At 65.2% G+C, this 56635-nt stretch carries 50 protein-coding genes (1 of these 50 cut by a window edge); 29 read left to right on the forward strand and 21 right to left on the reverse strand.

From position 1 onward, the window contains the following. The first annotated feature begins 434 nt into the window (after positions 1 to 434). Complete coding sequence (locus ABIA90_RS31655; RefSeq protein WP_354121233.1) at positions 435 to 1973, forward strand: peroxidase family protein; 1539 nt, start codon at positions 435 to 437, stop codon at positions 1971 to 1973. Positions 1974 to 2095: 122 nt separating this feature from the next. Here the strand turns inward: ABIA90_RS31655 and ABIA90_RS31660 are convergent, their stop codons facing one another. Then, positions 2096 to 2614: a hypothetical protein gene (locus ABIA90_RS31660; protein ID WP_354121232.1), complete on the reverse strand. Its 519-nt coding sequence runs from the start codon at positions 2612 to 2614 to the stop codon at positions 2096 to 2098. Positions 2615 to 2652: 38 nt separating this feature from the next. Next, positions 2653 to 4200 (reverse strand): acetolactate synthase large subunit, encoded by a 1548-nt coding sequence (locus tag ABIA90_RS31665; protein WP_354121231.1) that lies wholly within the window; start codon positions 4198 to 4200, stop codon positions 2653 to 2655. 269 nt (positions 4201 to 4469) lie between these two features. Here ABIA90_RS31665 and ABIA90_RS31670 point away from each other — a divergent pair, with 269 nt between their 5' ends. Together ABIA90_RS31670 and ABIA90_RS31675 are read left to right on the forward strand one after the other, a co-directional pair. Then, positions 4470 to 5048 (forward strand): L,D-transpeptidase, encoded by a 579-nt coding sequence (locus ABIA90_RS31670; RefSeq protein ID WP_063985416.1) that lies wholly within the window; start codon positions 4470 to 4472, stop codon positions 5046 to 5048. Between the two features lie 84 nt (positions 5049 to 5132). After that, a complete protein-coding gene (locus ABIA90_RS31675) occupies positions 5133 to 5948 on the forward strand; it encodes a DUF2927 domain-containing protein (protein ID WP_085398749.1) in 816 nt (271 codons plus the stop codon). Between the two features lie 186 nt (positions 5949 to 6134). Here the strand turns inward: ABIA90_RS31675 and ABIA90_RS31680 are convergent, their stop codons facing one another. Beyond that, on the reverse strand, positions 6135 to 7262 hold the full coding sequence (locus ABIA90_RS31680; RefSeq protein ID WP_354121230.1) for a threonine synthase: 1128 nt from the start codon (positions 7260 to 7262) through the stop codon (positions 6135 to 6137). A gap of 383 nt (positions 7263 to 7645) precedes the next feature. Here ABIA90_RS31680 and ABIA90_RS31685 point away from each other — a divergent pair, with 383 nt between their 5' ends. The 3 genes from ABIA90_RS31685 (at position 7646) to upp (ending at position 10979) form a co-directional block, all read left to right on the forward strand. After that, positions 7646 to 8902: a GTP cyclohydrolase II gene (locus tag ABIA90_RS31685; protein ID WP_354121229.1), complete on the forward strand. Its 1257-nt coding sequence runs from the start codon at positions 7646 to 7648 to the stop codon at positions 8900 to 8902. Between the two features lie 7 nt (positions 8903 to 8909). Continuing rightward, positions 8910 to 10148 (forward strand): URC4/urg3 family protein, encoded by a 1239-nt coding sequence (locus ABIA90_RS31690; protein ID WP_354121228.1) that lies wholly within the window; start codon positions 8910 to 8912, stop codon positions 10146 to 10148. Positions 10149 to 10349: 201 nt separating this feature from the next. Then, a complete protein-coding gene (gene upp / locus ABIA90_RS31695) occupies positions 10350 to 10979 on the forward strand; it encodes a uracil phosphoribosyltransferase (protein ID WP_014492299.1) in 630 nt (209 codons plus the stop codon). Between the two features lie 67 nt (positions 10980 to 11046). On the opposite strand, the gene ABIA90_RS31700 is transcribed toward upp, so the two are convergent. Beyond that, positions 11047 to 12159, reverse strand: coding sequence for a M48 family metallopeptidase (locus tag ABIA90_RS31700; RefSeq protein ID WP_354121227.1), 1113 nt, complete (start codon positions 12157 to 12159; stop codon positions 11047 to 11049). A 3-nt stretch (positions 12160 to 12162) separates the two neighbouring features. Beyond that, positions 12163 to 13317 carry a YjgN family protein gene (locus ABIA90_RS31705; protein ID WP_502916670.1) on the reverse strand — a complete coding sequence of 385 codons (1155 nt, stop codon included), beginning with the start codon at positions 13315 to 13317 and terminating at the stop codon, positions 12163 to 12165. 390 nt (positions 13318 to 13707) lie between these two features. On the opposite strand from ABIA90_RS31705, the gene ABIA90_RS31710 reads away from it, so the two are divergent. Then, the gene (locus ABIA90_RS31710) at positions 13708 to 14973 is read left to right on the forward strand and encodes a cytochrome P450 (protein WP_354121226.1); all 1266 of its coding nucleotides are present in this window, start codon (positions 13708 to 13710) and stop codon (positions 14971 to 14973) included. 54 nt (positions 14974 to 15027) lie between these two features. After that, positions 15028 to 16302, forward strand: coding sequence for a cytochrome P450 (locus ABIA90_RS31715; protein ID WP_354121225.1), 1275 nt, complete (start codon positions 15028 to 15030; stop codon positions 16300 to 16302). Positions 16303 to 16526: 224 nt separating this feature from the next. Here ABIA90_RS31715 and ABIA90_RS31720 read toward each other — a convergent pair whose 3' ends face one another. Then, positions 16527 to 17447 carry a LysR substrate-binding domain-containing protein gene (locus tag ABIA90_RS31720; protein WP_063985424.1) on the reverse strand — a complete coding sequence of 307 codons (921 nt, stop codon included), beginning with the start codon at positions 17445 to 17447 and terminating at the stop codon, positions 16527 to 16529. Between the two features lie 125 nt (positions 17448 to 17572). Here ABIA90_RS31720 and ABIA90_RS31725 point away from each other — a divergent pair, with 125 nt between their 5' ends. The 4 genes from ABIA90_RS31725 (at position 17573) to mdlC (ending at position 22485) form a co-directional block, all read left to right on the forward strand. Continuing rightward, a complete protein-coding gene (locus tag ABIA90_RS31725; protein WP_354121224.1) occupies positions 17573 to 18742 on the forward strand; it encodes an acyl-CoA dehydrogenase family protein in 1170 nt (389 codons plus the stop codon). Positions 18743 to 18751: 9 nt separating this feature from the next. Then, the gene (locus ABIA90_RS31730; protein ID WP_354121223.1) at positions 18752 to 19855 is read left to right on the forward strand and encodes a CaiB/BaiF CoA transferase family protein; all 1104 of its coding nucleotides are present in this window, start codon (positions 18752 to 18754) and stop codon (positions 19853 to 19855) included. Between the two features lie 15 nt (positions 19856 to 19870). After that, the gene (locus tag ABIA90_RS31735) at positions 19871 to 20722 is read left to right on the forward strand and encodes an HTD2 family dehydratase (RefSeq protein WP_354121222.1); all 852 of its coding nucleotides are present in this window, start codon (positions 19871 to 19873) and stop codon (positions 20720 to 20722) included. A 140-nt stretch (positions 20723 to 20862) separates the two neighbouring features. Beyond that, entirely contained in the window at positions 20863 to 22485 is a 1623-nt protein-coding gene (mdlC, locus tag ABIA90_RS31740) for a benzoylformate decarboxylase (RefSeq protein ID WP_354121221.1), read from the forward strand. Between the two features lie 173 nt (positions 22486 to 22658). On the opposite strand, the gene ABIA90_RS31745 is transcribed toward mdlC, so the two are convergent. Next, the gene (locus ABIA90_RS31745; protein ID WP_354121220.1) at positions 22659 to 23435 is read right to left on the reverse strand and encodes an SDR family NAD(P)-dependent oxidoreductase; all 777 of its coding nucleotides are present in this window, start codon (positions 23433 to 23435) and stop codon (positions 22659 to 22661) included. 75 nt (positions 23436 to 23510) lie between these two features. Between ABIA90_RS31745 and ABIA90_RS31750 the strand changes: the two genes are divergently transcribed. Next, complete coding sequence (locus ABIA90_RS31750) at positions 23511 to 23972, forward strand: MarR family winged helix-turn-helix transcriptional regulator (RefSeq protein WP_354121219.1); 462 nt, start codon at positions 23511 to 23513, stop codon at positions 23970 to 23972. Positions 23973 to 24111: 139 nt separating this feature from the next. Here ABIA90_RS31750 and ABIA90_RS31755 read toward each other — a convergent pair whose 3' ends face one another. Next, entirely contained in the window at positions 24112 to 24906 is a 795-nt protein-coding gene (locus ABIA90_RS31755) for an SDR family oxidoreductase (RefSeq protein ID WP_063985431.1), read from the reverse strand. A 93-nt stretch (positions 24907 to 24999) separates the two neighbouring features. Then, a complete protein-coding gene (gene trhA, locus ABIA90_RS31760) occupies positions 25000 to 25695 on the reverse strand; it encodes a PAQR family membrane homeostasis protein TrhA (protein WP_354121218.1) in 696 nt (231 codons plus the stop codon). A 179-nt stretch (positions 25696 to 25874) separates the two neighbouring features. On the opposite strand from trhA, the gene ABIA90_RS31765 reads away from it, so the two are divergent. The 4 genes from ABIA90_RS31765 (at position 25875) to ABIA90_RS31780 (ending at position 29604) form a co-directional block, all read left to right on the forward strand. Then, positions 25875 to 27344, forward strand: a complete 1470-nt coding sequence (locus ABIA90_RS31765) for a YcjX family GTP-binding protein (protein ID WP_354121217.1) — start codon at positions 25875 to 25877, stop codon at positions 27342 to 27344. Beyond that, entirely contained in the window at positions 27341 to 28366 is a 1026-nt protein-coding gene (locus ABIA90_RS31770; RefSeq protein WP_354121216.1) for a YcjF family protein, read from the forward strand. Before ABIA90_RS31765 ends, ABIA90_RS31770 begins: the two co-directional genes overlap by 4 nt. A 586-nt stretch (positions 28367 to 28952) precedes the next feature. Beyond that, positions 28953 to 29087: a hypothetical protein gene (locus ABIA90_RS31775; protein WP_256461605.1), complete on the forward strand. Its 135-nt coding sequence runs from the start codon at positions 28953 to 28955 to the stop codon at positions 29085 to 29087. Between the two features lie 301 nt (positions 29088 to 29388). Continuing rightward, positions 29389 to 29604 (forward strand): hypothetical protein, encoded by a 216-nt coding sequence (locus ABIA90_RS31780; RefSeq protein ID WP_354121215.1) that lies wholly within the window; start codon positions 29389 to 29391, stop codon positions 29602 to 29604. A 12-nt stretch (positions 29605 to 29616) separates the two neighbouring features. Here ABIA90_RS31780 and ABIA90_RS31785 read toward each other — a convergent pair whose 3' ends face one another. Further along, positions 29617 to 29859 carry a hypothetical protein gene (locus tag ABIA90_RS31785; protein WP_085399824.1) on the reverse strand — a complete coding sequence of 81 codons (243 nt, stop codon included), beginning with the start codon at positions 29857 to 29859 and terminating at the stop codon, positions 29617 to 29619. Between the two features lie 287 nt (positions 29860 to 30146). After that, a complete protein-coding gene (locus tag ABIA90_RS31790; protein WP_502916671.1) occupies positions 30147 to 31652 on the reverse strand; it encodes a glycosyltransferase family 39 protein in 1506 nt (501 codons plus the stop codon). A 437-nt stretch (positions 31653 to 32089) separates the two neighbouring features. Here ABIA90_RS31790 and ABIA90_RS31795 point away from each other — a divergent pair, with 437 nt between their 5' ends. The 4 genes from ABIA90_RS31795 (at position 32090) to ABIA90_RS31810 (ending at position 35967) form a co-directional block, all read left to right on the forward strand. Next, positions 32090 to 33820 (forward strand): adenylate/guanylate cyclase domain-containing protein, encoded by a 1731-nt coding sequence (locus ABIA90_RS31795; RefSeq protein ID WP_354121213.1) that lies wholly within the window; start codon positions 32090 to 32092, stop codon positions 33818 to 33820. A gap of 217 nt (positions 33821 to 34037) precedes the next feature. After that, complete coding sequence (gene sorA / locus ABIA90_RS31800; RefSeq protein ID WP_354121212.1) at positions 34038 to 35237, forward strand: SorA family sulfite dehydrogenase catalytic subunit; 1200 nt, start codon at positions 34038 to 34040, stop codon at positions 35235 to 35237. A 12-nt stretch (positions 35238 to 35249) separates the two neighbouring features. Further along, positions 35250 to 35558, forward strand: coding sequence for a SorB family sulfite dehydrogenase c-type cytochrome subunit (sorB, locus tag ABIA90_RS31805; protein WP_071917135.1), 309 nt, complete (start codon positions 35250 to 35252; stop codon positions 35556 to 35558). 208 nt (positions 35559 to 35766) lie between these two features. Next, positions 35767 to 35967: a cold-shock protein gene (locus ABIA90_RS31810; RefSeq protein WP_008134691.1), complete on the forward strand. Its 201-nt coding sequence runs from the start codon at positions 35767 to 35769 to the stop codon at positions 35965 to 35967. A gap of 170 nt (positions 35968 to 36137) precedes the next feature. Here ABIA90_RS31810 and ABIA90_RS31815 read toward each other — a convergent pair whose 3' ends face one another. Further along, positions 36138 to 36599 carry an Lrp/AsnC ligand binding domain-containing protein gene (locus ABIA90_RS31815; RefSeq protein ID WP_354121211.1) on the reverse strand — a complete coding sequence of 154 codons (462 nt, stop codon included), beginning with the start codon at positions 36597 to 36599 and terminating at the stop codon, positions 36138 to 36140. A gap of 114 nt (positions 36600 to 36713) precedes the next feature. On the opposite strand from ABIA90_RS31815, the gene putA reads away from it, so the two are divergent. The 3 genes from putA (at position 36714) to ABIA90_RS31830 (ending at position 41973) form a co-directional block, all read left to right on the forward strand. Beyond that, entirely contained in the window at positions 36714 to 39713 is a 3000-nt protein-coding gene (gene putA, locus ABIA90_RS31820; protein ID WP_354121210.1) for a bifunctional proline dehydrogenase/L-glutamate gamma-semialdehyde dehydrogenase PutA, read from the forward strand. Positions 39714 to 39830: 117 nt separating this feature from the next. Then, entirely contained in the window at positions 39831 to 41036 is a 1206-nt protein-coding gene (locus tag ABIA90_RS31825) for a CaiB/BaiF CoA transferase family protein (protein WP_354121209.1), read from the forward strand. A 289-nt stretch (positions 41037 to 41325) separates the two neighbouring features. Continuing rightward, positions 41326 to 41973 (forward strand): glutathione S-transferase family protein, encoded by a 648-nt coding sequence (locus ABIA90_RS31830; protein WP_354121208.1) that lies wholly within the window; start codon positions 41326 to 41328, stop codon positions 41971 to 41973. 11 nt (positions 41974 to 41984) lie between these two features. Here the strand turns inward: ABIA90_RS31830 and ABIA90_RS31835 are convergent, their stop codons facing one another. The 6 genes from ABIA90_RS31835 to ABIA90_RS31860 form a co-directional block, all read right to left on the reverse strand. Continuing rightward, on the reverse strand, positions 41985 to 42152 hold the full coding sequence (locus ABIA90_RS31835) for a hypothetical protein (RefSeq protein ID WP_014492272.1): 168 nt from the start codon (positions 42150 to 42152) through the stop codon (positions 41985 to 41987). An 80-nt stretch (positions 42153 to 42232) separates the two neighbouring features. Beyond that, positions 42233 to 43783, reverse strand: coding sequence for a hypothetical protein (locus ABIA90_RS31840; protein ID WP_354121207.1), 1551 nt, complete (start codon positions 43781 to 43783; stop codon positions 42233 to 42235). A gap of 93 nt (positions 43784 to 43876) precedes the next feature. Further along, positions 43877 to 44836 (reverse strand): hypothetical protein, encoded by a 960-nt coding sequence (locus tag ABIA90_RS31845; protein ID WP_354121206.1) that lies wholly within the window; start codon positions 44834 to 44836, stop codon positions 43877 to 43879. A gap of 311 nt (positions 44837 to 45147) precedes the next feature. After that, complete coding sequence (locus ABIA90_RS31850) at positions 45148 to 45645, reverse strand: TPM domain-containing protein (protein ID WP_354121205.1); 498 nt, start codon at positions 45643 to 45645, stop codon at positions 45148 to 45150. A 5-nt stretch (positions 45646 to 45650) separates the two neighbouring features. After that, positions 45651 to 46571, reverse strand: coding sequence for a TPM domain-containing protein (locus tag ABIA90_RS31855; protein WP_354121204.1), 921 nt, complete (start codon positions 46569 to 46571; stop codon positions 45651 to 45653). Between the two features lie 132 nt (positions 46572 to 46703). Continuing rightward, on the reverse strand, positions 46704 to 47312 hold the full coding sequence (locus tag ABIA90_RS31860; RefSeq protein ID WP_063985447.1) for a LemA family protein: 609 nt from the start codon (positions 47310 to 47312) through the stop codon (positions 46704 to 46706). A gap of 171 nt (positions 47313 to 47483) precedes the next feature. Between ABIA90_RS31860 and ABIA90_RS31865 the strand changes: the two genes are divergently transcribed. Genes ABIA90_RS31865 through ABIA90_RS31875 form a run of 3 tightly spaced genes read left to right on the forward strand, consistent with a single transcriptional unit; the run spans position 47484 to position 50695 of the window. Beyond that, on the forward strand, positions 47484 to 48338 hold the full coding sequence (locus ABIA90_RS31865; protein WP_354121203.1) for an enoyl-CoA hydratase: 855 nt from the start codon (positions 47484 to 47486) through the stop codon (positions 48336 to 48338). Positions 48339 to 48343: 5 nt separating this feature from the next. Next, the gene (locus ABIA90_RS31870) at positions 48344 to 49483 is read left to right on the forward strand and encodes an acyl-CoA dehydrogenase family protein (protein WP_354121202.1); all 1140 of its coding nucleotides are present in this window, start codon (positions 48344 to 48346) and stop codon (positions 49481 to 49483) included. A 15-nt stretch (positions 49484 to 49498) separates the two neighbouring features. Next, positions 49499 to 50695 carry an acyl-CoA dehydrogenase family protein gene (locus ABIA90_RS31875; RefSeq protein WP_354121201.1) on the forward strand — a complete coding sequence of 399 codons (1197 nt, stop codon included), beginning with the start codon at positions 49499 to 49501 and terminating at the stop codon, positions 50693 to 50695. 287 nt (positions 50696 to 50982) lie between these two features. On the opposite strand, the gene ABIA90_RS31880 is transcribed toward ABIA90_RS31875, so the two are convergent. From ABIA90_RS31880 to ABIA90_RS31890, 3 genes are all read right to left on the reverse strand, one after another. Then, positions 50983 to 53307 carry a xanthine dehydrogenase family protein molybdopterin-binding subunit gene (locus ABIA90_RS31880; protein ID WP_354121200.1) on the reverse strand — a complete coding sequence of 775 codons (2325 nt, stop codon included), beginning with the start codon at positions 53305 to 53307 and terminating at the stop codon, positions 50983 to 50985. A 187-nt stretch (positions 53308 to 53494) separates the two neighbouring features. Continuing rightward, positions 53495 to 54370 carry a dihydrodipicolinate synthase family protein gene (locus ABIA90_RS31885; RefSeq protein WP_354121199.1) on the reverse strand — a complete coding sequence of 292 codons (876 nt, stop codon included), beginning with the start codon at positions 54368 to 54370 and terminating at the stop codon, positions 53495 to 53497. A gap of 64 nt (positions 54371 to 54434) precedes the next feature. Further along, positions 54435 to 55400 carry a VOC family protein gene (locus tag ABIA90_RS31890; protein WP_354121198.1) on the reverse strand — a complete coding sequence of 322 codons (966 nt, stop codon included), beginning with the start codon at positions 55398 to 55400 and terminating at the stop codon, positions 54435 to 54437. Positions 55401 to 55600: 200 nt separating this feature from the next. Between ABIA90_RS31890 and ABIA90_RS31895 the strand changes: the two genes are divergently transcribed. Continuing rightward, entirely contained in the window at positions 55601 to 56467 is an 867-nt protein-coding gene (locus tag ABIA90_RS31895) for a S1C family serine protease (RefSeq protein ID WP_354121197.1), read from the forward strand. Next, a protein-coding gene (locus tag ABIA90_RS31900) for a response regulator transcription factor (RefSeq protein WP_354121196.1) crosses the window boundary here: on the forward strand, positions 56464 to 56635 show its beginning. 200 nt of this gene lie beyond the right edge of the window; the window shows 172 of its 372 coding nt (coding positions 1-172); the start codon lies at positions 56464 to 56466; the stop codon falls past the right edge of the window. The genes ABIA90_RS31895 and ABIA90_RS31900 overlap by 4 nt, the downstream gene beginning before the upstream one ends.

A 56635-nucleotide genomic window follows, 5' to 3' on the forward strand; every position in this document is an offset into this window, starting at 1 on the left:
ATTAATCTGTGGGCCCCCCCCCCCGCCGCGGGCGGGCGGCCTTTTGGGTAAACAACGCGGCGCCGGCTTTTCCCCAATCTCCCCGGGGCCCCCCGCCCGCGGGGGGGGGGGGGGGCCCCCCCCCCCCCCCCCGCCACACTTATTGCGTGAAGACGATCCACTTCGCCGACAGTCCGGCGAACTCACTTGCGCGAAGCCGCTCGTGCGCGCCGATGACGAGAATGTTATCCGTCATCGCACAGGGAAAAATTTGCAAAGCGCGGCCGCAGCTTGCTCGTAACGCTCCCTCCCGGAACAACATCGATGTCGCGCAGTGTGTGAAGCAGATCGCTTGTGGCACCCAATCGCCTGATCTAGCGTCGCATGCATATTCTGTTGCGAACAACTTTAGCTTTATTCGTTGTACGTCGTGACTTTTCAGGGAGGTGTTTTCAATGAGCAGCCGCCACAGCATTGTTCCGCGCGGTCTGAACGCAACGCGTTCGCCGCTTTCCCAGGGCCGCTTCGGACGCATGTTCCGCAAGCTCACGCCGGCGAAATTCGGTCCGAACGACGCCGACAATGTCGCGAACCTTTCGGCGCTGGCCGACAAGATGGTCGCCGACTTCGATGGTCCGAAGGACGGTCCGGACGCGGAGGAGAGCGGCATTCCCGCGCTCTACACCTATTTCGGCCAGTTCATCGACCACGACATCACCTTCGATCCGGTCAGCTCGCTGACCAAGCAGCAGGACCCCGACGGGCTCGTCGACTTCCGCACGCCGTCGCTCGATCTAGACAATCTCTATGGCCGCGGTCCGAACGATCAGCCCTACATGTATGACGGCATCAAGTTCCGCCTCGGCGAGAAGCTGACCGGCGCGGGCGTACCCGATGCTAGCGACCTGCCGCGCTTCAAGGGCCGCGCCCTGATCGGCGATCCCCGCAACGACGAGAACAGCATCGTCTCGCAGTTCCAGGCCTTGATGCTGCGCTTTCACAACCGAATGGTCGACGACAATGACAGCCTGTCGTTCGAGGAGGTGCAGCAGCGTGTCCGATTCCATTATCAATACGTCGTGCTGAACGACTTCCTGCCGCGCATCGTCCACGCCAGCGTGCTGGACGAGCTGAAGACCGCGGGCCAATACGACCGCAGCAAGCTCGCCCACTATCACTGGAAGACCTATCCGTTCATGCCGGTCGAGTTCTCGGTTGCGGCCTACCGTCTCGGCCATTCCATGATCCGCCCCGGCTATCGGCTGAACGATGCGGACAACATGCTGTTGCAGATCTTCCCCGACCCCCACAATCCCGACAAGAACGCGCTGACCGGCTTCCGCGCCATGGGCCCGGGACGCGCCATGGATTGGGGCCGCTTCATCGATCTGGACACGCGCCCCTATGGTGTCGAGGACGACGACACCAATCCCGACAACAAGAAGCGGCTGCAGTTCGCCTATCGCATCGACACGTCGCTGGTCGATCCGCTGCGCAAGCTGCCGCCGGAGGTCGCCTCCAATCCGTCGTCACTGGCGTTGCGCAATCTCGAGCGCAGCTGGCGGCTCGGCCTGCCCTCAGGCCAGGCTGTCGCCAAGGCGATGAACCTGACGCCGCTGACGGATGATCAGATCATCATCGGCAAGGCCGTCGACGAGCCCGGCGCGGGCGATCCGCAAACTGGGATCGCGACCATCGCGAACGGGGTGTTTGCCGGCAATTGCCCGCTCTGGACCTACATCCTGGCCGAGGCGCGGCAATTCCAGACCGCGGTGACGATCCCGGCCACCGGCGCGCCGGCAACCGGAATCAACACGCCGCAGCTCGGCCCCGTCGGCGGTCGCATCGTCGCCGAGGTCTTCCTCGGCATGATGTTCGGTGACCATTCCTCCGTGCTGTCGCTCGACCCGCAATGGACACCGGTGACCGGCTCCAGCTTCGCGCTGAAGGACCTCGTCGCCTACGCGCTCGGCCAGGGCGATCCGCTGCACTGAGGTGGTGACAGTTCACGGGAGGTCGTCATGCCCGGGCTTGTCCCGGGCATCCACGTTCTCAGTACCACGTGACAAGGCGTGGATGGCCGGGACAAGCCCGGCCATGACGCTGTGGAGACGGTCTAATGCGCAGCCCCTAGACCGCTCTCCTCCAGCCGCGCCGCAAACCATAGCGACAGTGGCTGATCAACGACGCCGCTGACATAGACTTCCGAAATCGTCACATGCTGCCTGTCCAGCACCAGCAGCAAGCCGATCCAGTACGCGAACCAGACATGCGCGTCGGTCAGCGCCATCAGCTTGTGCTGGTCGTGGTCGAGCGAGGTGTGATTGCTCACCTTGCGGATCTCGACGGCGAGCAGATTGTTCGGGATCTCGCGCTGATGCACGACGACGTCGGGGTAGATCGATTTTCCCAGATGATCGTCGGTGGAGACGATGGTGCCGTGCGGCAGATGCAGCGTGCGCTCGCCGAGGCGGTCGTAGTTGCAATCGACTGACCAGCCGGAGAATTGCCGCTCCAGATAGACAGCGAAGCGGTGCGTCACCGCCCGCTCGCCGACGTCCTTCTCGAACAAGAATCCTTCGTGGGCGTAGAGGTCCCGGAGCGCCGCGATCACCTTGTTCAGCTCGGTCTGCATCTTGCCCCCCGGCCCTCGGCGCTCCCTGATGCTGCGCCCTACATCTGGACTTCGATCAGCCGCGGCCCGGGCTCGGCGACGGCTTCGGCCAGAGCCTTGTTGAACTCTTCGGCATTGGTGACGGCGCGGCCGGGCACGCCCATGCCCTTCGCCAGCGCGACGAAGTCCAGCGTCGGACGGTCGAGCCGCAGCATGTCGTTGGCGCGCTGGCCGGGCTCGCCGGCGCCGACATTGTCGAACTCGCCGCGCAGGATCTGGTAGATGCGGTTGGCGAACACGATGGTGACGATGTTGAGGTTCTCGCGAGCCTGCGTCCACAGCGACTGGATCGTGTACATCGCGCTACCGTCGCCGACCATGGTGATCACCTTGCGGTCCGGACAGGCGATCGCGGCGCCGATCGACAGCGGCGTGGAGAAGCCGATCGAGCCGCCCATGTTCTGGAGCCAGTCGTGCGGAGCGGCCGCCGCCGTCGGCGGGAAGAAGCCGCGGCCGGTGGTCAGGGATTCGTCGACCATGATCGCGTTCTCGGGGATGGCGCATGCGATCGCCTGCGCGATCGAGGCGAAGGTCAGCGCACCGGTCGGCTTCACCAGCTCAGCCAAGGCCTGCGGCTTGACGTCCTTCGCGCTCGCCTTCACCGCGCCGGCCAGTGCTTCGAGCGCCGCGACCGAATTCTCGCCCCAGGAGGTCATGCGATGCACCTCGCAGCCCTCGGGCTTGAGCATGCTCGGCTTGTTCGGATAGGCGAAGAACGCCACCGGATCATCGGACTCGACCAGCACGATGTGCCGGAACTTCGCCAGCATCGGCAGCGCGTTCTCGATCACGTAATGAATGCGGTCGATCGAATAGCGGCCGCGGCCGCGCGCCATCTTGGGACGGAAGGTCGGGCCCATCACCGTGCAGCCGGTTTTGCCGGCGATACGCTCGGCCAGCGCCAAGCCCTGTTCGCTCAGCGCGCTGCCGGTCATCAGCAGCAGCGTACCCTCGCCGTCGCCGTGCAGGATCTTCGCGGCCCGCTCGACCGCCTGCGGCGAATAGCTGGCGCGCTGCTGCTCGGCCGGTACCTCGGCGATGCCATCGGCCTCGTTCCAGGCGGTGTCGGCGGGCAGGATCAGGGTCGCGATCTGTGGCGGTGCGCTGTTGGCGGCGGCGATCGCCGCGGCGCCGTCAGCTGCAACCGATTTGGAGTCCGGCGAGGTGCGGACCCAGGACGACATCGGCCGGGCCAGGCCCTCGATGTCGGAGGTCAGCGGCGCGTTGTAGTCGATGTGGTAGACCGCATGCTGGCCGACGATGTTGACGATGCCGGAATTCGCCTTCTTGGCGTTGTGCAGATTGGCCAGGCCATTGGCCAGGCCGGGGCCGAGATGGAGCAGCGTCGAAGCCGGCGTGCCCTTCATGCGGAAATAGCCGTCGGCGGCCCCCGTCACCACGCCTTCGAACAGGCCGAGCACGCAGCGCATGCCCGGTACGCGATCGAGCGCCGCGACAAAATGCATCTCGGAGGTGCCTGGGTTGGTGAAGCAGACATCCACCCCACCCTTGACCATCGTCCGCACCAGGCTTTCCGCACCGTTCATCCCAAAGCTCCCTGCAACCGGCAATATTCAAATGTCCCCTCGATCAATCATTGTTCGCCGCCTCCGTCAAAGCAATAGCCGGCATCGCTGGCCTGCTCCGCGCGACGATGCGCTTGTTTGGCTAATGCTTTCAGGCAAATTAGCGTGGTTGCCGGTTTGGTAACGCCAAACGTTAAGGATGATCTCCCTCACGGGCCCGTGGCTTGCGAAAAGCCCGCAAATATGGCCTGTGACTTCAGTTGAATCCGATTTTTTTGCTGGGGGAAACAATGATCCGATTTTTTGCCGCGCCGATTGCCGCCATCGCACTGCTGTCGGCCACCGCCGGCGGCGCATTCGCCGAGGGGTTCGACTCGCGCGAGATCATGGGCTTCGGCCCGAGCTTCTTCCGCGGCGGCTCTAGCCCGATCCCCCGCACCACCATCATGTACAACGGCAATTACGCCCCCGGCACGATCGTGGTGAACACGAGCGAGCGCCGCCTGTATCTGGTGCTCCAGAACGGCCAGGCGCTGCGCTACGGCATCGGCGTCGGCCGCGACGGCTTCCGCTGGGGCGGAGTGCACAGGATCACCGCCAAGAAGGAATGGCCGGACTGGACGCCGCCGTCGCAGATGCTGGCCCGCCGGCCCGACCTGCCGCGCCACATGAAGGGCGGCATCGAGAATCCGCTCGGCGCGCGCGCGATGTATCTGGGCTCGACGCTCTACCGCATCCACGGCTCCAACGAGCCGGAGACGATCGGCCAGGCCGTGTCCTCGGGCTGCTTCCGCATGACCAACGAGGACGTCAGCGATCTCTACAGCCGCGTCTCGGTCGGCACCAAGGTGGTCGTGCTCAACAACTAGCCGTCGGCGAACTGCGGGAACCCGCAGGGCGCGTGAATATGCGGTCTTGTGCGTCGCTGCCGAATACGGCAGCGTCGGGACGTAATGAGCGCATTGGCCCCGCCTTCGTCAGGCTTTCGCATCGCCCTGCTGGCGCTCGCCACTTTCGCGTTCGCCCCTGACACCGCTACCATCGCCGTCGCGGGCGAATTGCCCGCGATCGCCTCGCGCCAGCGCGCCGAGAAGAAGAGCTTCACCGACGGCGAGATCGTCGAAGGCTTTCTGAAGACGGCGTTCGGCGCCGAATACCACCTCGCCGGCCGCGTCGACCGCATCCGGAAATTCGACGGGCCGGTGCGCGTCTACGCCGAGAGCGAGCGCGCCGACCGCAAGACGCAGCTCGCCAAGGTCGTGGCCGACATCGGCAGGCGCGTGCAGCATCTCGACATCGCCATGATCGACACCAGCGAAGCCGCGAACGTGCGGGTGAAGCTGGTTCGCGACCGCGACCTGTTTCGGACGATTTCCAGCTTCTACGGCGCGGAGAAGGCGCGCGAGATCCGCACCTCGCTCGATCCGCAATGCCTGTCCGGATTCCGCAAGAACGACAATTTCGAGATCGAGCATTCCGACGTGATCCTCACCGTCGACAACGGCGATTTCACCTTCCTCGATTGCGCCTATGAGGAACTGCTGCAATCGCTCGGCCCTATCAACGACACCGCGAGCGTGCCGTGGACCATGTTCAACGACAATGTGTCGATGGGCTATTTCGACGTCTACGACCAGTACATCCTCAACCTGCTCTACGATCCCCGCATCAAGCCCGGCATGACCGTGCAGGAGGTCAGGGCGGTGCTGCCCCAGGTGCTCGCCGATGTCAGGGCGTGGGTGAAGCGGGTGAATGATCTGAAGGAGTGAGATGCCGTTACCCTCCCCTGGAGGGGGAGGGTCGGCTCGCGGCGCGTCAGCGACGTGAGACGGGGTGGGGTGAAAGTCTCTCCACCGAAGCGCTGCCCGTGTGGAGAGATCACCCCACCCCGCTCGCGCTACGCGCGATCGACCCTCCCCCTCCAGGGGAGGGTAAGCGGCGCGCCTCCCCCGCCTCTACTGCACGAGATCGGCGACGGTGGCCGCAGCCTTCAGGCCCGTGCCGGTGAGGACCGCAACCGTGGTCTCGTTCGCCTTGATCGATCCCGCCGCGGAGAGTTTTTCCAATGCAGCGGCCGCGCTGGCGCTGGTCGGTTCGGCAAACAATCCCTGCCGCGCAAGACGCCGCAACGCGGCGACGATCTCGTCCTCGGTCAGCGCAACGGTGCCGCCGCCGCTCTCGCGCAAGCTTCCGATGATCTCGCGCAGGCGCAGCGGCTTCTTGATCGCGGTGCCCTCGGCGATGGTCTTGTTCACCTCGCGGGCGACCGGCGTGTCGACACCCGCCTTGAAGCTGGCATCGATCGGCGAGCAGTTCAGCGGCTGCGCCGCGAACAGGCGCGGCAGCTTCGCGATCTGCCCGGCTTTCAGCAACTCGCGGAAGCCGAAGGCGCAACCCAAGAGGCTGCTGCCCGCACCGACCGGAACGATGACGTTGTCGGGCGCGCGAAAACCGAGGTCTTCCCAGATTTCATAGGCGAACGACTTGGTGCCTTCGAGGAAGAACGGTTGCCAATTGTGGCTGGCATAGAAGGTCTGGCTCGACTGCCGGATGGCCTCGGCCTCCGACTCCTCGCGCGGGCCCTCGACGAGTTGAACTGTCGCGCCATAGGCGCGCACCTGCGCGATCTTGGCCGGCGACGTCGAGGCCGGCGCCAGGATCTTCACGCGCATCCCGCCGGCGGCACCCAACCCCGCCATCGACGAGCCGCCATTGCCGGAGGAGTCCTCCAGGATCGCGTCGACGCCGATCTGCCGCAGGAACGACAGCATCACCGAAGAGCCCCGGTCCTTGAAGCTGCCGGTCGGGTTGAACCATTCGAGCTTGAAGAACGGGCGCAAATCGCCCCAGTCCTGCTGGACCAGCGGTGTGCAGCCTTCGCCGAGCGTGATCGGCTTCTTGATCTCGACCGGCAGCGCCGCCCGGTAGCGCCAGAGCGAGCGCGTGGCACCGTCGACGTCCGCCCGCGATATGCCTGGTCCCGGCGTCACCAGCAGCGGCGTGCGCTCATCCGAGCACCAGCGCGGCTGGTCCAGCGGATAGAGCTGTCCGTTGCGGGGGTCGATGTAGCTGGCGGTGGGCATGGCAGTCTCCAGGCGAGAGGCGACCTATTTGTCCGATTATGTGGGTCCGGTCCAGCCCAGGGCACCGCGGTGGCGCAACTTGCGGGACACCCTCTTGAAAACATAAAAAATAAAACTATTTCAAATCCTTAGACCTATCGCGCGGATCGAATAGCAGGGTTCGGCCGGGGCGAAGGCGCGGCAAGCAGGCGAGCCCGACCTGCCCGTCGATGACGGGAATTTGGCCATGATCGCCTGCCCGGCGCGGTACCATTAACTTGTCTGTCGTCGCCAGCCGCTACAATATGTTGGATTGAGCTTGCATCGCCGGTGTTCGGCACCGGCAACGCAGGTGAGCCAGGCCCGTCCGAGCGGCGGGCCGTCGGCTTTTTGGGAGCCTGGACATGAGCCGCGCGAACCGTACCGATCACATCCGCCTGACCTCCCATCCGGAGCCGGGCAAAAAGGCCGCGTTTCCGATTCACTGGGGCGCAGCCGACGCGCGCGCCCGGGGGCCGATCATCGGCACGGTGTCGCGCGCTGGGGATCGCAACGTGATCGGCAGCCATGGCGGCTCCTACGCGATGTACCGGGCGCTCGCGGTGTCCGCAGGCGCGCTCGATCCGATCCGCCGGCCCGACCTCACCAACACCTTTCCGGCCGCGACCATCGGACCGTTTGAGCAATGGCGCGATCCCGACAAGATCGTCGCGCTCGATCCCTGGGGGCATCTCGTCGCGGAGAATTTCGGCAAGGACATCGCCGAGGGCGTCGACATCCGTCCAAGCATCGCGGTGACGCGCGCGCGGCTCGACCTGCCTGAGATCCGCGAGGCGCTCGCCGCAAAACGGCTGCGCGCCGACGGCGAGGTCGTACACGCCAATGGCAGCGTGTCGGTGGTGAAGATCGCGATCGATCCGGTCTGGTACCTGCCGGGCCTTGCGACGCGCTTCGGCACCGGCGAGACCGAGCTGCGGCGCACGCTGTTCGAGCAGACCGCCGGCATGTTCCCCGAGTTGGTCACCCGGCCGGACATGAAGATATTCCTGCCGCCGATCGGCGGCACCACCGTCTACATGTTCGGCGATGTGACAAAACTGCCGGACCACCGCACCAAGATCACCTGCCGCGTGCATGACGAGTGCAACGGCTCCGACGTGTTCGGCTCCGACATCTGCACCTGCCGCCCCTATCTCATCCACGGCATCGAGGAATCCGCGCGCGGCGCGCAGGAAGGCGGGCTCGGGCTCGTCATCTACAACCGCAAGGAAGGCCGCGCGCTCGGCGAGGTCACCAAATTCCTGGTCTACAATGCGCGCAAGCGCCAGGAGGACGGCGACGCGGCCGCGGCCTATTTCGAGCGCACCGAATGCGTCGCCGGCGTCCAGGACGCGCGCTTCCAGCAATTGATGCCGGATACGATCCACTGGCTCGGCCTGAAGCGCATCGACCGCTTCCTGTCGATGAGCGACATGAAGCATGACGCGCTGACCTCGCAGGGCATCGACATCGTGGAGCGCGTGCCGATCCCGCTGGAGCTCATTCCGGCCGACGCCCATGTCGAGATCGCCGCGAAGAAGGCCGCCGGCTATTACACGACCGACATCGCGCCGGAAAAGGACGTGAACGGCGTGGTCGGGCGCTCGCTGGAAAAGTACTGATCGCGCGATGACGGAGGCTCTGGAACAACAGGCCCGCTCCCTGCTCAGCGCAGGAGCGGTTCGCGCGCGTGCCGCAAAAATGCTCGAGATCGGCCTCGCCGGCGGGCTCCGGCACTTCACGATCGACCTCGACCGCATGGATGGTGTGGCGGAGGCCGTGATCGCGGTCACACGCAAGGCCTATCCGACGTTGGACATCCCCTTCCATGCCCGCTGGCGGCATTTCGTGCTCGGCGGCGTCGATCGCTGGGCGGGCCTTGCCGACAAAGTATCGTGGCCGGATCGCGCGGCACGTGCGCGCGCGGAGTTCGACCTCGCCATCGTCAGCGTGCTGCTCGACGCAGGCGCGGGAGCCACGTGGCGCTATCGCGACGCCGGGACCGGCGAAAGTATCGGCCGATCGGAGGGGCTTGCCATCGCAAGCCTCGACATGTTTGCAGGCGGCCTGTTCTCCGGCGATGCGCGTGCGCCGTTCAGGGCCGATGCAGACGTGCTGGCGAAACTACCGCTGGCCTCCCTCATCTCGGCCTTTCAGGCGAGCGATGCCAATCCGCTGCTCGGTCTCGACGGACGCACTGATCTGCTGCGACGTCTGGGCAAGCTGGTTGCCGAGCGCGCGGACATCTTCGGCCTGCACGATACGCCGCGGCCAGGCGGCCTGTTCGATCACATCGCGGCACAGGCTGTGGGCGGCGCGGTCGCCGCGCCCGCCATCCTGTCGGCAGTGCTGAACCAGCTTGGACCGATCTGGCCGTCACGGCTCGAGCTCGCCGGGATTCCGCTCGGTGATTGCTGGCGTCACCCGGCGATCGACGCGGACGACGCAACGGCAGGCCTCGTACCCCTGCACAAGCTGTCGCAATGGCTGAGTTATTCGCTGATCGAGCCGCTGCAGCGCGCCGGCTTTGACGTCACCGACATCGACGGCCTCACCGGGCTCGCCGAATACCGCAATGGCGGCCTGTTCGTCGATCACGAGGTACTGCGCCTGCGCGATCCCGGCGATGCCGAGCGCGCGCATGCGGTGGATTCCCTGCTCGTCGTGGAGTGGCGCGCGCTCACCGTTGCGCTGCTCGACCGGCTTGCGGGCAGCATCCGCGCCAGGCTCGGCCGCACGCCCGAGACCTTGCCCCTCGCGAGCATTCTCGAAGGTGGCAGCTGGGCTGCCGGCCGCGCCATCGCCTTCGCGCGCCGGCCGGACGGCTCACCGCCGCTCAAGGTGATCAGCGACGGCACGGTTTTCTAAACCCTCTCCCCCTGTGGGAGAGGGTGGCTTCGCGAAAGCGAAGCCGGGTGAGGGGTTGTCTCCGCGAGGGCATCTCTCATTGGAGTTCGTGGAGAGAGACCCCTCATCCGGCGCTTCGCGCCACCTTCTCCCACAAGGGGAGAAGGGAAGAAGCAACGGCCCGTCGCGTTTCACCCAAGTGCATTTCGTTAGGAGCGTTTCATGGAAGGCGTCACGATCGTCGATCATCCGCTGGTGCAGCACAAGCTGACGCTGGTGCGGGACAAGTCCATCTCGACCAAATCCTTCCGCGAGCTGATCAAGGAGATCGGCATGCTGCTGTGCTACGAGATCACGCGGGATCTGCCGCTCGCCGATACCGTCATCGAGACGCCGCTGGCGACGATGCATTCGGCCAAGATCGCCGGCAAGAAGTTGGTGTTCGTGCCGATGCTGCGCGCCGGCACGACCTTCGTCGACGGCATGATGGATCTGGTGCCGACCGCGCGCGTCGCCCATATCGGCCTCTACCGCGAGCCGCACAGTTTTGCCGCGGTCGAGTATTTCTTCAAATCGCCGTCCGATCTCAGCGAGCGCCTGGCGATCGTGGTGACCCCGGTGGTCGCCACCGCCAACACTGCCGTCGCCGCAATCGACCGGCTGAAGGAGCGCGGCGCCAGGGACATCCGCCTCGCCTGCCTGATCGCGGCCCCCGAGGGGCTCGAACGGCTGCGTGGACTGCATCCCGACGTTCCGATCTGGACGGCTGCAGTGGACGAAGGTCTCGACGAGAACGGCTTTATCCTGCCGGGCCTCGGCGATGCCGGCGACCGCGCTTACGGGACGCGGTAGGCGCGGAGATCTTTTTTTTGACGCGTTTTCTTCACGCGAACCGGTCGCCACTTCGCTCGAAAACGCTCTAGATCTTCCCGCTGCCGCAAATCAGCTTGAGCGACTGCCATTCCTTGTCCGTCAGCAGCGGCGGGCCGCTGGCGGGACGATCTTCCTTCGTCATGCGCGCGAGGCGGTCTTCGGTGAGCGGGTGGCTCGCCAGGATCGTGGTGAGGCCGGAGCCGCCTTCCTTGCCGGTGATGCGGAACATCAATTCGGCCGCGGGTTTCGGCGAGCGGCCGAGCTTGTGCATGATCTCGATCGCGAACGTATCCGCGGCGGTCTCGGCCTCGCGCGAATAGGAGGCTTCGACCACGCTGCGCGAGGCAAAGATCACGGCGGAGGAGCCGGTGACGTCGCCGAACAACAGGCCGATCAGGAACGAGGTGCCGCCGTTGTAGATCAGCCCGCGCATGTTGTCGTAATGCTTGAGATGGCCGAGCTCGTGAGCAAGGATGCCGGCGAGCTCGTCGGGGTTTTCGGCCTTGTCGACCAAGCCCCTCAGCACGTACACCTTGCCGCCGGGCAGCGCGAATGCATTCGGCACCGAGGTCGGCAGCACGCCGGCCGTCATGGAATCGTCGTCGAGGCCGGCGGCATCGCGCAGACGGTTGACCAGTTTTGTGAACGCGGCCTTGCCCGCGGGGTCTTCGCACGCTTTGCGGCCGAAGATGGTTTTCACCTGGACTTCGGAGGCGTCGCCGATGCGCCGTTCGATCGGCTTGGGCACCAGCGGCGCGAGCCGGTCGGCAGCGAGCGGCACACCGAACAGCACGACGCAAACGATGGAGACGGCGGCGGCCACCGACCAGCCGACGATCTTTGCGACACCGCGGCGCGACGTCTGGTGCTCGTCGAGACGCATGCAGCGGGCGGTCACGTCGGCGGCGAGCGCGGCGTCGCGAATTTCAAGCCGCGCCAGCGGCGGCGCGGATGTCGAGGCCAGGCGCAATATCCCTGCCGGACTGTCGGCGCGGCGAATGTCGGCATAGGTCCAGCGAACCGGCGCTCCGCCGTCCTCGACGATGTCGAGCGCGTCACCGAGCGCCAGCGACACCTCCCGCCTGCGGCTCGACACGCCGTCGAAGAAGATCGTCGGCTTGGCGGACTGCGCCGGAACCTCGGTGGACAACTCACTCACAGATCAGAATCCCGCGACATCGAGCCCATCGGCAAAGCCTTCGCCGAGCGCGCTGGCAAGCTCACCGCTGCCGCGGACATCCGCCGCGGCTCCGATGTTGTGCACCTCGACGGTTTCCAGCACCTTGGCCCAGAGATCGCGCTGCAGATAGACCCGCATGACGATGTTGATCGCGAGCGCCACGGCGAAATAGCCGATCACCATCATGACCAGCATCGGGATGCTCTTGCCGGCATTTCCGGGGCCGAAGACCTGATCAGCCGGAACGCCACTCAGCTGGACGACGATCAAGGCACCGCCGCCCATATAGGCGGCGAAAATGGTCGAAAGCAGCATCCACCAGCCGATCACTTTCCAGTACAGGCCGTAGAACGCGTTGTGCGGCAACTCCGAGGACAGGCTGACACCGCCGATGCGGATGCCGTCGAGCCACCAGCGCCATTCACGCGCCTTGAACTCGGCATAGAAGAACGGAGCGAGCGGGAAGATCACGATTGCGATCGGGCTCAAGAGCCACAGCCACCAGCCGCGCTTGAAGAAGGTCCAGCCGTCGCCTTCGAAATCGCCGGAGAGATCGCCGTAATGGGTGTGCCGCATCTTGTAGCGTTCGAGCGACGCCTCGCGCCAGGGCAGCGCCAGGCCGAGGGTGAGAAACACCAGCAGGCCCCACGCCATGGCGCGGAACGAATAGGCCCAGCCCGAGCCGTCCATCCAGAACCGGACGCCGCGCCAGACCGTGCGCGTCAGGCGATAGCGCCGCGCGCGAAAAATCGCGAACTGTCCGAAGGCGTAGAAGCTGATGAACAGCGGCGTCGAGGCAAAGCCCTGCCAGCGCTCGAACTCGATGCCGATGAGAAAATAAGCGAGGTAGATCGGCACCAGGATCGCGAGCGCGAACAGGAAGCCGACCAGCAGCTCCTTGGCCCGGCCGGTGTATTCGGCCGCATCGCCGTCGACCGCGGTGTTCGTCCACAAATGACGGCGGATGTCGGTGACCAGCCAGAACCGGTAGAAGCCGAAGGTGACGAGCTCAAGCATGGCACCCTTGGTGACCATTTTGCGGAACTCGGAGCGGTTGCCGGTGAAATCGACCCGCGTGGGCGGCAGCGGCGGGGGTAAGGGTTCGGACCCGATGGGGGCCCATTGCATGTCGTTCACGGCGGCAACCTCGGGGTGCGGACCTGATACGGTCAAACTATAGATCAGAGATTTGGTCGATCCCCAAGATGGCTGGGTTCGATTTACCTCGATTTCTCGCATGATTCCGCAGGCGCGGGGGTGCGGGAGATCACGTTGACACATCTGCGTGACGGTTGCTGATCCGTAGCCCGGATGGAGCGGAGCGTAATCCGGGACAGCGCCAATGGCGGCCCGAATCCCGGATTTCGCTCCGCTCCATCCGGGCTACGCATCTAGCCACCTCTCGCAAAGGTTGGATGTGGCAAAAGTCTCCCTTGCTCCGACGCAGACAACCGGCTGTAATTGCAAATCAAATACCGCAGCGCAGAATTCAACGAGAACGCGCGGTTCATGTCAGGGAGAGCGGTCATGCATGGGACCATCGAGAGCGCGGCGAAGCTCGACGAGCTACGCGCGCGCGCCACGTCACTGCCGCTGGAGCAGTTCGATCCGGGCGATCCCGAGTTGTTCAGGACCGATACGTTCTGGCCCTATTTCGATCGGCTGCGCCGCGAGGATCCCGTGCACTATTGCAAGGACTCGATGTTCGGGCCGTACTGGTCGGTGACGCGCTACAACGACATCATGGAGATCGAGACCAACCATTCGGTGTTCTCCTCGGCCTCCGCGCTCGGCGGCATCACCATCCGCGACATCGACCCGGACCTGCGCCGCGAGAGTTTCATCTCGATGGATCCGCCGCGCCACGCGGCGCAGCGCAAGACCGTAGCGCCGATGTTCACGCCGACGCATCTGGACAATCTCGCGCTCAGCATCCGCGAGCGTTCGGCCGAGTGCCTGGACAATCTGCCGCGCGGTGAGGTGTTCGACTGGGTCGATCGTGTCTCGATCGAGCTCACCACGCAGATGCTCGCGGTGCTATTCGACTTCCCCTGGGAGGACCGCCGCAAGCTGACGCGCTGGTCCGATATCGCCACCACCATTCCCGGGCCGGACGGCCTCGTCGCCACCGAAGACGAACGGCAGGCCGAGCTGACGGAATGCGCGGGCTATTTCGCGCGGCTGTGGAAGGAGCGCATCGAGCAGCCGCCGAAGAGCGACCTGCTCTCGATGATGGCGCACGGCGCCGCGACGCGCGACATGGATGCGAAAAACTTCCTCGGCAATCTCATCCTTTTGATCGTCGGCGGCAACGACACCACCCGCAACACGATGTCGGGATCGATCTACGCGCTGAGCCAGCATCCGGAGCAGTATCGCAAGCTGCGCGAGAACCCCGGCCTGCTCGACAGTTTCGTGCCGGAGGTGATCCGCTGGCAGACGCCGCTGGCACATATGCGGCGCACCGCGCTTGCCAACTTCGAGTTCCGCGGCAAGCAGATCAAGCAAGGTGACAAGGTCGTGATGTGGTACGTCTCGGGCAACCGCGACGAGGAAGCGATCGAAAAGCCCTACGATTTCATCATCGACCGCGCCCGCCCGCGCACGCATCTGTCCTTCGGCTTCGGCATTCACCGTTGCGTCGGCTTGCGGCTTGCCGAACTTCAGCTCAAGATTATCTGGGAAGAGATCCTCAAGCGCTTCGACCATATCGACGTGGTCGGCGAACCCAAACGGGTCTATTCGAGTTTCGTAAAGGGACTTGAAACCTTGCCGGTGAAGATTACGGCGTGAGATCACTCCCTCTCCCCGCTTGCGGGGAGAAAGAGAAACACTGGAGCTACGACCATGAACATCCAGACTCCGGTCAAAACCGACAACGACGAACGCATGCGCAGGGCCCGCGAGGAGGCCTATGCGACGCCGCTGGCGCAATTCCACCCCGGCGCACCCAGGCTGTTCCAGGACGACACGCTGTGGCCGTGGTTCGAGCGGCTGCGCAAGGAAGAGCCGGTGCACTACTGCACCAATGCGCCGATCGAGCCGTACTGGTCGGTGGTGAAGTACAACGACATCATGCATGTCGACACCAGTCACGGCATCTTCTCCTCGGACTCGACGCTCGGCGGCATCGGGATCCGCGACGTGCCGCAGGGCTATGACTGGCCGAGCTTCATCGCGATGGACCAGCCGCAGCATTCGGCGCAGCGCAAGACGGTGTCGCCGATGTTCACGCCGACGCATCTTGACGAGCTGGCAAAACTGATCCGCCAGCGCTCGCAGACCGTGCTCGACAACCTGCCGCGCAACGAGACCTTCAATTTCGTCGAACGCGTCTCGATCGAGCTGACGACGCAGATGCTGGCGACCCTGTTCGACTTCCCCTGGGACGAGCGTCGTAAGCTGACGCGCTGGTCTGATGTCGCGACCGCGCTGCCCAAGAGCGGCATCGTCGCCTCGGCCGAAGAGCGCCGCCGCGAGATGGACGAATGCTACGCCTACATGTCCAAGCTCTGGAACGAACGCGTCAACTCCGCGCCGCGCAACGATTTGCTGTCGCTGATGGCGCATAACGATGCGACGCGCTTCATGGACCCCGACAATCTCATGGGCAACATCATCCTGCTCATCGTCGGCGGCAACGACACCACGCGCAACACCATGAGCGGCTCGGTGCTGGCGCTGAGCGAGAACCCGGACCAGTTCGACAAGCTGCGCGCCAATCCAGAGCTGATCGACTCCATGGTGCCCGAGGTGATCCGCTGGCAGACGCCGCTGGCGCATATGCGGCGCACCGCGCTTGCCGACACCGAGATCGGCGGCAAGCACATCAAGAAGGGCGACCGCGTCGTGATGTGGTACGTCTCGGGCAACCGCGACGAGGAGATGTTCGAGAAGCCGAACGACTTCATCATCGACCGCCCGCGGCCGCGCACCCATCTCTCCTTCGGCTTCGGCATCCACCGCTGCGTCGGCATGCGGCTGGCCGAGCTGCAGCTGCGGATCGTCTGGGAGGAGATGCTGAAGCGCTTCGACCGGATCGAAGTGGTCGGCGAGCCCAAACGGATCTATTCGAGCTTCATCAAGGGCTATGAGTCGCTGCCGGTGAGGATTCCGGGGTAGGCCCCCCTGTCATGCCCCGCGAAGGCGGGGCATCCAGTACGCCGCGGCCTCTCGGCTCGAGCACTGCAGCCTCTGGAATACTGGATTGCCCGCTTTCGCGGGCAATGACACCGACAGTGAGCCCCCTCACGCATCGTCCAGCCCAGCTATAAAATTCCGGCATGACAGGTCGCGCCAGATGCGAAGGCAAGTTGGCGCGCGGCTGTTCTAGGACACGCGTGCATCTAACTCAACTTGATGTCCCACAGGCCTTCCTTGCGGCAGGCCGCGACTTCCTCGCGCAATAGCGTCGTGATGGCGAGCGACGCCGTCGAGGCCGGGCGGTCGATCGGAGAGGCGAAAATGAGCTCGCGCGTCATCGGCTTGGATACGGGCGCGGTCTCCAGCCGTCCGTCGGCGACCTCACCGTGGACCGACGAGGGCGGCAGCAGCGCGAAGCCGAGGCCTTCCTCGACGAGGCTCGTCAGCACGCGGAACGAATCCGCCTCGAGCTGGACGTTGAGCTTGATCTTGCGCTGGGCGGCGGCGTGCTCGATCAGCGCGCGGAGACCGTGGGAATGACTGGGCAGCACCAGCCGCTGGCGCAGCAGCCAGCCGACATCGACGCTCTTCTTGCGCGCGAGGCCGCAGCCGCGCGGGCCAACCGCGACGATGTTGTCGCGGCCAAGGCTCTCCACGTTGAGATGCAGATCGGCGGAGCGGCCGTAGAGAATGGCCAGATCCATCTCGCCGCGATGCAGCCATTCGACGAGATGGCCGCTGTAGCTCTCGACGATGCGCAGCGAGATGCCGGGAAATTTTTCGACGCAGCGCCGCGCAAAGCGCGCCGACAGCACGCAGCTCACGGTCGGAACCAGGCCGAGCACGACCTGGCCGGACGGCGGCCCCTTGGTCGACTGGATATCGTCGCGGATCTGGTCGATCTGCCGCACGATGCCGGAGGTGCGGGCCAGCAGGAGACGGCCGGCTTCCGTCAGCACCATGCCGCGTCCGTTGCGCGTGAACAATTCGGTGCGCAGCTCGTGTTCCAGCAGCTTGATCTGCCTAGAGAGCGCCGGCTGCGCCACGCGCAACGTGTCGGACGCCTTGGAGAGGCTGCCGAGCTCCGCCACGCAACTGAAGGTCCTGAGCTGCCGGAAATCCATGCTTGCCAATCCTGGAAGGCTACTTCATACGCTATAGCAAATGAGCATAGGGGGCTGGCGATGTTTTCACAACGCCAGAGGATCGGCCGGCGTTATCTTGACTGCCGCTAGATACGGGAAACGCCATGAGTGAAGAACACCACACCGAAGATCACGCCGACATCCGCGAAGCCGTCGCAAAGCTCTGCGCGCAGTTTCCCGGCGAGTACTGGCGCAAGCTCGATCGCGAGATGGCCTATCCCAAGGCCTTCGTCGATGCACTGACGCAGGCCGGCTATCTCTCGGTGCTGATCCCCGAGGAATATGGCGGCGCGGGCCTGAAGCTGTCCGCGGCGGCCGCGATCCTCGAAGAGATCCAGCGTGCCGGCTGCAACGGCGGCGGCTGCCATGCCCAGATGTACACGATGGGCACGGTGCTGCGGCACGGCAATGACGAGCAGAAGGCGAAGTACCTGCCGAAGATCGCCAGCGGCGAATTGCGGCTTCAGGCGTTCGGCGTCACCGAGCCGACCAGCGGCACCGACACCTCCTCGCTGAAGACCTTTGCGCGCAAGGAAGGCAACGACAGCTACATCGTCAACGGCCAGAAGATCTGGACCAGCCGGGCCGAGCACTCCGACCTGATGGTGCTGCTGGCGCGCACCACGCCGAAGGAGCAGAGCAAGAAGCGCACCGATGGTCTCTCGGTCTTCATCGTCGATATGCGCGAGGCCAAGAACAACGGCCTCGAGATCCGCCCGATCCGCACCATGATGAACCACGCCACCACCGAAGTGTTCTTTACTGACATGAAGGTGCCGGCGGAGAATCTGATCGGCGAGGAAGGCAACGGTTTCCGCTACATCCTCTCCGGCATGAATGCCGAGCGCATCCTGATCGCGGCCGAATGCGTCGGCGACGCCAAATGGTTCATCGCGAAGGCCACGAACTACGCCAAGGAGCGCGCGGTGTTCGGCCGGCCGATCGGCCAGAACCAGGGCATTCAGTTCCCGATCGCCAAGGCCTACGCCGCGATGCGCGCGGCAGAACTCATGGTGAAGGAAGCGACGCGCAAATACGAAGCCGGGCTCGACTGCGGTGCGGAGGCCAACATGGCAAAAATGCTCGCCGCGGATGCGTCGTGGGAAGCGGCAAACGCCTGCATCCAGACCCATGGCGGCTTCGGCTTCGCCGAGGAATACGACGTCGAGCGCAAATTCCGCGAGACGCGGCTCTATCAGGTGGCGCCGATCTCGACCAACCTGGTGCTGTCCTACGTCGCCGAGCACGTGCTCGGCATGCCCCGCTCGTACTGAGGTCGCGCCATGGGAGCATTGGACGGGATCAGGGTGATTGCGGTCGAGCAGGCGGTCGCGGCGCCGTTCTGCTCGTCGCGGCTGGCAGACGCCGGCGCGGAGGTGATCAAGATCGAGCGGCCCGAAGGCGATTTCGCTCGCGGCTATGACGCGGCGGCCAAGGGCCAGAGCAGCTATTTCGTGTGGCTCAACCGCGGCAAGCAATCGGCGGTGGTCGATCTCGCAACGAAAGAAGGCTGCGCCGAGCTCGAGAAGCTGATCGCAAGCGCGGACGTGCTGATCCAGAACCTCAAGCCGGGCTCGATGGACAAGCTCGGCTTTTCACGCGAACGGCTGCTGAAGGACTATCCGAAGCTGATCTCGTGCACGATCACCGGCTATGGCGACGATGGCCCCTACGCCCACCGCAAGGCTTATGACCTGCTGATCCAGGCCGAAAGCGGGCTCGCCTCGATCACCGGCAACCCTGATGGAGCCTCGCGCGTCGGCATGTCGATCGTCGACGTCGCGACCGGCGCGACCGCGCATGCGGCGATCCTGGAAGCGCTGATCGCGCGCGGGCGCACCGGCAAGGGCTGTGACATCCGCATCTCCATGTTCGACGTGATGGCGGACTGGTGCACCGTGCCGCTGCTCAATTCCGAAGCCGGCAATCCGCCGAAGCGGATGGGCCTGCGCCATCCCTCGATCGCGCCCTACGGCGTGTTCACCTCGAAGGACGGCAAGGACATCCTGATCTCGATCCAGAGCGAGCGCGAGTGGAAGACGCTGTGCGTCAAGGTGCTCGACCAGCCCGATTTGCCGGCCGATCCGCGCGTCGCCAACATGGTCGAGCGCGTACGCAACCGGGATTTCACCGACAAGACAGTCGCAGATATCTTCGGCAAGATGACGCGCGACGAGCTGTTGAAGCGGCTGTCGGACGCCGACATCGCCTTTGCCGAGGTCAACACCATGGCCGACCTCACCAATCATCCGCATCTGCGCCGCATCGAGGTCGATACGCCCCAGGGACGTGTCAGCTATCCCGCGCCGGCGCCGATCATCGTCGGCGAGACCCGCAGCTACGGCGCTGTGCCGGGCATCGGCGAGCGGCCGGCCAAGAAGTCATAACAAGAGCGAGGCGTCATGACCGAGAAGCTCGACATCGATCACTTGCGGCAATGGATCGGCCGCAGCACGGAGGCCACCGACATCGTCACCGCGCAGCTCGCCAAGGGCTTGCGCGCGACGCTGTTCCAGGAAGTCGGCGAGCCCAAAGCGGGCGATGCCGCGCCGTTCACTGTGCATTGGTGCCTGGCGCAGCCGGTGTTTCCGATGTCGATGCTCGGCCCCGACGGCCATCCGACCCGCGGCGGTTTCCTGCCGCCGGTGCCGCTGCCGCGCCGGATGTGGGCCGGCGGCGAGATCGAATTCCTGCAGCCGCTGCGCGTCGGCGATGAATCGACGCGGACCTCGCGCATCGCCGATGTGCAGGTGAAATCCGGCTCGACCGGCACGCTGTGCTTCGTCTCGGTCGAGCACAGCATCTCCTCGCCGCGGGGCGTTGCTATCCGCGAGCGGCAGGACATCGTCTATCGCGAGATGACGAGCAGCGCGCCCGCCGGCGCCAAGGCCCCGCCTCCACCGCCGAAGGCGCAGCACCGCGAGACGCATGTGTCCGATCCCGTGCTGCTGTTTCGTTATTCCGCGCTGACCTTCAACGGTCACCGCATCCATTACGACCGTGACTACGTCACCAAGGTCGAGGGTTACCCGGGCCTGATCTTCCATGGGCCGCTGCAGGCGGCGCTCATCGTCGAGATGGCGGCGAAGCTGCACGACGGCAAGGCGCCGAAGAAATTCACCTATCGCGGCGTGCAGCCGCTGTTCGAGGGCACGGAGTTCTCCATCAACGCCAACGAGACCGAGGCGGGCCTGGAGCTGTGGACCGCGAATGCGGAGGGACAGCCGACGATGAAGGGCACGGCGGTGTGGTAGGCACCGCTATTAGACCCTCACCCTGAGGAGCGCGCCCCTTCGCGCGCGTCTCGAAGGGCGAGGCCACCAGCCGGGCCTTCATCCTTCGAGACGCGCGTTACGCGCTCCTCAGGATGAGGAATTTACAGGGGACGGAAACCATGGCCAAGAACGGCAAGAGCGGCAGCAAGTCCGTCACCGTGAAGCAGGCGACGCTGGACCTGCTGCGCTCGCTGGGCATCGACAGGGTGTTCGGCAATCCCGGCTCGACCGAGCTGCCGTTCCTGAGCGACTGGCCCGACGATATCGACTACGTGCTGGCACTCCAGGAAGCCTCCGCCGTCGGCATGGCCGATGGTTACGCGCAGGCGACGCGCAATGCCGGCTTCGTCAATCTGCATTCGGCGGCCGGCGTCGGCAACGCGCTCGGTAATATCTACACCGCGCACCGCAACCAGACCCCGCTCGTGATCACCGCAGGCCAGCAGGCGCGTTCGATCCTGCCCTTGCAGGCGTTCCTCTATGCCGAGCGCGCCTCGGAATTCCCGCGGCCTTACGTCAAGTACAGCGTCGAGCCGGCCCGGCCCGAGGACGTTCCGGCCGCGATCGCGCGGGCCTATTACACCGCGATGCAGCCGCCCTGCGGGCCGACCTTCGTGTCGATCCCGATCGACGACTGGGCGCATGCGACCGCACCGGTCGAGGCGCGCAAGGTCAGCCGCGAGATCGGGCCCGAGCCGGACGCGATGAAGGCGCTGGTCGCCGCGCTCGGCTCTGCAAAACACCCTGCCCTCGTGGTCGGCCCCGGCGTCGACCGCGCCGGCGCGGTCGATTTGATGGTGCGCGTCGCCGAGAAGGCGAAGGCCAACGTCTGGGTCAGCCCGTTCTCCGCGCGCTGCTCCTTCCCCGAGCGTCATCCCCAGTTCGCGGGCTTCCTGCACGCCTCGCCCGCACAACTGTCCGACGCGCTGCGCGAGCACGATGTGGTCGTGGTCATCGGCGCGCCGGTGTTCACCTTCCATGTCGAGGGCCATGCCGCGATCTTCGATGGCGGCGCGACGATTTTTCAGATCACCGACGATCCGGACGCGGCGGCGGTGACGCCGGTCGGCACCAGCATCATCGCGACCATGAAGCCGGCGCTCAGCCTGCTGCTCGACTTGCTGCCGGAGAGCAAACGCGCGACGCCGAAAGGCCGCACGCTGCCGCCGGCGCCGCAAGCCGCCGATCCGCTGCCGGTCGAATTTTTGCTGCATTCGCTGTCGCAGGCGATGCCGGATGGCGCCTCACTGGTCGAGGAAGTGCCCTCGCACCGGCCGGCGATGCAGAAGTTCATGCCGATGCGCGGCCAGGACAGTTTCTACACCATGGCGAGCGGCGGCCTCGGTTACTCCCTGCCCGCCGCGGTCGGCATGGCGCTCGGCAAGCCGAAGCAGCGCACCGTGTGCCTGATCGGCGACGGCTCGGCGATGTATTCGATCCAGGCGCTGTGGACCGCCGCGCAACGAAAGCTGCCGCTGACCATCGTCGTCATCAACAATTCCGGCTACGGCGCGATGCGCTCGTTCAGCCAGGTGATGCAGGTGAGGAACGTGCCGGGGCTGGAATTGCCGGGGATCGATTTCGTCAGGCTCGCCGAAGGCATGGGGTGCCATGCGGTGCGGGTGAGCAAGGCCGCGGAGCTGGGCGAGGCGCTCAAGCGCGGAATGGCGTTCGAGGGGACGAGCCTCGTCGAGGTCGTCGTGGATTCGGCGGTGCCGGTGCTGTACGGGCAGAAGCATTAGCTTTGTCGTCTCTGCCTAGTGCGCAATTGCGCACGGGGCGCAGGGACCCATACCCACAGGGAGAAGTTTGACGAGGACTCGTGGTGGGCAGCTTCACGCCACGATTACTCCCTGTGATTATGGGTCCCCGCATCCGCGGGGACGACACCGAATTTGCCGCGACATCGCGCCAACTACGACGCCAAGAATCCCCCCTCCGCCGCCAGCACATGCCCGACGACGTAGGATGACGCGTCCGACGACAGCCACACCACGGCCTCCGCCACTTCCTCAGGGCTCCCCATCCGCCGCAGCGGCAGACCCGCACTGACGGTCGCGACATCGCCGACGCCGGCGCGCAGCATCATGTCGGTGACGACGCGGCCGGGCGCGATGGCGTTGATGCGGATGCCGCGCGGGGCGTTCTCCATCGCGGCCGAGCGTGTCAGCGAGATCGCCGCCGCTTTCGAGGCCGAGTAGAGCGAGAAGCCGGGATTGGGATTGCGCACGCCGCTGACGGAGGCGTTGACGACAATGCTGCCGCGCCCCTGCGCCAGCATCGCCGGCAATTGATGACGCAGGCACAAAAACAACGCACGGACATTGGTGTCGAACACCGTGTCGTAGATCTCCGTGCCCTGCTCTTCCAGCGGCGCGCGGCGCTCCTGGAATCCGGCATTGTTGAAGGCGACATCGAGCCGACCGCAGCGCTCGACCGCCGTGCGAACCAGACGTTCGACGTCGTCCTCTCGCGTGATGTCGGTTTGGATCGCTACCGCGTCAGCGCCGAGCTCCCGGCACGCTGCGGCGGTGTCCTTGATTTCGGCCTCCCGCCGTCCCGCGACAACAATCGCCTCCGCACCTTCCGAGGCCATCCGCAGCGCCGTGGCGCGGCCGATGCCGCTGCCGCCGCCCGTGACGAGGCAGACCTTGCCTCTCATCCGCATCCCGGCCGGCAAAGTTCCGCTCATGGCTCACTCCAAAACACTTGCGCGCGACGTTGCGCGCATATAGTTGTATGATACAACTATATGCCGGGAGTCAAGATGGCCGAGCTTGCGTTGATCGACGACATCCGCGCCGCCTCGCGCTTGATGGTGCGGGAGCTCGGCTTCATGGATGCGACGGTGGCGGCCTCGGACTATCCGCCCTCGGCGGTGCACACGATCCTGGAGATCGGGATTCGCGGCCCGATGAATTCAGGCGAGCTCGGCGATTTCCTGCGCCTGGAGAAATCCAGCGTCAGCCGCATGGTGCGCAAGCTGGTCGATTGCGGCGAGTTGCGGGAGACGCCTGACGAAGCCGATGCGCGCAGCAAGCTGTTGTCGCTCACGGCGAAGGGCCGGCGCACGCTGGAGGCGCTGCACGCGTTCGGACGCCAGCAGGTGCGCGGCGCGCTGGCCGCGCTGACAGAGGCCGAGCAGCGCACGGTGCGCGAGGGCATGATGCTCTATGCGCGGGCGCTGCGGCAGAGCCGGATGGAGGATGAGGCGGAGTCGGCGGCGTAACCCCGCTCTCGGTGTCATCGCCCGAGAAGGCAGGCGATCCAGTACTCCAGAGACGGCTGTGATTCCTCGACAGGCCGCGGCGTACTGGATTCCCCGCTTCCCCGGGGAATGACAGCGGTGCGGGTGGCACCAGCCTACCCTACTTCCCGAACTCCTCCCGCATCTTGGCCTGGATCTTGGCCATGCCGCCGATCCAGCGGTCGTAATTCTCGGTCTTCTTGCGCATGTAGCCGAGCACCTGGGGGTGCGGCAGGATCAGGAAGGTCTCCTGCGCGAGGCCGGCGAGCACGTCTTTCGCGACCTGCTCCGGCGTGAGATCGCCGTCGCCGGATTGCGGGCCCTTCGGGATCGAGCGCAGCATGTTGGTGTCGACGCCCTGCGGACAGAGGATCGAGACCTTGATATTGTCCGCCTTGTGCGAGATCGCAAGATTTTCGGCAAAGCCGACCGCGGCGTGCTTGGTGGTGGAATAGGCGGGGCTTCCGACCTGCGACAGCAGGCCTGCCGCCGAGATCGTGTTGAGGAAATAGCCGCCGCCGCGCGCCTTCATGCGGGGAATGAGATACCGCGCCGCATAGACATGGGCCATGACATGGATCGCCCAGCTCCGCTGCCAGGGCTCGTCCGAGGCGCCGCCGGCATTCACCGACATCGGATCGAAGCCGCCGCCGATGCCGGCATTGGAGCAGAACAATTCGATCGGGCCGAACTGCCGCTCGGTCTCCTCGATGACGTGGGCGATCTCTTTTTCCTGCGCGACGTCGCATCTGAAGGCCGCGCCATCCACCGTGGCGGCGACGGCTCTTGCATTGGCGGCGTCCATGTCCGCGACGACGACCTTGGCGGCACCCGCCTTGTGGAAGGCCTCGCACAGCGCCTTGCCGATGCCGTTTGCGCCGCCCGTGACGACCACGACCTTGCCGGTCACCTGCATGCGACGTCTCCTCTTTGTCTTGTAGCGCTTCTCTTTTCGGATAGCGCTTCGCTATCTTATACCGCTTCGCTTATTCCGCTTCGCGGATCTTGCTCAGCTCAACACGAGGTCGAGCACCGCGGTATAATGGCACGCCGCGCCGGCCAAGACAAAGCCGTGCCAGATCGCATTCTGGAAGCGCAGCCGCCGCCAAGCATGGAAGATCACGCCAAAGCTGTAGAGCAGGCCGCCCGCAAGGATGAAGCCCAGCACCAGCGCAGGCAGCGCCTTGACCACGGCGTCGTAGAGCATCACGCCGCTCCAGCCCATCGCGAGATAGATGCCGACCGCGACGCGGTCGAACCGGCCGGGGTAGAGAAGTTTCAGCACGATGCCGAGGATCGCGACGCACCAGACGCCGGCGAGCAGCACCGGCGCAAACACGCTGTCCCTCACCTCGAGGATGAACGGCGTGTAGGTCGCCGCGATCAGCAGATAGATCGCGCAATGGTCGAACCGCCGCAGCAGCCATTTGGCCGGCGAGACCGGCCAGAGATTATAGGTCGCCGACAGCACCAGCATCGAGAGCAGGCCGGCGACATAGATCGAGACCCCGACGATGTTGGTGGCGTCGGCATAAACCGCCGTCAGCACCACCAGGACCGTGGCGGCGACGATGCCGCAGAACACGCCGATCGCGTGGATCACGCCGTCCGCGATCAATTCGGCACGGTCGTAGTTCCAGCCGATCGCGTCGGCCGCGGCGTGGACGGAGGTGGATGCGAGCTGTTTCAGCTGGAAGACGGTCATGGCAATCCGCAAGGCTAAGACAATGCCCTCTTGTAGGGTCTTTCGCGATCGGCGCATCGTTCAAACGGCTGATTTGCCGACAAAGGCGGTGGAAGTATGAAGCTTGATTTTCCCTACGCAATTGCCACTTTTGTGAACGGCTTCACTGTTCCGCCCGCCCCGAGATCAATCACGTTCATATGGCATTCAGTTTCCAGGATATGGTCGAAGAAGCGCGGCTGTCGGCAAGGGCGCTGATCGACTATGGCGAGCACTTCTTCAACCCGACGGTGCGTCTCGGGGTCACCGGCCTGTCACGGGCCGGTAAGACCGTATTCATCACCGCGCTGATCCACGGCCTCACCCGTGGCGGCCGCTTTCCGGTGTTCGAGGCCTATGCCTCGGGCCGGATCGCGCGGGCGCATCTGGCGCCGCAGCCGGACGACGCCGTGCCGCGCTTCGCCTATGAGAACCATTTGCGCGCGCTGCTCGAGGAGCGGCGCTGGCCGAACTCGACCGTCGACATCAGCGAACTCAGGCTCGTCATCGACTATCAGCGCCAGAACGGCGCCGACCGCACATTGACGCTCGACATCGTCGATTATCCCGGCGAATGGTTGCTCGACCTGCCGCTGCTCCAGAAGAGCTATGAGCAATGGTCGGCCGAAAGCCTCGCGCTGTCGCGCGAGGCGCCGCGCGCACATCTTGCGGCGGATTGGCACGCGCATCTCGCGACGCTCAAGGGAGAGGCGCGCGAGGACGAGCAGGCGACGCTGACGGCGGCAAAGCTCTTCACCGGCTATTTGCGCGCCTGCCGCGACGAGCGCTTCGCGATGAGCCTGCTGCCGCCCGGCCGCTTCCTGATGCCCGGCAATCTCGCCGACACGCCGGCGCTGACTTTTGCGCCGCTCGACGTGCCCGTGGGCGGCCAGGCACCGGACGGGTCGCTGTGGGCGATGATGGTCCGCCGCTTCGAGGCCTACAAGGACGTCGTGGTGCGGCCGTTCTTCCATGATCATTTTGCCCGGCTCGATCGCCAGATCGTACTGGCCGATGCGCTCGCCGCGTTCAACTCCGGCCCCGAAGCGCTGCACGATCTCGAAGCCGCGCTTGCCGGAATTCTCGACTGCTTCCGCATCGGCCGCAGCACCTTCCTCTCCAGCCTGTTCCGGCCGCGTATCGACCGCATCCTGTTCGCGGCGACCAAGGCGGACCATCTGCATCATTCCAGTCACGACCGGCTCGAGGCGGTGCTGCGCCGCGCGGTCACCCGCGCGGTGGTGCGCGCGGAAGATACCGGCGCGGAGATCGACGTGGTGGCGCTCGCCGCCGTTCGCGCCACGCGCGAGGCCCAGGTCGCGCATGGCCGCGACAAATTGCCGTCGATCCTGGGAACGCCGGCGGCCGGCGAAAGCGCGGGCGGCGAGTTTTTTGACGGCAACACGGAGGTTGCGACCTTTCCGGGTGACCTGCCGCCGGACCCCGAGGCGCTGTTCAACGGCACCGACGCATTCCGGGGCCTCGCGACCGAGGCCGCCGAGAAGAGCGATTTTCGCTTCCTGCGCTTCCGTCCGCCAAAGCTCGAACGCGAGGGCAATGACGAGCCGGCGCTGCCACACATCCGCCTCGACCGTGCCCTGCAGTTCCTGATCGGAGACAAGCTGTCATGAACGACCGATCCAAGCCGCGGCGGCCGGCGACGTTCCGGCTCGACGATCCCGGCGTCGTCGTCACCGAAGCCGACGAAGCGGCGCGGCTTGGCCGCACCACGATCCAGATCACGCCCGAGCACGATCCGCAGGCATTGCCGGTGCCGATCGAGGCCGCGCTCCCGGTGCGTCGCGGCTTTCCCTGGGGCACGCTGTTCTGGTCCGGGCTCGGCGGGCTGACGCTGCTCGGCACCGGGCTCGGCGTGGTCCGTCTGATCGAGGATCTGTTTGCGCGCAGCGAAACGCTCGGCTTCGTCGGCCTTGCATTCGCCTTCGTCACCGCACTGGCGCTCGCGGTGGTGATCGGGCGCGAGGCCTTTGGTCTGGCGCGCCTTGCAACCATCGAGAAGCTGCATGCGCGCGCGGCCGCGGTCCTTGCCAGCGACGATCGCAAGGAGAGCCGTGTCATCGTGCAGGACCTGCTGAAGATCGCGCACCAGAACCCGCAGCTTGCGCGCGCACGCGCGACGCTGGAAAGTCACACCGGCGAGATCATCGACGGCGCCGACATGATCCGGCTTGCCGAGCGCGAATTGATGTCGCCGCTGGATGCGGAAGCGCGGCGACTGGTGTCGTCGGCCGCACAAAAGGTCTCGATCGTGACCGCAGTTTCGCCGCGCGCGGCGATCGACGTATTGTTCGTGTTCGTGGCCGCGTTGCGCCTGATCCGTCAGCTCGCTTTTCTCTATGGCGGCCGCCCCGGCGCGCTCGGCATGATCCGCCTGCTCCGCCACGTGATCGCCCATCTCGCCATCACCGGCGGCATGGCCGCGAGCGACAGCCTGGTGCAGCAGATGCTGGGCCATGGGATTGCGGCAAAGCTGTCGCAGCGGCTCGGCGAAGGTGTGCTGAACGGATTGCTGACCGCGCGGCTGGGTCTGGCCGCGATCGACGTGACGCGGCCGCTGCCGTTCGCGGCGCTGCCGCCGCCAAAACTGTCGGACCTCGCGACGGACCTGCTGCGGAAGAAGGACGAGGAGTAGCGGCGCTATCCGCGCCATCGTTCGCGCCATTCGCCGGACCGACCCATGGCGCGCCGTCTGAATGAGCGAAGCTTAAGCTCGCGGTTCATCGGGAAAGTCGAAGCTGACAATGATAAACCCGACCGCACCAAACACCAACAGCGCCAGGAACAGTGCCGCAACAGCAAAGGACCACACGAAAGGCTCCGAGCAGCTGATGCCACCCAATCGAGCCAACGAGCGGAATATCATCCCTCGCCGGCTGATCTGAGGCAGACCCGGACGGGGTTAAAGGGCTATTGTCCGGTAAAATGACCTTGCTCAGTCAAGCCGCACCTCGCAAGCGAACTATCGAGTTAGCCCTTTCGAGTATTGGAGGATTATGTGCCGCAGTTAATGGCAACTGAGCACAAGGAGGTGGCAATTCAAGTCGTCGCTTTCAAGTCAGCCTCTGGCCGCCCCATACCACGGCGCATCAACCCGTTAAGAAACTGGTTACCAGTCGATGTCACCATTTGCATATTAGGCCGCCATATGCGGCGCGCATTCTGAGAACGGCTCAATATTTCGACACGCCCGGTTGGCGGTCTCTTTCAGGAGAGGCCCAATGTTTAAGGGCTTAATGGCAGCGCTTGTGGCGCTGATCAGCACACTGCAACTGGATCGATACCTGACCAACGGTCGGTACACCGACGCGGCCATGGATATGCTGCGGCAAATCAGGCGCGCGTTTGGATTTTGAGGTGCACTGGACGATTTGAGGCCGGTGATGAAGGGCATCCCCTGGACTGATCTCGACGCGGAGGAGCAACGCGCCATTGCGATATTGGGAGCCGGGCTCCCGATCGAGCTGTGTGACCCCGTCGCTCTCTCAAGATTGAAGCGGCTCAGGCTGATCGCAGGGTCTCAATTGACCGCTGCTGCACACGAGCTGCGGAGGCGCGTTGTTCTGGAAGAACTCAGTGCGCGGGATTGAGCCGCGTAACCAATCGGCACGCTCGATCCTCGCCTGGTCGGGAGTGCCTTGACGGGGCTAACAAGACGTGGGGAGTTTGCTGGCGGCAGGTGCAATTGAGCTGATCGTGGACGGCTACGTTTCCCTCAGGGACCAAGCAGCTCTTGATGAGCTTCGAACACAGCGTCGCAAACTTATCGCAGATCTCGATGCATATACCGGGATCGACTGCAGGAGTACGATCCGGCAGATCGAGGAAGACATCGTCGTGATTGAGGCCGGGCTGGCGCGGTTGCCGGCCTAGTCGGCCGGATGTTCAGAGATTGCCCGGTGTCGTATCGACAACGGTGCACTCGGTGTGGATCAGGTCCTTCTTGGTCACCCGCACGCTGCCAAGATAATAACCTCGCTCCTGGACGGCTGCCCTGATCTCGTCGCTGACCTTGAGAACTCTCGCTCTGCTCTTGCGCCATTTGTTGGAAGAGTAGAGCGCGGGCATCGGAGAGCCGTTGCTGACGACGAGGAAGTCCCGCTTGCCATTGCGATAGACATCAAACATGTCCTATCCCCGTAGATAATATCAATAAGAGAAAATATGCTTCGTCACGATAGCTCCAGCTTAGTGGCTTAAATGCTTGAGCGGGTGGTAATCTGGGATGGCGGCCTGTGAATGTCGGGACAAATGCTGGTTGCAGCTAAGCGATCAGCTCAGATTTCTGCTCTATGTTGTTATCATGCCACGCCAAGCCGCTTCAACGCGTGGCCTCGATTGCACTTGGGACATTTGCAATGCCTGGCGACGGTGGTGGTCAGCCGCTTCTCCCGCAAGGGAAGAAGGGTGCCTCGCTAGGCGAGCGTACGCGTCTCGAATTCCCCCGCCAGCACCCGCCATTGAAACAGCGGCGAATCCGTTGACGGCGAGAGTTCCGGCGTCCAGCCGGTGAGCTTCTCAATCGCGTAGGTATCCGTCAGGACGCCGCGCCAGCGACGTTCGACCTGGCCGAGCTGCTCGCGCTTCGCCGGGATCGATCCCCACACCGGTGCACGATTGTCCGGCTCTCGCCCGACATAGATGCCCGCATGCCCGCTGATCCGATCCATGCCGGGATCGCGAAAACCCTGGAAGCGACCGCGTTCGTTGATCTCGATGACGGGCACACGGCCCCTGAACAGCCAGCGCATCATCGCATAGGTGCGATAGTCCGTGGTCGCGATCCAGGTCGCGCCGGTCTCGTCGAGCGCAGCCTGCGCACGCGCCGCGATCTGCTCGTAGCCGGCTTCGGCGCCGATCGGATCGATCTTGCCGAGGAGGTTCCAGGGCGCGGCGACGTAGTACAGGAATACGATGACGACGAAGGCGATCCCCGTGACGACCGCCGTGTTGAGCCAGAAGATGCTCGAGCGGATCATCCGCGCCGACCAGTGCTCGCGCGACAGCATGACGAGGTTGACCGCAGCGGCGGCAAAGCCGACCGGCCACATGAACATCGGCCAGGTGTCGCCGACCCTGAGCGTCGTCGACTTGAAGAAGAAATAGAGGAACGGCACCAGCACCGCGGTCGACAGCAGGATCGCGACCGGCTCGCGCGTGCGATAGCCGCGCCACGCCGTCATCACGAGGCCTGACAGCACGACCGGCAGCATGACGAAGCCGACCAGGCCGAATTGCAGGCCGATGTAATCGCCGATCGTGCGCAGCGAGATGCCGTAATTGGCGGTGGCCCGCACGCCCTGGAAACGGAACGAGGCCCAGTCGTGCTGCGCGTTCCAGATCAGCACCGGGGAGAACACGGCAATCGCGATCAGCACCGCGAGATAGGGGTAAGGACTGCGCAGCCAGCGCCAGCGCCAATCCGGCACCAGCAGAAACGCGGCGACCGCCGGCGCGAACATGATCGCGGTGAATTTCGACAGCATCGACAGCCCGGCGAACAGGCCCGCTGCCAGCCACCAGCGTCCGTCGCCGCCCTGCGCGAGCCGCACCAGGGCCCACATCATCGCCACCGCGAACGGGATCATGGCAACGTCCGGTGCGACCTTGGCCATCAGCAGGCCGTAATAGAGCGCAGCCTCCGGCATCAGCACCGCGAACATGATGGCGCGCGCATCATGGGTGAGGCGGCGGACGATGTCGGCGAGCAGCAGCTGCGTGACCAGCATCGCGACGATGCCGCCGAAGCGGACACCGAGCATGGTGTCGCCGAAGATCGCGGTGCCAAAACGGATGAACCAGGCGATCATGGGGGGATGATCGAGGAAGCTGAGCGCTCCCTCCTTCGACCAGGTCCAGTAATAGGCCTCGTCGGTGCGCAGCTCGATCGCGGAGGCGTAGACGATGCGCAGCAGCGTCATCGCGGCGATGACGAGCACGGCCACGACGAGGGGCCGGCGCACGGCGCCGGCTGGGGACACGGTGATATCAGGGGCTGTCGTCACGGCCGCGCTTTTCGCCAACCTGGGAGGGGGAGTCAATGCGGGGGCGCCGCGCATATCGCTGTCGTCCCGGGGCGCGACGAAGTCGCGAGCCCGGGACCCATAGCCACAGGGAGGAGTCGTGGCGCGAACTGGTAACCACGAGTCTTCGCCAAATCCGATCCTGTGGCTATGGATCCCGGATCGGCGCGCCGCTTCGCGTCGCTTGTCCGGAACGACAGCGGTGGGTGTGGCGCGCGCCTTTGCCCACCCTACGGTTCGGTAACCTTGCCGCGCATGTGATCAGGCCAACTGTCCGCCCCTGGAATTAAACGCTACGCTGGCTGTTCTCCTTCATGAACTGATACAACCGAATCATGGCCACTGCATCCTCACGATTGTCCGAACTGTCCCGCGCGACCAGCATGCGGCAGGTTCGGCTGGTCTGCGGCGTCATCCTGTTCTCCTACGTGGTGAGCCATTTCCTCAACCATGCGCTCGGCAACATCTCGGTCGATGCCATGGAGATCGGGGTCTACTATCACACGGCGTTCTGGCGGTTCCTCCCCATCGCGATCGTGTTCTATACGGCCGCGCTCACGCATATGGGGCTCGGCATCTACGCGCTCTATCAGCGCCGCCAGTTCCGCTGGCGGACGATCGAGCCGCTCCAGCTCGTGCTGGGCCTGAGCATCCCCGCCCTCGTCATGGCCCATGTGATCGGCGTCCGGCTCGGCTACACGCTGTACGGACACCAGAAACTCTATCCGCAGGAACTCTATCTGTTCTTCGTCACCTCGAACCGCATCTGGACCATGACGGTCCTGCTGATCATCGCCTGGGTCCATGGCTGCATCGGCATCTATTTCTGGCTGCGCCTGAAACCGTTCTTCGCGCGCGCCGCGCCTTATCTGCTCGCCGCCGCCGTGCTGATCCCGACGCTGTCGCTGCTCGGCGTCTACCAGGGCGGACGCAGCGTCCAGGTCGAGGTCGACGACGGCGAATGGCGCACGCACAATCTCACCCGCCGCCAGCTCGGCTCGACCGCGGAAGCGGCGACGCTCGACCGCATCACCGGCGGCCTCACCATCGGCTATGTCGGCCTGCTCGGGCTGGCGCTGGCGGCACGCGGCGTGCGCGCCTTGCGCGAGCGGCGCCGCGGCATGATCGCGCTGTCCTACGGCAACGGCAAGACGGTGCGCGTGCCGAAGGGTCTCTCCGTGCTGGAGGCGAGCCTGCGCCACAATGTGCCGCATGCCAGCGTCTGTGGCGGCCGCGCCCGCTGCTCGACCTGCCGCATCCGCATCATCGGTGACCATGCCGCCCTGCCCGAGCCGTCGCAGCGCGAGGCCTTCGTGCTCGCGCGCGTCGGCACCGCCGATCCCTCGATCCGGCTTGCCTGCCAGCTGCGACCGGACTCCGACCTCTCCTTCTTCCAGCTGTTCACGCCCCACACGCATTCGGCGGACGGGCAGACCTCGACATCGGCCAGAATCGGCCAGGAGCGCTACCTCGTCAGCCTGTTCGTAGACATGCGCGGTTCGACGCAACTCGCCGAAAAGCGGCTGCCGTTCGACACCGTCTTCATCGTCAACCGCTTCCTCGGCGCCGTCTCGCGGGCCGTGATCGAGAATGGCGGCCAGCCGAACCAGTTCGTCGGCGACGGCATGCTGGCGCTGTTCGGGCTGTCAGCCGATCCGGAAACCGCCTGCCGGCAAGCGCTGAAGGCTGCCGCCGGCATCGCCACGCATATCGACGAGCTCAACGAGCTCCTGAGCCACGATCTCCGCCAGCCGATCCGCTTCGGCATCGGCATTCACGGCGGCGAGGTCATCATCGGCGACATCGGCTATCGCGATCACATCGTCTTCACCGCGCTCGGCGATGCCGTCAACGTCGCCGCCCGGCTCCAGGACATGACCAAGACGCTGGCCTGCGAAGCAATCGTCTCGGAGGAGGTCCGCCGTACCGCGGGCCTTGCCGACGATGCGCTGCCGCAGCAGGAGGTCGCGATCCGCGGCCGCGACGAGCCCCTGGCCGTGCGCGTGGTTGCGGACACGAGGCAGCTGTCGGCGCTGGTTGACCGAAGCGAGCGCGTCGCAGCTTGATTCTTCACCTCTCCCCGCAGCCGGGGCGAGGGAGTGCACTGTCACTGCGGCTACAGCTCGGCAATCTCGTTACGAACGTAACACCGCCTTGCTGCAACGCAGCGACATGGGCCTGCTGCGAAAGCACGAATTGACTTCATCTCGATCGTTGCGACAGATGAGCGCGGGATCGCGGTGATGACCGCTGTCCAACGAAAAGCTCCGGGAGGAGACGAGAATGTTCGATCGACGCGACCTGCTCAAAGGAGCGGGCCTTGCCGCTATGGCGGCCACACTGAATTCCACCAAGGCGCTGGCACTCGACACCGTCACGCTTCCCTTCGCCAATGGCGAGCGGCCGCTGGTGAAATATCCGCAGAAGCGGCCGATGATCGGCCTGACCAGCCGGCCGCCGCAGCTCGAGACGCCGTTCGCGATCTTCAACGACGGTCCGATCACGCCGAATAACGCGTTCTTCGTCCGCTATCACCTCTCGGACCTGCCCTACAATCTCGATCCCGACAAGTTCACGCTCGAGGTCAAGGGCAAGGTCGACAAGCCGCTCAAGCTGTCGCTCAAGGACATCAGGAAGATGAAGGCGACCGAGATCGTCGCCGTCAACCAGTGCTCCGGCAACAGCCGCGGCTTCTCCGAGCCGCGTGTCGCCGGTGGCCAGCTCGCCAATGGCGCCATGGGCAATGCGCGCTGGCGCGGCGTGCCGCTGAAGGCCGTGCTGGAGATGGCGGGCGTGCAGAGCGGGGCCAAGCAGGTCACCTTCAACGGCATGGACGGCCCCGTCAGCGACAAGACACCCGATTTCGTCAAGGCGCTCGATCTCGATCATGCCACCGACGGCGAGGTGATGCTGGCCTATGGCATGAACGGCGAGGACCTGCCGTTCCTCAACGGCTTTCCGCTGCGCCTGATCGTGCCCGGCTATTACGGCACCTACTGGGTCAAGCACCTCAACGAGATCACCGTCATCGACAATGTCTATGACGGCTTCTGGATGAAGTCGGCCTATCGCATTCCGGACACGCCGAACAATGCGGTCGAACCGGGCACCGCGCCGAAGGCGACGATCCCGATCAACCGCTTCACCATCCGATCCTTCATCACCAGCGTTCCCGACGGCGCCAAGCTGAAGGCCGGCGGCACGACGCTGCGCGGCATCGCCTTCGACGGCGGCAAGGGCATCAAGGACGTCCAGGTTTCCACCGACGGCGGCAAGACCTGGGTCAGCGCAAAGCTCGGCAAGGATCTCGGCAAATACTCATTCCGTGAATGGAAGCTGCCGGTGAAGCTCGCGGCGGGCGCCCACGAGTTCAAGGTGCGCGCCACCGGCAATGGCGGCGAGACCCAGCCGGATGCGCCACGCTGGAATCCGGCGGGTTATCTGCGCAACGTCGTCGAAACCGTCCGCGTCACCGTGGCCTGAGGGAGAATGATCATGCAGCGCACCGTTCTCCTCGCCATCTCACTCGCCGTCGCCGCAATGGTCGGTTCGGCACTTGCAGCGCCGCTCAACTACAAGACGCCCGACGAGGTCGCCGCCTTCAAGCCGGGCCCCAATCTCGAGGTCGTGCAGGGCAATTGCAGCGCCTGCCACTCGGCCGATTACGTCAACACGCAGCCGCCGATGAAGGACAAGAAGGGTTTTTGGCAGGCCGAGGTGACCAAGATGATCAAGGTCTATGGCGCCCCGATCGACGATGCCGATGTCGGCAAGATCGTCGATTATCTGGCCGCGACTTATTGACGGATGGCGCGCGGCGTGCCGATCAATTGACCGCGAAACGGGCAAAATCGGCAAAAACGCTGCGAAGTTGAGCGGAATTCGGCGAAATGCCGATATGGTTTGAGCTACCAAGCCGGCCACATTCCGCGTATCCTGTTAGGACCGAACCGGCCGGTTGGCGGGGACTGGCGGTTCGAGATCTTGGAGGAAGACCCGCGGAGAAGACGTGATGGCTAAAGGTACGGTCAAGTGGTTCAACCCGACGAAGGGTTATGGATTTATCCAGCCTGCGTCGGGCGGCAAGGATGTGTTCGTGCATATCTCGGCAGTGCAGAAAGCCGGTCTGTCGTCCCTGAACGAAGGACAGACGGTGGAATACGAAGAGATCGCAAACCGGGGCAAGACCTCCGCAGAGAACCTCAAAGTATAAGCCCGGCAGCTTTTGCTGCCTCCCGGATCTGTCCGGAAGCCGGGCCAAAAAAATTTTAGAAGACGGCCAGTGCATTCGACGACGGGCGTTGCGATTGCACACGGAGAGCTATTTTCCCGCGAAGACCGCTCGTTCAACGCCACAGCAATGACAATCGCGACGGCCCTTCGTTAGTCCACCGGCAATGGTGCGTCGCGCTTGATCTCTTCCATCACCGCATAGGTTCGCGTCTCGCGCACGCCCGGCATCGACAGCAACGTCTCGCCGAGGAAGCGTCGATAGGCGGTCATGTCCGCAAGCCGCGCCTTCACAAGATAGTCGAAGCCGCCTGCAACCATGTGACACTCCAGCACCTCGGGTGCGAGTTTCACCGCGCGCGCGAACCGCTCGAAATTGTCCGGCGTGGTCTTGTCGAGCAGCACCTCGACGAACACCAGAAGACCCAGGCCGAGCCGGTGCGGATTGAGCCGCGCGCCATAGCCCTCGACAAAGCCCTCACGCTGCAACCGCTTCAGCCGTTCGCCGACCGAGGTCGGCGACAGCCCGATGCGCTCGGCGAGTTCGACATTGGCGATGCGCCCGTCCTGCTGCAGAATTGAGAGGATCTTCCGGTCGGTTTGATCGAGTTCCATATTTTATGCGGCCAATACGCCAATGATCTTCATTTCCTAAGGCAAATTGGCTAACTTGTCTATCGAACTACGGTCTAGCGGGCCTTATCGTGGATTGGAGCCACAGGACACGCCATGCCGAACATCCCGCCGCCCTTCACCGCCCCCTATGCGCCCGATGATGCCGAGATTGCCGCGCGACTCTTGCCGGCTTCGCATCTCGGCCCGCCGCAGGAGGCGCGGATCGACCGCACCGCGACGCGGCTGATCGAAGCAATCCGCAAGCGCGACGACCGGCTTGGCGGGGTCGAGGACATGCTGCGGGAGTTCGCGCTTTCGACCAAGGAGGGGCTCGCCCTGATGGTGCTGGCCGAGGCGCTGCTCCGCGTGCCCGACGCGCGCACCGCCGACCAGTTCATCGAGGACAAGCTCGGCGAGGGCGACTTCATCCACCACGAGACCAAGTCCACGGCCTTCCTCGTCAACGCCTCGGCCTGGGCGCTCGGCCTGTCAGCGCGGGTGATCCAGCCCGGCGAGACGCCCGACGGCACCATCGGCCGGCTGGTGAAGCGGCTGGGTGCGCCGGCGGTGCGCACCGCCACGCGCCAGGCGATGCGGCTGATGGGTAACCATTTCGTGCTGGGGGAGACCATCGAGCAGGCGCTGGAGCGGGGTAAGCCGCGCTCCGGTCAGAAGACGCGCTACTCCTTCGACATGCTCGGCGAAGGTGCGCGCACCGCGGCGGACGCCAGGCGTTATTTCGACGCCTATGCCAGTGCGATCGAGACCATCGGCAAGGCGGCGGGCAGCCATCCCCTGCCCGACCGTCCCGGCATCTCCGTCAAGCTCTCGGCGCTTCATCCGCGCTTCGAGGCGATCAGCCGCGCGCGCGTGATGGCCGAGCTGGTGCCGCAGCTGCTCGATCTGGCGCAGCGCGCCAAGGCCCATGATCTGAACTTCACCGTCGACGCCGAGGAAGCCGACCGGCTGGAGCTGTCGCTCGACGTGATCGCGGCAACGCTCGCCGATCCCTCGCTCAGCGGCTGGGACGGCTTTGGCCTGGCGATCCAGGCCTATCAGAAGCGCGCGAGCGCCGTGATCGACTATGTCGACGCGCTCGCCCGCGCGCATGACCGCAAGCTGATGGTGCGGCTGGTCAAGGGCGCCTATTGGGACACCGAGATCAAGCGCGCGCAGGAGCGCGGGCTGGACGGCTATCCCGTGTTCACGCGCAAGGCGATGACAGATCTGAACTACGTCGCCTGCGCGTCAAAACTGCTCGGCTTGCGGCCGCGCATCTTTCCGCAATTCGCCACCCACAACGCGCTGACAGTCGCGACCGTGCTGGAGCTTGCCCAAGATGGCGGCGGCTTCGAATTCCAGCGCCTGCACGGCATGGGCGAGGCGCTCTACGAACAGCTCGCCAAGGATCATCCTGACATCGCCTACCGCACCTATGCCCCGGTCGGCAGCCATCGCGACCTGCTCGCCTACCTGGTGCGGCGGCTGCTGGAGAACGGCGCCAACTCGTCGTTCGTGGCGCAGGCGGCCGACTATCGTGTGCCGGTTGTGGCGCTGTTGCAGCGTCCGGCCGATGCCATCGTCCGGCCGCAAGCGGCGGCCCATCCCAGAATTCCGCTGCCGGGCGATCTGTTCGCGCCGGAGCGGCGCAATTCGCGCGGCGTCGAATTCGGCGCGCGCGCCGCGCTCGACCGGTTGCTGGCAGACGTGAAGGCCGAGGCGGCCGGCCTCAAGCCGATCGCGGATGCAACGGTGGATCGTGCCAATGCGGCGGTGACTGCTGCGCACGCCGGTTTTGCCGCCTGGAGCCGAACGCCGGCGGGCACGCGCGCGGCCACACTGGAGCAGGCCGCGCATCTTCTGGAGAGCCGGAGCGCCCATTTCATCGCGCTGCTGCAAGCCGAGGGCGGCAAGACGCTGGACGATGCGCTGTCGGAGCTGCGCGAGGCCGCCGACTTCTGCCGCTACTATGCCGCGCAGGGTCGAAAGCTGTTCGGCGTTGATGCCGCCATGCCGGGCCCGACCGGCGAGAGCAATGCGCTCGCCATGCGCGGGCGCGGCACCTTCGTCGCGATCTCGCCGTGGAATTTCCCGCTGGCGATCTTCCTGGGCCAGGTCACGGCGGCATTGATGGCCGGCAACAGCGTCGTCGCAAAACCCGCCGAGCAGACGCCGCGCATCGCCCGTGAGGCCGTAGCGCTGCTGCACGAGGCCGGCATTCCCAAGAGCGCGCTGCATCTCGTCACCGGCGACGGCCGCATCGGCGCCGTGCTGACCGCGCATGCCGACATCGCCGGCGTCGTCTTCACCGGCTCGACCGAGGTCGCGCGCCTGATCAACCGGACGCTCGCCGCCAAGGACGGGCCCATCGTGCCGCTGATCGCGGAGACCGGCGGCATCAACGCCATGATCGCTGATGCGACCGCGCTGCCCGAGCAGGTCGCCGACGACGTCGTGACCTCGGCCTTCCGCTCCGCCGGCCAGCGCTGCTCGGCGCTGCGGCTGCTGTTCGTGCAGGAGGATGTCGCCGACCGCATGATCGAGATGATCGCCGGCGCGGCGCGCGAACTCAGGATTGGTGATCCCGCAGATGTCGCGACCCATGTCGGTCCGGTGATCGACGCCGAGGCCAAGCAGCGCCTCGATGCGCATATCGCGCGGATGAAGAGCGAGGCGCGGCTGCACTTTGCCGGCACTGTGCCCGACGGCTGCTTCGTCGCCCCGCACATTTTCGAGCTCAAGGACGCCGGCCAGCTCACCGAGGAGGTGTTCGGCCCGATCCTGCACGTCGTGCGCTATCGCGCGGAAAACCTCGACCGCGTCCTGCAGGCGATCGAGCGCAGCGGCTATGGGCTCACGCTCGGCATTCACTCCCGCATCGACGACACCATCGAGGCGATCATCGATCGCGTCCAGGTCGGCAACATCTATGTCAACCGCAACATGATCGGCGCCGTGGTCGGCGTGCAGCCATTCGGCGGCAACGGCCTGTCCGGAACCGGCCCGAAAGCGGGCGGCCCGCATTATCTCGCACGCTTTGCGACCGAGCAGACCGTGACGATCAACACTGCGGCAGCCGGCGGTAATGCCGCGCTGCTTGCGGGGGAAGAGTGAGGCCCTGCGCCTGGCGCCGTTGCATCCCGACGAAACATCGGTCTAATGCTGCCATGACTTGGCCTGCGTCAATTCCAGCGCGCGGGAAACAAACAAGAGCGAGGGAGCTACGCCGCGATGGAAAAGGGCATTTTTGCAGGGCTCAAGGTTCTGGACTGCGCGAGCTTCATCGCAGCGCCCGCGGCCGCGACCGTGCTGTCGGATTTCGGCGCCGACGTCATCAAGATCGAGCCGCCCGGCGCCGGCGACCCCTACCGCAATCTGCCCAACATTCCGGGCTATCCGACCAGCGAGCACAATTTCGCCTGGCTGCTGGAGGCCCGCAACAAGAAGAGCATCGCGCTCGACCTCTCTAAGCCGGAGGCGCAGGCCGTGCTCTACAAGCTGGTCGAAGAGGCCGACGTCTTCATCACCAACATGCCGCCGCCGGTGCGCGCCAAGCTCGGCATCACCTATGACCACCTCGCCCATCTCAACGACCGGCTGATCTACGCCTCGTTCACCGGCTATGGCGAGAAGGGCGAAGAGGCCAACAAGCCCGGCTTCGACAGCAACGCCTATTGGGCGCGCTCCGGCCTGATGGACCTCGTCCGCGCCGACACCCACACGACGCCGGCTCGCTCGGTCGCCGGCATGGGCGACCATCCCTGCGCCATGGCGTTCTATGGCGCCATCGTCACCGCGCTGTATCAGCGCGAGAAGACCGGCAAGGGCTCGCATGTCGCCTCCAATCTGATGGCGAACGGGGTGTGGGCTGCGGGCACGCTGGCGCAGGCCAAGCTCTGCGGCGCCAAGTTCGCCGAGCGGCGGCCGCGCGAGCGCGCGCTGAATGCAGTCGCCAACCACTACCAGTGCAAGGACGGCCGCTGGCTGATCCTGTCGCTGCTCAGCGAGGAGAAGCAGTTTCCGACGCTCGCCAAATGCCTGGGACGCGAAGACCTGATCACCGATCCGCGCTTTGCCACCAAGGCTGACCGCCACGCCCGCTCGGTCGAGCTGATCAAGATTTTTGACGAGACGTTTGCCACCAGGGATCTCGCCGAATGGCGCAAGATTCTCGACGGCAACGGCCTCGTGTTCGGCATCGTCGGCATTCTCGACGACATCCCCAACGACAAGCAGATGCTCGACAACGAGGTGCTGGTGCCGTTCGAGAACGACACCATGCTCACCATCTCCAGCCCGATCTGGATCGACGGCGCCAAGAAGGTCCAGCCGCGCAAGCCGCCGGCCGTCGGCGAGCACAGTGACGAGATTTTGCGCGGGGCGGGATACGACGAGAAGGCGATCAAGCAGCTGCGGGGTTCGGGGGCGGTGGGCTAAGGCTAAGGCGGCGCCACAAACTCCGCCGTCGTCCCGGGGCGCGCAAGGCGCGAGCCCGGGACCCATAACCACAGGGAGCGGTTGCCGCACTCCCTGGTAACTACGAGTCATCGCCAAACCACGGCCTGTGGTTATGGGTCCGGATCTGCGCTGCGCTTGTCCGGGACGACGGTGGGGAGATAGCTCGCGTCTCCAGATACATTGCTGGATTGATTCGCTGCGCTCGCAATGACGGCGCGGGATGATCTCGCTATAAACTCACGGCAACATCGCGTCTCGTGAGGCCCTCATGCCCAGCTACCGCCTGCACTACTTCCCGGAATCCGGCAACAGCTACAAGCTGGCGTTGATGCTGACGCTTTGCGGCGAGAGGTTCGAGCCGGTGTGGACCGATTTCGGCGGCGGCGTCACGCGCACGGCGGAATGGCGCAAGGCCGTGAACGCGATGGGCGAGATTCCCGTGCTCGAGATCGACGGCGTGAAGATGACGCAGACCGCGCCCTTACTGCTGAAGCTTGCCGAGCAGTACGGCCGTTTTGGCGCCGAGACCGAGGACGAGAAGTTCGAGCTGCTGCGCTGGCTGTTCTGGGACAACCACAAGCTCACCGGCTACATGGCGACCTATCGCTTCATGCGGGCGTTCACTGAGAAAAACGATCCGCAGGTGCTCAAGCATTTTCGCCGGCGGCTCGAGGACTTCTTCGGAATTCTCGACGGACATCTCCAGCACAATGCCTTTGCGATCGGGGCGAAGCCGACGGTCGCCGATATCTCGATGATGGCCTACCTGCACTATCCGAGCGACGAGCACGGCTTCGATTTCGCGGCGAGCCATCCTGCCATCCACGCCTGGCTCGGTCGCATGGCCGCGCTGCCGCACTGGAAACCGGCCTATGAGCTCTTGCCCGGCAAACGGATGACGAATTACGCGAAGTGAGAGCGCTGGTACTAACCCCTCAGCGCCAGCCAGCCGAGCGTGAACAAAATCCCGCCGACGATGACGACCACCGCGACCGCCCAGGTGCTGACGCGGATGCTGCCGGTGACCTGCTTGGCTTCCTCGTTGCGCGCGATCTCACGATTGCGCTCCTTGTCGGCGTCGCTGGTCTCAGTCATGGGTCATCCAAATCGGTTGCGGGCTTTATCTGGCGCGTGATCTTTTCGAAAAGCCGCTACACACTTTTTCGGATCACGCGCTAACGCGTCTTGATGAAGCACATGCCGATGCGGCTCGATGCCGCGGCAGCCTGACAAGTGAGACCTTTAGCACAGCTCCATGACGTAAAACTCTTATCCGGCGCTCCCGATCCCGCATTTTGCAGGGAACAATGGGCGCCCCAGCCATCCTGATATTCGGTGCCGGCCAGCTCCCCGCTGCCACGGGTCTGCGGCCGGCTGGCAAATCCGCGTGAGAAATCAGGGCGTTTGCCCGCGGCGAACGCGGTCAGGATGTCGCGGCGGCGGACCTGGTCGCCGAAGAAGTGCGGCGAGGCCGGCACGATGGTGGAATTCGACGGCTTGTCCGCCAGCCAATCGACGCCCGGAAAATGGAAGCCGCCGATGCCGCGGGTCTGGTGGCAGCCGGCGCAGGTGACGTCGTTGAGGCGGCGCTGGAAGCCCGCGACCGAGCGGATGTTCTGCATGTCGATGCCACGCGCCGCCGCCTGCTTCAGCGCGCCGACCACGTCGTTGTCGGTGAAGACCGGCTCGCCCTTGTTGTTGTCCTTGTCCTCCCCTTGCACCATGCCGAACTCCGGCTGCAACGGCGAAGCATCGAGGCCCGCGGGCGTCGGCACCACCGCGGCCTTGGCCAGGAATGTCTCGGGGATCAGCACCGTGCCGCGATCGAACTCGCGGAGATTTTCCGGCCCAAGCAGCCAGGCCTTGAAGTCCCGTCGAAGATCGTCGTCGGCGAGGATGCGGTCGCGGTCGATCTGGTTCTCCAGCGTCGATTCCTCGAACGTCTTCGTCGCGGCGTTATATTTGAACACCTTGAGCAGATAGTCGGAGCGGAAATCGTGCAGTGCCGATTTCGGCGCGATCGAGATCTGGATATTGGTCTCGATGCGATCGAGCATGGCGTCGGAAGGGGAGATGCCGCCGCCGATCAGCCTCTGCCAGTCGCCATTGTCGAGCCAGCGCCGTGCGACCTCGGCGCAGGTGACCGGCTTACCGCTCGCATCGGTCTGGCGCGCATCGCGTGCCTTCATCACCAGATTGAACGTCATCGGCAGGCGCGTTGCGGTCTTGCCACCTTCCGGCTTATTCTCGAAACGCACCAGCCGATAGATCAGCCTGATCTCGCCGCACGACTCCTCCGAGACATAGGCGCGGTCCATGCGATTGACGATGCCCGCCAGCACGAAGCGGGTGTCGCGGGATTTCAGATTGGCCCGATCGAACAGCTGCACGTCAAAGCCTTCGCCGACGCCGATGGTCTCGGTCGGGTACGCCGCCTTCTGCCTGATGACGTAGCGGTCAAACTCCGCGTCGATCGCCGGCGGAATCTCCTTGAGCTGGGACAGCGACGAGAACAGCAAATCGGTCGTCAGCGGAAAGTTTGCGTTCCGCTCCGGCCATAGCAGGCGCGAGATCGTGAGCGAATCGTTCTGGTCGAGCTTGCGGAGCAGATCGGGATCGATGATCGCCGTGCCGCGCGTCAACGGCGCGTTCTCCGCCGCGAAAAGCGAAACAGTTCCGCCAAGCAAGACGGCGGCAGCAAAGAGAATTCGCAACGCGCGGCTCATGCCTTCAGTAACACCGCCTGAGCCGGCCTATTCAAGTCAAAAGGCGCCTCACATGGTGGTGAAGCGCCTTTTCGAAAGTAGAATGTCCAGCGCTCAGCGCGCGACGATCAGGCCCTTGCTGGTGACGACGACCCAGCGGCCGTCCTGACGGCGGATCGCATCGACGCGGCCAATTCCGGGGATGGGGTCACCGGCATAGACCTCGTAGAGGCCGCCGCGGCCCTCGATCAGCGCGCCGCCATTGGCAACGTCCCGCAGAACCCAGCCGTCGATCGTCGGCAACCGGCCGACCTCGGTCTTGGGCGCGGCAGGGGCCGGAACCGGTGCGGCGGCGGCGGTCGCAACCTGGGTCGGCGCGATCGAGCCGGTGGTTTCCTTCGAGGCAGCCGCTGCGGCCTGCGCGGGGGCCGCGGGCGGCGTGGCGCGGAGCTTGTCGACGGTCTCGGACAGCTTTGCGATTTTGGCCATCGGCTCGGCCTGGGCCTTCTCGAGCTTGTCGAGGCGGTCATTGGCCCGGTTGAACTGGCTGAGGCCAGTCTTGGAGGTGTGCTCGACATTCGCCTTCAGTGCGACGACATCGGCATCGATCCGGGCAACCGAGGATTCCAGCGCGCTGGTGTCGGCGACCTGCGCCGGCGCGGGGGCCGGGGCTGCGAAGTGCATCATGCCCGCGGTCGCGAGCGCGCCGCTGATGGCGCCGACGCTGGCCGCAATCGCCACCACCGCGGCCATCGCCGACAGGCGGCGCTTGCCGCCGGTCTCGCGCGGCTCGTCCGCCTTCACATGCGGAGCAAACTCTTCGCGCTCCCAGGAGCGCTCCGACGGTGCCATGACGATGAGCTTGCCGGGCTTTGGCTCAGGCTTGGTCTCGAACTTCGGCACTTCGATCCGGGGCGGCTCGACCTTCGGGGCCTCTGCCTTGACTGGATCAGGCTTGGGCGGCGACTCATGGTCGGGGGCGATCGAGGGGGCCTCGATGCCGGCAGCCTCGACGGCCTGCGGCGCGGTCGCAGCTTCCACGACGCTCGTATCCTGGGCAGCCTGCTCAGCCATTGGTTCGCTCACAGTTCGAATACTCCACTCTGGATTGACCTTTTGGTAACTTTCATTGCTTGCGAAATCCTTACTTCGGGACCCGCTTACCGAAATTTTAGGAAGTCATCCGGGGCCGAATTTGGCCGGGAACGTGGAACCGGTGTGGCGGGCGTGAAACAAATTGTAAGCGGGGGAAGATGAACGGCCGCGGAATGGCTGCCTCCACACCGTCATTGCGAGCGCGGCGAAGCAATCTAGAGGCACTGCGGAAAGGCTCTGGATTGCTTCGCTACGCTCGCAATGACGGAATGTGGATCATCGGCCTCCGTTCACATCACCACCGGCGTATCCGGCAGCTCGTTCGCATGCGGGCCCTGCGGCGGGAAATGTCGCGACAGCTCGCGCGACACCGCCGCGATGCCGCCGATCACGCCGCGCTCGAACTGGCCGGAGGCGAACTCGGCCTCCATCGCGCGGCAGATGTTCTCCCAGCCCTCGTCACCGACCTTCGCGTGAATGCCGCGATCGGCAACGATCTCGACGTCACGATCGGCGAGCAGGAGATAGATCAGGACGCCGTTGTTGTGCGCGGTATCCCAGATGCGCAAGTGAGAGAACACATCGAGCGCGCGCTCGCGGGCCGGCTGGTTGCGGAACAGTGGCCTGCCGTCGAGCGCGCCTTCAACGACGAAGCGGACCTGGCCGGAATGCGTGCTCTCACCCTGCTTGATCGCCTGCTCGATGCGGGCGAGCACGGCTGGTGGAAAGATCTGTTTCGCGCGCCAATGATGCTGCACGAGATGTCTGGCAATGCGCTTCATGCTCATGACCGCTACCAGCTCCCCGAGGCGCCGCCGCCGCCAAAACTGCCACCGCCGCCGCTGAAACCGCCGCTGTCGCTGGACGACGATCCGCTGCTCCAGCCACCTCCCGAGGAGCCGCTCGACCACGAGCCGCCGCGCGACGACCCCGAGCTTGGCGCCATCGCCGCAAACAGATCGGCGATGAAGCCGATGACGAAGCCCAGCGCTCCGAGCGCGAGCGCGATTGCGAAGGATCCGAGAATGAGCCAGGTCAGCGCCGCGATGATGCCGCCGGTCGCCAATGAGCCAAGCAGCCGCCCCAGCATGGCCCGGAAGAAGCCACCGACCCCGATCGAGGCGAACAGCGTCACAATGAACAGCGGCGCAATATCGTCCAGATTGCCGAAATTCACAGTCGGCGAAGGTACTGGCAGCGGCTCGCCGTCGATCACCCGCATCATGCGATCGACGCCATCAGTAATGCCGCCGGCGAAATCGCCCGTCCTGAATTTCGGTGTGATGATCTCGTCGATGATCCGCCGCGATGTGACGTCGGTGAGCGCGCCCTCGAGGCCGTAGCCGACCTCGATGCGCAAATGCCGGTCGTTCTTGGCAACGACGAGGATCGCGCCGTCGTCCACCTTCTTGCGGCCGATCTTCCAGGCGTCTGCGACGCGGATCGAAAACTGCTCGATCGTCTCCGGCTGGGTCGTCGGCACGATCAGGACGGCGACCTGGCTGCCTTTTCGAGTCTCGAAGTCACGCAGCTTTTGCGACAGCGTGGCGATGTCGCTGCTCGACAGCGTGCCGGTCTGATCGACCACGCGACCGGTGAGTTGCGGCACGGCGACATCGGCCAAGGCGGAGAAGGCAAAGGTAAGTGCAAGCGCGAGCAAGAGGGCAACGCACAATGAAACAGCGGAACAAGCGCGCCACAACCTCGCTGTCATCGCCCGGCTTGACCGGGCGATCCAGTATTCCAGAGACGCCGGCGGATCACGGAGAAGCTGCGGCGTACTGGATTCCCCGCTTTCGCGGGGAATGACAACGGAGGATGTGGTGCGCATCGGGGCTGAGCGCGCTTATTTCGACGGCGCCGGCGCCGGGTTGAAATCGACCTTCGGCGCGGTCGAGATCTCCTTTTCGTTCTCGACCGCGAAATTCGGCTTCTCCTTGTAGCCGAACATCATCGCGGTGAGGTTGCTCGGGAAGGAGCGAATGGTGACGTTATAGTCCTGCACCGCCTTGATGTAGCGATTGCGCGCGACGGTGATGCGGTTCTCGGTGCCTTCGAGCTGCGACATCAAATCCTTGAACAGCGCGTCCGACTTGAGCTGCGGATAGTTCTCGGTGACGACAAGGAGGCGTGACAGCGCGCTGGAGAGCTCGCCCTGGGCGGCCTGGAATTTCTGGAAGGCCGCGGGGTCGTTCAGCACCTCGGGTGTCGCCTGGATGCTGCCGACCTTGGCGCGCGCATTAGTGACGCCGAGCAGCACGTCCTTCTCCTGCTGCGCAAAACCCTTCACCGAGTTGACGAGATTGGGCACGAGATCGGCTCGGCGCTGATACTGGTTCACGACCTCGGACCAGTTGCCCTTGATCTGCTCGTCCTCGCTCTGGATGGCGTTGTAGCCGCAATTGGTCAGGCTCAGCGAGGCCAGAGCCGCCAGCACGGTCAGGATCTTGCGCATCAAATTCCTCCCGGTGAAATCTGGCGTAAACTATCAGATTGAACGCGCGCGGTGCCAGACATCTTGTGCCGGCGGCGCGAAAAGCAACCGACTGACGCAAGCCCCTTGCCTATCCCTGGCCGACATAGTCAACTTGAGCAAAACAAGAACGGAAACGCCAAGGGAAACGCGATGAGCTCGTTCGAGACCATCCTCGTGGAGCGGCCGGAGCCGGCGATCGCCCGGATCGTCATGAACCGGCCCGAGGCGCGCAACGCGCAGAACCTGCAGATGACCTACGACCTCAACGCCGCCTTCGACGAGGCGGTACAGGACGACGCGGTCAAGGTGATCATCCTCGCCGGCAACGGGCCGCATTTCTCATCAGGCCACGATCTGCGCCCTGGCGGCAAGAACGCCGCAGGCGTCGATTTTCCGCCGATCGGAAATTGGGGTGGCTTCGCCGAACCGGGCGCGCATGGCCGCTTCGCGCGCGAGCAGGAGATTTACCTCCAGATCACGCGGCGCTGGCGCAACCTGGCCAAGCCGACCATTGCCGAGGTGCACGGCAAGTGCATCGCCGGCGGGCTGATGCTGGCCTGGGCCTGCGACCTCATCGTCGCCAGCGACGACGCGCAGTTCTGCGATCCCGTGGTGACCATGGGCGTCTGCGGGGTCGAATGGTTCGTGCATCCCTGGGAACTCGGCCCGCGCAAGGCCAAGGAATTCCTGTTCACCGCCGACGCATGGAGTGCGCAGGAGGCGCATCAGCTCGGCATGGTCAACCGGGTCGTGCCGCGCGCGGAGCTTTCAGCGTCCGTGCTGGAGCTGGCGCGCCGGATCGCATCAAAGCCGTCCTTCGCGCTGAAGCTGACCAAGGAGGCGGTGAATCGCTCGGTCGACGTGATGGGGCAGCCCGCCGCGATCGACCAGGCCTTTGCGCTGCATCAGCTCTGTCACGCCCATAACCTTCAGGAGTTCGGCATGGTGGTCGATCCATCCGGACTGCATCCCTCCGTGCGCAAGCCGCCGGCGGCCGCGGAGTAGACGCGATGGATCTCAATCTCACGGACGAGCAACGGCTGCTGCGCGAGAGCGCCGAGCGCTTCGTGGCCGAGAGCTACGATGCCGATCACCGCCGCAAGATGGCGAACGACCCGCTCGGCTTCAGCCCGGCGGTCTGGAAGCAGTTCGCCGAGCTTGGCTGGCTGGCGCTGCCGATCTCCGAAGACTATGGCGGGCTCGGCGGCGGCACAGTCGACACCGGCATTCTCATGGAGGCCTTCGGCCGCGGCCTGGTGTCCGAGCCCTATGTCGCAACGGTCGTGCTCGGGGCCGCGCTGCTCGACAGATGCGGCAGCACGGCGCAGAAGCAGGCGAGCCTGCCCAAGATCGCGGACGGATCACTGAAACTCGCCTTCGCCCATTCCGAGCGCGCGGCGCGGTTCGATCTCGCAAAAGTCACGACCGTCGCCCACAAGACGGCGCAAGGCTGGCGCCTTGCCGGCAGCAAGATCGCGGTGCTCGACGGCCACGCCGCCGACGAGATCATCGTCTCCGCGCATGTCCGCGACCATCAGGGACCTTCGGGGCGGATCGGCCTGTTCCTGGTTCCGGCGAAGACGCCGAGCCTCGCCATCAGCGACTATGAGCGTCTCGGCGGCGGACGGGCCTGCAACATCGAACTATCAGGCGTCGAGCTACCGGAGGACGCTCTCCTGGGTGACGGCAGCGACGCCCTGCCCGCGATCGAATGGGCCGTCGATCGCGCCATGGCCGCGCTTGGCGCGGAAGCCGTCGGCATCATGCAGACGCTGCTCGACACAACGCTGGAATACGCCAAGATCAGAAAGCAGTTCGGCCGGCCGCTCTCCGCCAACCAGGTGATCCGCCACCGCCTCGCCGACATGGCTATGCAGGTCGACGAGGCGCGCTCGATGGCGCTGCGCGCCGCGCTCAAGGCAGATAGCCCGCCAGTCGAGCGCGCACGCGCCGCCTCCGGTGCGAAAGCGAAGATCGGCAAATGCGCGCGCTTCGTCGGCGAGCAGTCGATCCAGCTTCATGGCGGCATGGGCGTCACCGAGGAGCTCGAGGTCGGCGCCTATTTCAAGCGGCTGGTCGCCTTCGACACGCTGTTCGGCGGCAGCGCGCATCATTTTAGCCGCCACGCCCGGCTTAGCCGCACGGCCTGACACAAGGAGCGCATCATGGACCTCTCGTTCAACACTGAGGAGCGCGCCTTCCAGGACGAGGTGCGCGGCTTCATCGCCAAGAATCTCACCGAGGAGATGAAGCGCGCAACCGCGCTGACGCCGTCGGTGTTCTCCGACCCTGATATCGGCATGGCGTGGCAACGCGCGCTGCATCGGCAGGGCTGGGGCGCACCGGGCTGGCCGGTCGAATATGGCGGTCCGGACTGGACGCCGGCGCAGCGCTGGATTTTCGAGACTGAATCGGCACGAGCCGGCGTGCCCAATGTCAACGTGATGGGCGTGAAGATGGTCGGGCCCGTCATCATCGGCTTCGGTTCGCCCGAGCAGAAGAACTTTTATCTGCCGCGCATCCTCTCCGGCGAGGATTATTGGTGCCAGGGCTATTCCGAACCGGGCTCCGGCTCCGATCTCTCGTCGCTGAAAACGCGCGCGGTGCGCGACGGCGACGACTACATCATCAACGGCACGAAGATCTGGACCACCCACGCGCATCACGCCAACCGCATGTTCGCGCTGGTGCGCACCAGCGACGGACCGCGGCAGCAGGACGGCATCAGTTTTATTCTCATCGACATGACAACGCCGGGCATCACGACGCGCCCGATCCTGACCATCGGCGGCGACCACGAGGTCAACCAGGTGTTCTTCGACGATGTGCGTGTGCCCGTGGCCAATCGCGTCGGCGACGAAGGCAAAGGCTGGACCTACGGCAAATATCTGCTCGAGTTCGAGCGCGGCTCCGGCATTGCCTCGGCGAAGCTGCGCGAGGGACTGAAGGCGATCGCGGAGCTGGCCGAGTCGGAGCTGACCGGCCGCGCGATCGACAGTCCGGATATCGCCGTGCGCATCTCCGAGGTCGAAATCGACATCGACGCGTTGGAGATGACCGAGCTGCGCGTGCTCTCGGCGCTGCAGACCGGACAGAATCCCGGCGCGGTGTCGTCGATCCTCAAGCTGCGCAACAGCGAGATCCGGCAGGCCGTGACCCGGCTGGGGGTCGACGTGATCGGTCACGACGCGCTCGCGGTCGAGCCTATGCGCCCGCTCTACAAGCTCAACCACGCGCCGGCGACGCCTGAGGAGATGCTGACGGTGGTGCCGGAATATCTCAACGGCCGCGCCTACACGATCTTCGGCGGCACCTCGGAAATCCAGCGCGACATCATTGCGAAGATGATGCTGGGAATTTGATGTTCGTAGCCCGGATGGAGCGTAGCGCAATCCAGGACAATAATGACGAGCGGCCCCGGATTTCGCTTCGCTCCATCCGGGCTACGCACTGCGCATTTGGCGCACGCGGGCTCAACACTCGCGGTGTCGTCCCCGCCTAGTGCGCAATTGCGCACGGGGGCGGGGACCCATAACCACAGGCGGAAATGACTGCGGGGACTCGGAGTTGCCCGCTTCGCGCCAAACCGCGCCCTGTGGTTATGGGTCCCGGGTTCGCGCCTTGCGCGCCCCGGGACGACAGCGGAATGTTAGGCGCCCACCTTCGCGTCCTTGATCGCCTTCCAGATCTTCTGCGGCGTCAGGGGCGTGTTGAGCTGGGTGATGCCGAGCTCGGCGAGTGCGTCCATCACGCCGTTGGTGACGCAGGGCGGGCCGCCGATGGCGCCGGATTCGCCGCAGCCCTTGGCGCCAAGCGGATTGGTGCGGCAGGGCGCGGAATCGTCCAGCGTCACCACGATCGGCGGAACGTCGTCGGCCCGCGGGATGCAGTAATCCTGGTAGCTCGCGGTGAGAAGCTGGCCATCGGCATCATAGGAGACGCCCTCATACAGCGCCTGACCGATACCCTGTGCGACGCCGCCATGGATCTGGCCGGTGACCAGCATCGGGTTCACGGCGACGCCGACGTCGTCGACGGTGGTATAGCGCACGACCTTGGAGACCCCGGTTTCGGGATCGATCTCGACCTCGCAGATATGCGTGCCGTTCGGCCAGCTCGGACCGTCGACCTCACCTTCGGAATCGACGCTGAGCTTGGTGCCGCCTTCCTTCTCGGCGAGATCGAACAGGCTGATGCGGCGATCGGTGCCGACGACGGTGAGCATGCCGCCCTGATATTCGATATCCTCGACCGAGGTCTCGAGCGCGTTGGCCGCCTTCTCGCGCGCCTTCTGAATCAGGTCGTTGGAGGAAACTGCCACGGCCGTGCCGCCGACGAACAGCGAGCGCGAGCCGACGCTGCCGAAGCCCATCGCAAGATCAGTGTCACCCTGGACGACGTCGATCTTGTCCATGGCAATGCCGAGCGTGTCGGAGATCATCTGGGTGTAGGTGGTCTGCAGCCCCTGCCCCATCGCCATGGTACCGGAATGCAGCACGACGCGGCCCTGCGACGTCGCGTGCAGGCTGACCTTCTCGGTGTGCGCGCGGCCGCCGGTCCACTCGATGTAGGACGTGAGCCCGCGTCCGTAGAGCAGGCCCTTCTTCTTCGCCGCCTTCTTGCGCGCGGCAAAGCCGTCCCAGTCGGCCAACTTGACGGCGCGATCGAGCATGTGGGCGAAGGCGCCGGAATCGTAAACCTGACCGGCGGCGTTGGTGTAGGGCAGCTGCGCCGGCTTGATGTAGTTCGCTTTCCGGATCGCACGCGGATCCATGCCGATCTTTCGCGCGGCGGCGTCGAACAGGCGCTCGACGATGAACACCGCTTCGGGCCGGCCCGCGCCGCGATAGGCGCCGACCGGCGCGGTGTGGGTCATCACCGACTGCACCTCGAAATGCACCAGCGGCAAATCGTAGACGCCGGTCTGGACGAACGGCCCGAGCACCAGCGGGATGATGTTCGCCGCGCCCGAGGAGTAAGCGCCGGTGCAGCCGATCGACTTGACGCGATAGGCCAGCACCTTGCCCTTCTCGTCGAGCGCGAAGGAGGCCGTCGAGGTGAGATCGCGGCCATGGGTGCCGCCGACGAATTCGTCGGTGCGGTCGCCGCGCCAGCGGATCTTCCTGTTCAGCTTGGTCGCGGCATAGGCGACGATGCCATCCTCGGGATAGAGGTTGGTCTTCTGGCCAAAGCCGCCGCCGATGTCGCCGACCAGCACGCGGACGCTGTCCTTGGGGCGCTTGAGCACGGCTTCGGCCAGCACGTCGCGGGTGGAGGCCGGGGTCTGCGACTGCACGTGCAGGAGAAGACGGCCGGTCTTCTTGTCGATCTCGGCAATGGTCGAGCGCGGCTCCATCGCGGAGGGCACCAGACGCTGGCTGACGATGTCGAGCTCGACCGTATGCGCAGCCTTGGCAAACGCCTCGTCCGCCTTGGCGGCATCGCCATAGCTCATCGCGCCGACGATGTTGTCGGGCGCCTCCGGCCACACCACGGGCGCGCCGGGTTTTACGGCCTCGACGGGATCGACCACCGCGGGCTGCACGTCGTATTCGATCACGATCGCTTCGGCCGCGCTCTGTGCTTCCGCGCGGGAGGAAGCAATCACCGCCGCAATCGCTTCGCCGGCGTAGCGGACGATCTCATGCGCGAGCAGGCGGCGCGGCGGCACCGTCATCGGCTTGCCGTCGGGGCGCTTGAAGATGCTTAGGGTCGGAATGGTGCCGATATCGTCCTTGACGAGATCCGCGCCGGTGTAGACCGCGGCGACGCCCGGCATCGATGCGGCGGCGCTGGTGTCGATCGCGACGATCTTCGCGTGGGCATGCGGCGAGCGCAGCACATGCAACCACAGCGCGCCTTCCTCCGGCTTGTCGTCGATGAACTGACCCTTCCCGGTGAGCAGCCGCTGGTCTTCCAAACGCTTGACGGGCTGCCCCGCTCCGAAACGCAAATTGCCGGGAAGAATGTTCATTCCGTGGGGTCCTCAGGGTCTTTTCGAAACTGCGGGCAGCCTTTTAGCGGATCGATCGGAGGCATACCAGCCGCGGTTTTGGGCGGTGAACCCACAGATTCGTCATGCCCGGGCTTGTCCCGGGCATCCACGTTCTATGTGCCACAGGGCAAGGCGTGGATGGCCGGGACAAGCCCGGCCATGACGGCTAGGCAAGCTCCCTGAGCGCCGCTTCCACGACCTTGCGGGCGTCGGCCGACAGCGCGGCCTGCGGCGGGACGGGATCGCCGACGTCGTAGCCCTGAACCGCCAGCCCCGCCTTGATGCAGGCGGCGAGGTTGAAGCGGGCGAAGGCCTCGTTGATCCGCCACAGCCTGCGCTGGAGCGCCATGGCCTCGTCCCAGCGGCCGGCCTTGCAGAGGTCGTAGAGCGCGACGCTCTGGCGCGGGATGATGCAGGCCGGTCCCGCCATCCAGCCGAGCCCGCCGATCAGCATCACCGCCGCCGGGATATGGGCGGACGCCGAGAACACGCGCAAGGAATCGCCGCAGCGGTTCATGATCGAGAGCAGCCGGCCGGTGTTGGTCGAGGCGTCCTTGATGTAGCCGATGCGCGGATGTTCAGCGAGGCGCGCGATGATGTCGAGCGTGAGATCGGAACGCTGGAATTGCGGATTGGTGTAGATGACGACGGGAATGTCCACGGCATCCGCGATGCTGCGGAAGTAGGATTCGACCTGGGCGTCGGCGAGCGGAAAGTACGCTTCCAGGATCGCCAAAATGCCGTTGGCGCCGATCCTCTCGTAGGCCTTCGCCTGCGCCACTGCGTCTGCCGTCGAGGTGGAGGCGACGCCGGCCACAACCGGCACGCGGCCCTCCGCGGCCTGGATGGTGGTCTGCACGATCGCGGTGCGTTGCGCGGCATTGAGATAGGCGAACTCGCCAGTCGAACCCAGCGGCGTCAGCCCGTGCACGCCTGCGCCGATCAAATCGTCGCAGAGCTTGCCGAGGACTTCGGTGCGCACCGTGCCATCGGCATCGACGGGCGAAACGAGATACGGAAAGACGCCGTGAAAATCGGGCATGTCAGGCTGAACCCCGGAAAACTGGCTAGCGCCTGACCGGTCATAGCAACGCCCGCGCCGGCGATCAAACCCTGATCAGGCGCACCCGCGTGCCCCAGGGATCGACGGCCTCCACACCGTTGGCGAGCGCCGTGACCTGCGCACCGCCCTTGCGCAGGCGTTCCTCCTGAGCGGCGAGAACGTCCTGCTTCGCCATCACCAGCGAGAACCAGGCCAGGCCTGTCGTCTGATCATCGCGTTGGCCGGCCCCCTGGCTCTGCCAGACATTCATGCCGAGGTGATGGTGATAGCGGCCCGACGACAGGAACGCAGCGCCATTGCGGCTGCGGGTCGGGTCGAGGCCAATCGTGCCGTGGTAAAAACTCTGCGCCTGCGCGAGATCGCCGACGCGCAGATGCATGTGGCCGATGCGCAGGCCGTCCGGGGCCTTCGCATAGTCAGCGACGCGCGTATTGGTCAGCGACAGCAGGTCAGGGATATTGAGCTCGTCGGACGCCATCTTCACGCTGCCCTCGCTCCACTGCCATTGCGAGGGATCGCGGTCGGCGTAGACCTCGATGCCGTTGCCTTCGGGGTCGTCGAGATAGACGGATTCGCTGACGAGATGATCGGCGAAGCCCGACAGCGGCACGCGATGCGAGGCAGCATGCACCAGCCAGCGCGCGAGATCTTTTCGCGACGGCATCAGGAAGGCGGTGTGGTAGAGGCCCGCGGCATTGCGCGGCTCGATCGCGGCCTCGGGACGGGCTTCCAGCACGAGCAGCGTGATGCCGGCCGTGCCGAGCGTCGCGGCGCCGGCGGAGCGCTCCATCACGGTGAGCCCGATCACGTCGCGATAGTAGTCCGCGACCTTGTCGAGGTTCTTGACCCGGAGCGTCACCATGCCCACCCGCATCGGCGTGCGGCTGGCATAGGTCGGACCGCCGCCTTGCGGCAGGCCCTCGGCCCGAGCGGCGGCGGCCGCCGCCATCGCGAGCGAGGTCGCACCGGCGAGTTGAAGCAGGGTGCGGCGGGTGAGGTCGACGGTCATCGGTCGGGGCTCGCTGGAAACGCTGGAGGTCGTACAGTGCAATTCCTGGATTGCTACACGTTCCCGTGAGCGCGTCCCAATCACATGTTTGTCGGCCTTGCCCCTGCTGAGGCCGGTCCGCCCCGTCTGTCCTGGCCACCCGGCCAGTTTCGCAATCACCCCCGACATCCCAGATTGAGGACAATTTACAGGAGCCTTCCATGACCGACCCCACTCCTCTGTCGTCCCTTTCGTCCGCGCTCACGGATGTCGTGACGCGCACCGCGCCTTCCGTCGTCGCCGTGCATTCGCATCGCTCCCGCGCCACCGGCTTCGTCTGGAAACCCGGCTTGATCGTCACCGCCGACGAAGCGCTGGCCGACGAGGGCGATATCCAGATCGGCCTCCCCGACGGCAGCACCGCTCCCGCCACGATCGTCGGCCGCGACCATACGACCGACATCGCGCTGTTGCGCACCGATGCCAGTCTTGCACCGGTCAAGCTGGCCGCGACCGTTCCGCCCCTCGGCACGCTGTCGGTCGTCGTCGCCACCGATCGCGATGCGCCGAGCGCGGCGCTCGGCATGGTATCACTGTCCGGCAAGAGCTGGCGCTCCTTGCGCGGCGGCGACATCGATGCGCGGATCGAGCTCGACGTGCGCCTGCGCTTCGCGCAACAAGGCGGGCTCGCGCTCGATGCATCAGGCGACGCCTTCGGCATGGCCGTGCTCGGGCCGCGGCGGGTCCTGGTGATCCCGACGGCGACAATCGAGCGGGTCGCGGCACAACTCGAGACGCGCGGCCGCATCGCCCGCGGATATCTCGGCGTCGGGCTCCAGCCGGTGCGGCTCGACGATGGCATCGGCGCGATGGTGATGAATGTCGACAAGGCCGGTCCTTCGGCTGCGGCCGGCATCCGCCAGGGCGACGTCATCGTGGCGGTCAACGACCAGAAGCTCTCCGGCGTGCGTGCGCTGTCGCGGACGCTGGGACCTGCGAGCGTCGGCACGGTGGTCGATGTCGCGGTGCGCCGCGGCGGCGAGCCAGTCAGCTTCAAGGTCACGATCGGCGAGAGGCCGGAGGCGTGAGCGAGGACACCGCGCCCGAGATCGTGCTCACCCTGGAGATCGACGATCCCGCCCTCGCCGATCGCCTGGCGGTTCTGCTCGGCAACATCGCCGGGCTTCGGCTCGCCGCGCCCGGCGAGGCCGCCACGGCGACGGTCATGGCCCGCGATCCGCGCATCATGCCGGAAG

It is taken from the genome of Bradyrhizobium sp. LA6.8, from assembly GCF_040547935.1.
In the GTDB taxonomy this organism is placed as follows: Bacteria; Pseudomonadota; Alphaproteobacteria; order Rhizobiales; family Xanthobacteraceae; genus Bradyrhizobium; species Bradyrhizobium barranii.

Bases quoted from the DNA above. Each gene is read 5' to 3' on its own strand.
- ABIA90_RS31655 (WP_354121233.1), top strand. From the start codon at position 435: ATGAGCAGCCGCCACAGCATTGTTCCGCGCGGTCTGAACGCAACGCGT.
- ABIA90_RS31660 (WP_354121232.1), bottom strand. From the start codon at position 2,614: ATGCAGACCGAGCTGAACAAGGTGATCGCGGCGCTCCGGGACCTCTAC.
- ABIA90_RS31665 (WP_354121231.1), bottom strand. From the start codon at position 4,200: ATGAACGGTGCGGAAAGCCTGGTGCGGACGATGGTCAAGGGTGGGGTG.
- ABIA90_RS31670 (WP_063985416.1), top strand. From the start codon at position 4,470: ATGATCCGATTTTTTGCCGCGCCGATTGCCGCCATCGCACTGCTGTCG.
- ABIA90_RS31675 (WP_085398749.1), top strand. From the start codon at position 5,133: ATGAGCGCATTGGCCCCGCCTTCGTCAGGCTTTCGCATCGCCCTGCTG.
- ABIA90_RS31680 (WP_354121230.1), bottom strand. From the start codon at position 7,262: ATGCCCACCGCCAGCTACATCGACCCCCGCAACGGACAGCTCTATCCG.
- ABIA90_RS31685 (WP_354121229.1), top strand. From the start codon at position 7,646: ATGAGCCGCGCGAACCGTACCGATCACATCCGCCTGACCTCCCATCCG.
- ABIA90_RS31690 (WP_354121228.1), top strand. From the start codon at position 8,910: ATGACGGAGGCTCTGGAACAACAGGCCCGCTCCCTGCTCAGCGCAGGA.
- upp (WP_014492299.1), top strand. From the start codon at position 10,350: ATGGAAGGCGTCACGATCGTCGATCATCCGCTGGTGCAGCACAAGCTG.
- ABIA90_RS31710 (WP_354121226.1), top strand. From the start codon at position 13,708: ATGCATGGGACCATCGAGAGCGCGGCGAAGCTCGACGAGCTACGCGCG.
- ABIA90_RS31715 (WP_354121225.1), top strand. From the start codon at position 15,028: ATGAACATCCAGACTCCGGTCAAAACCGACAACGACGAACGCATGCGC.
- ABIA90_RS31720 (WP_063985424.1), bottom strand. From the start codon at position 17,447: ATGGATTTCCGGCAGCTCAGGACCTTCAGTTGCGTGGCGGAGCTCGGC.
- ABIA90_RS31725 (WP_354121224.1), top strand. From the start codon at position 17,573: ATGAGTGAAGAACACCACACCGAAGATCACGCCGACATCCGCGAAGCC.
- ABIA90_RS31730 (WP_354121223.1), top strand. From the start codon at position 18,752: ATGGGAGCATTGGACGGGATCAGGGTGATTGCGGTCGAGCAGGCGGTC.
- ABIA90_RS31735 (WP_354121222.1), top strand. From the start codon at position 19,871: ATGACCGAGAAGCTCGACATCGATCACTTGCGGCAATGGATCGGCCGC.
- mdlC (WP_354121221.1), top strand. From the start codon at position 20,863: ATGGCCAAGAACGGCAAGAGCGGCAGCAAGTCCGTCACCGTGAAGCAG.
- ABIA90_RS31745 (WP_354121220.1), bottom strand. From the start codon at position 23,435: ATGAGCGGAACTTTGCCGGCCGGGATGCGGATGAGAGGCAAGGTCTGC.
- ABIA90_RS31750 (WP_354121219.1), top strand. From the start codon at position 23,511: ATGGCCGAGCTTGCGTTGATCGACGACATCCGCGCCGCCTCGCGCTTG.
- ABIA90_RS31755 (WP_063985431.1), bottom strand. From the start codon at position 24,906: ATGCAGGTGACCGGCAAGGTCGTGGTCGTCACGGGCGGCGCAAACGGC.
- trhA (WP_354121218.1), bottom strand. From the start codon at position 25,695: ATGACCGTCTTCCAGCTGAAACAGCTCGCATCCACCTCCGTCCACGCC.
- ABIA90_RS31765 (WP_354121217.1), top strand. From the start codon at position 25,875: ATGGCATTCAGTTTCCAGGATATGGTCGAAGAAGCGCGGCTGTCGGCA.
- ABIA90_RS31770 (WP_354121216.1), top strand. From the start codon at position 27,341: ATGAACGACCGATCCAAGCCGCGGCGGCCGGCGACGTTCCGGCTCGAC.
- ABIA90_RS31775 (WP_256461605.1), top strand. From the start codon at position 28,953: ATGTTTAAGGGCTTAATGGCAGCGCTTGTGGCGCTGATCAGCACACTG.
- ABIA90_RS31785 (WP_085399824.1), bottom strand. From the start codon at position 29,859: ATGTTTGATGTCTATCGCAATGGCAAGCGGGACTTCCTCGTCGTCAGC.
- ABIA90_RS31790 (WP_502916671.1), bottom strand. From the start codon at position 31,652: ATGACGCTGCTGCGCATCGTCTACGCCTCCGCGATCGAGCTGCGCACC.
- ABIA90_RS31795 (WP_354121213.1), top strand. From the start codon at position 32,090: ATGGCCACTGCATCCTCACGATTGTCCGAACTGTCCCGCGCGACCAGC.
- sorA (WP_354121212.1), top strand. From the start codon at position 34,038: ATGTTCGATCGACGCGACCTGCTCAAAGGAGCGGGCCTTGCCGCTATG.
- sorB (WP_071917135.1), top strand. From the start codon at position 35,250: ATGCAGCGCACCGTTCTCCTCGCCATCTCACTCGCCGTCGCCGCAATG.
- ABIA90_RS31810 (WP_008134691.1), top strand. From the start codon at position 35,767: ATGGCTAAAGGTACGGTCAAGTGGTTCAACCCGACGAAGGGTTATGGA.
- ABIA90_RS31815 (WP_354121211.1), bottom strand. From the start codon at position 36,599: ATGGAACTCGATCAAACCGACCGGAAGATCCTCTCAATTCTGCAGCAG.
- putA (WP_354121210.1), top strand. From the start codon at position 36,714: ATGCCGAACATCCCGCCGCCCTTCACCGCCCCCTATGCGCCCGATGAT.
- ABIA90_RS31825 (WP_354121209.1), top strand. From the start codon at position 39,831: ATGGAAAAGGGCATTTTTGCAGGGCTCAAGGTTCTGGACTGCGCGAGC.
- ABIA90_RS31830 (WP_354121208.1), top strand. From the start codon at position 41,326: ATGCCCAGCTACCGCCTGCACTACTTCCCGGAATCCGGCAACAGCTAC.
- ABIA90_RS31835 (WP_014492272.1), bottom strand. From the start codon at position 42,152: ATGACTGAGACCAGCGACGCCGACAAGGAGCGCAATCGTGAGATCGCG.
- ABIA90_RS31840 (WP_354121207.1), bottom strand. From the start codon at position 43,783: ATGAGCCGCGCGTTGCGAATTCTCTTTGCTGCCGCCGTCTTGCTTGGC.
- ABIA90_RS31845 (WP_354121206.1), bottom strand. From the start codon at position 44,836: ATGGCTGAGCAGGCTGCCCAGGATACGAGCGTCGTGGAAGCTGCGACC.
- ABIA90_RS31850 (WP_354121205.1), bottom strand. From the start codon at position 45,645: ATGAGCATGAAGCGCATTGCCAGACATCTCGTGCAGCATCATTGGCGC.
- ABIA90_RS31855 (WP_354121204.1), bottom strand. From the start codon at position 46,571: ATGACAGCGAGGTTGTGGCGCGCTTGTTCCGCTGTTTCATTGTGCGTT.
- ABIA90_RS31860 (WP_063985447.1), bottom strand. From the start codon at position 47,312: ATGCGCAAGATCCTGACCGTGCTGGCGGCTCTGGCCTCGCTGAGCCTG.
- ABIA90_RS31865 (WP_354121203.1), top strand. From the start codon at position 47,484: ATGAGCTCGTTCGAGACCATCCTCGTGGAGCGGCCGGAGCCGGCGATC.
- ABIA90_RS31870 (WP_354121202.1), top strand. From the start codon at position 48,344: ATGGATCTCAATCTCACGGACGAGCAACGGCTGCTGCGCGAGAGCGCC.
- ABIA90_RS31875 (WP_354121201.1), top strand. From the start codon at position 49,499: ATGGACCTCTCGTTCAACACTGAGGAGCGCGCCTTCCAGGACGAGGTG.
- ABIA90_RS31880 (WP_354121200.1), bottom strand. From the start codon at position 53,307: ATGAACATTCTTCCCGGCAATTTGCGTTTCGGAGCGGGGCAGCCCGTC.
- ABIA90_RS31885 (WP_354121199.1), bottom strand. From the start codon at position 54,370: ATGCCCGATTTTCACGGCGTCTTTCCGTATCTCGTTTCGCCCGTCGAT.
- ABIA90_RS31890 (WP_354121198.1), bottom strand. From the start codon at position 55,400: ATGACCGTCGACCTCACCCGCCGCACCCTGCTTCAACTCGCCGGTGCG.
- ABIA90_RS31895 (WP_354121197.1), top strand. From the start codon at position 55,601: ATGACCGACCCCACTCCTCTGTCGTCCCTTTCGTCCGCGCTCACGGAT.